At 48.0% G+C, this 57671-nt stretch carries 55 protein-coding genes (2 of these 55 running past the window's edge); 1 reads left to right on the top strand and 54 read right to left on the bottom strand.

Features of this window, described 5'->3' with window-relative positions; all coding sequences use genetic code 11:
• From rplS to leuC, 25 genes are all read right to left on the bottom strand, one after another.
• On the bottom strand, nt 1–9 hold the 5' portion of the coding sequence (gene rplS / locus ACFOSD_RS08170; RefSeq protein WP_380695363.1) for a 50S ribosomal protein L19. 348 nt of this gene lie to the left of the window's left edge; 9 of the gene's 357 nt are visible here — the first part of the coding sequence; it begins with the start codon at nt 7–9; its stop codon lies beyond the left edge, outside the window.
• An 11-nt stretch (nt 10–20) separates the two neighbouring features.
• Nucleotides 21–779, bottom strand: a complete 759-nt coding sequence (gene trmD, locus ACFOSD_RS08165) for a tRNA (guanosine(37)-N1)-methyltransferase TrmD (RefSeq protein WP_380695361.1) — start codon at nt 777–779, stop codon at nt 21–23.
• An 8-nt stretch (nt 780–787) separates the two neighbouring features.
• Nucleotides 788–1321, bottom strand: coding sequence for a ribosome maturation factor RimM (rimM, locus tag ACFOSD_RS08160; protein WP_380697250.1), 534 nt, complete (start codon nt 1319–1321; stop codon nt 788–790).
• Between the two features lie 27 nt (nt 1322–1348).
• The gene (rpsP, locus tag ACFOSD_RS08155; protein WP_380695359.1) at nt 1349–1597 is read right to left on the bottom strand and encodes a 30S ribosomal protein S16; all 249 of its coding nucleotides are present in this window, start codon (nt 1595–1597) and stop codon (nt 1349–1351) included.
• 163 nt (nt 1598–1760) lie between these two features.
• A complete protein-coding gene (locus ACFOSD_RS08150; RefSeq protein ID WP_380695357.1) occupies nt 1761–3269 on the bottom strand; it encodes a putative bifunctional diguanylate cyclase/phosphodiesterase in 1509 nt (502 codons plus the stop codon).
• Nucleotides 3270–3397: 128 nt separating this feature from the next.
• Entirely contained in the window at nt 3398–4894 is a 1497-nt protein-coding gene (gene gltX, locus ACFOSD_RS08145; protein WP_380695355.1) for a glutamate--tRNA ligase, read from the bottom strand.
• Nucleotides 4895–4991: 97 nt separating this feature from the next.
• Complete coding sequence (locus ACFOSD_RS08140) at nt 4992–6611, bottom strand: GGDEF domain-containing protein (protein WP_380695353.1); 1620 nt, start codon at nt 6609–6611, stop codon at nt 4992–4994.
• Nucleotides 6592–8700 (bottom strand): transglutaminase family protein, encoded by a 2109-nt coding sequence (locus ACFOSD_RS08135; protein ID WP_380695351.1) that lies wholly within the window; start codon nt 8698–8700, stop codon nt 6592–6594. Before ACFOSD_RS08135 ends, ACFOSD_RS08140 begins: the two co-directional genes overlap by 20 nt.
• The gene (locus ACFOSD_RS08130) at nt 8693–9700 is read right to left on the bottom strand and encodes a DUF58 domain-containing protein (RefSeq protein WP_380695349.1); all 1008 of its coding nucleotides are present in this window, start codon (nt 9698–9700) and stop codon (nt 8693–8695) included. The genes ACFOSD_RS08135 and ACFOSD_RS08130 overlap by 8 nt, the downstream gene beginning before the upstream one ends.
• A complete protein-coding gene (locus ACFOSD_RS08125) occupies nt 9690–10613 on the bottom strand; it encodes an AAA family ATPase (protein ID WP_380695347.1) in 924 nt (307 codons plus the stop codon). Before ACFOSD_RS08125 ends, ACFOSD_RS08130 begins: the two co-directional genes overlap by 11 nt.
• 40 nt (nt 10614–10653) lie before the next feature.
• Nucleotides 10654–11847 carry an O-succinylhomoserine sulfhydrylase gene (locus ACFOSD_RS08120; protein WP_380695345.1) on the bottom strand — a complete coding sequence of 398 codons (1194 nt, stop codon included), beginning with the start codon at nt 11845–11847 and terminating at the stop codon, nt 10654–10656.
• Between the two features lie 6 nt (nt 11848–11853).
• Nucleotides 11854–13383, bottom strand: a complete 1530-nt coding sequence (gene purF / locus ACFOSD_RS08115; RefSeq protein ID WP_380695343.1) for an amidophosphoribosyltransferase — start codon at nt 13381–13383, stop codon at nt 11854–11856.
• Nucleotides 13384–13403: 20 nt separating this feature from the next.
• Nucleotides 13404–13892 carry a CvpA family protein gene (locus ACFOSD_RS08110; RefSeq protein ID WP_380695341.1) on the bottom strand — a complete coding sequence of 163 codons (489 nt, stop codon included), beginning with the start codon at nt 13890–13892 and terminating at the stop codon, nt 13404–13406.
• An 11-nt stretch (nt 13893–13903) separates the two neighbouring features.
• Complete coding sequence (locus ACFOSD_RS08105; RefSeq protein WP_380695339.1) at nt 13904–14539, bottom strand: SPOR domain-containing protein; 636 nt, start codon at nt 14537–14539, stop codon at nt 13904–13906.
• Nucleotides 14532–15782, bottom strand: coding sequence for a bifunctional tetrahydrofolate synthase/dihydrofolate synthase (gene folC / locus ACFOSD_RS08100; RefSeq protein ID WP_380695337.1), 1251 nt, complete (start codon nt 15780–15782; stop codon nt 14532–14534). The genes ACFOSD_RS08105 and folC overlap by 8 nt, the downstream gene beginning before the upstream one ends.
• 1 nt (nt 15783) lies before the next feature.
• Entirely contained in the window at nt 15784–16647 is an 864-nt protein-coding gene (gene accD, locus ACFOSD_RS08095; RefSeq protein WP_380695335.1) for an acetyl-CoA carboxylase, carboxyltransferase subunit beta, read from the bottom strand.
• A 176-nt stretch (nt 16648–16823) separates the two neighbouring features.
• Entirely contained in the window at nt 16824–17633 is an 810-nt protein-coding gene (trpA, locus tag ACFOSD_RS08090; RefSeq protein ID WP_380695333.1) for a tryptophan synthase subunit alpha, read from the bottom strand.
• 16 nt (nt 17634–17649) lie between these two features.
• On the bottom strand, nt 17650–18861 hold the full coding sequence (gene trpB, locus ACFOSD_RS08085) for a tryptophan synthase subunit beta (RefSeq protein WP_380695331.1): 1212 nt from the start codon (nt 18859–18861) through the stop codon (nt 17650–17652).
• A complete protein-coding gene (locus tag ACFOSD_RS08080) occupies nt 18848–19531 on the bottom strand; it encodes a phosphoribosylanthranilate isomerase (protein ID WP_380707582.1) in 684 nt (227 codons plus the stop codon). Before ACFOSD_RS08080 ends, trpB begins: the two co-directional genes overlap by 14 nt.
• A complete protein-coding gene (gene truA, locus ACFOSD_RS08075) occupies nt 19525–20361 on the bottom strand; it encodes a tRNA pseudouridine(38-40) synthase TruA (RefSeq protein ID WP_380695327.1) in 837 nt (278 codons plus the stop codon). The genes ACFOSD_RS08080 and truA overlap by 7 nt, the downstream gene beginning before the upstream one ends.
• 143 nt (nt 20362–20504) lie before the next feature.
• Complete coding sequence (locus tag ACFOSD_RS08070; protein ID WP_380695325.1) at nt 20505–23495, bottom strand: FimV/HubP family polar landmark protein; 2991 nt, start codon at nt 23493–23495, stop codon at nt 20505–20507.
• Between the two features lie 357 nt (nt 23496–23852).
• Entirely contained in the window at nt 23853–24962 is a 1110-nt protein-coding gene (gene asd / locus ACFOSD_RS08065; protein ID WP_380695323.1) for an aspartate-semialdehyde dehydrogenase, read from the bottom strand.
• Between the two features lie 8 nt (nt 24963–24970).
• Entirely contained in the window at nt 24971–26050 is a 1080-nt protein-coding gene (leuB, locus tag ACFOSD_RS08060; protein ID WP_380695321.1) for a 3-isopropylmalate dehydrogenase, read from the bottom strand.
• 450 nt (nt 26051–26500) lie between these two features.
• Nucleotides 26501–27136 carry a 3-isopropylmalate dehydratase small subunit gene (gene leuD / locus ACFOSD_RS08055; protein ID WP_380695319.1) on the bottom strand — a complete coding sequence of 212 codons (636 nt, stop codon included), beginning with the start codon at nt 27134–27136 and terminating at the stop codon, nt 26501–26503.
• The gene (gene leuC / locus ACFOSD_RS08050) at nt 27133–28563 is read right to left on the bottom strand and encodes a 3-isopropylmalate dehydratase large subunit (protein ID WP_380695317.1); all 1431 of its coding nucleotides are present in this window, start codon (nt 28561–28563) and stop codon (nt 27133–27135) included. Before leuC ends, leuD begins: the two co-directional genes overlap by 4 nt.
• Before the next feature lie 415 nt (nt 28564–28978).
• On the opposite strand from leuC, the gene ACFOSD_RS08045 reads away from it, so the two are divergent.
• Nucleotides 28979–29842: a LysR family transcriptional regulator gene (locus ACFOSD_RS08045; protein ID WP_380695315.1), complete on the top strand. Its 864-nt coding sequence runs from the start codon at nt 28979–28981 to the stop codon at nt 29840–29842.
• Here ACFOSD_RS08045 and rrtA read toward each other — a convergent pair.
• From rrtA to rfbC, 29 genes are all read right to left on the bottom strand, one after another.
• Nucleotides 29798–30391 (bottom strand): rhombosortase, encoded by a 594-nt coding sequence (gene rrtA / locus ACFOSD_RS08040; RefSeq protein WP_380695313.1) that lies wholly within the window; start codon nt 30389–30391, stop codon nt 29798–29800. The two genes, ACFOSD_RS08045 and rrtA, sit on opposite strands and share 45 nt — an antisense overlap.
• On the bottom strand, nt 30384–30920 hold the full coding sequence (locus tag ACFOSD_RS08035; RefSeq protein ID WP_380695311.1) for an elongation factor P hydroxylase: 537 nt from the start codon (nt 30918–30920) through the stop codon (nt 30384–30386). Before ACFOSD_RS08035 ends, rrtA begins: the two co-directional genes overlap by 8 nt.
• 14 nt (nt 30921–30934) lie before the next feature.
• Nucleotides 30935–32902, bottom strand: a complete 1968-nt coding sequence (locus ACFOSD_RS08030) for a polysaccharide biosynthesis protein (RefSeq protein WP_380709164.1) — start codon at nt 32900–32902, stop codon at nt 30935–30937.
• 123 nt (nt 32903–33025) lie between these two features.
• Nucleotides 33026–34390: an MBL fold metallo-hydrolase RNA specificity domain-containing protein gene (locus ACFOSD_RS08025; protein ID WP_380695307.1), complete on the bottom strand. Its 1365-nt coding sequence runs from the start codon at nt 34388–34390 to the stop codon at nt 33026–33028.
• A 152-nt stretch (nt 34391–34542) separates the two neighbouring features.
• Nucleotides 34543–35451, bottom strand: coding sequence for a nucleotidyl transferase AbiEii/AbiGii toxin family protein (locus ACFOSD_RS08020; protein ID WP_380695305.1), 909 nt, complete (start codon nt 35449–35451; stop codon nt 34543–34545).
• Complete coding sequence (gene abiEi / locus ACFOSD_RS08015) at nt 35438–35989, bottom strand: type IV toxin-antitoxin system AbiEi family antitoxin (protein ID WP_380695303.1); 552 nt, start codon at nt 35987–35989, stop codon at nt 35438–35440. The genes ACFOSD_RS08020 and abiEi overlap by 14 nt, the downstream gene beginning before the upstream one ends.
• A gap of 232 nt (nt 35990–36221) precedes the next feature.
• Nucleotides 36222–37403, bottom strand: a complete 1182-nt coding sequence (locus ACFOSD_RS08010; protein WP_380697248.1) for a DegT/DnrJ/EryC1/StrS family aminotransferase — start codon at nt 37401–37403, stop codon at nt 36222–36224.
• 116 nt (nt 37404–37519) lie between these two features.
• Nucleotides 37520–38245 carry an SDR family NAD(P)-dependent oxidoreductase gene (locus ACFOSD_RS08005; RefSeq protein ID WP_380695301.1) on the bottom strand — a complete coding sequence of 242 codons (726 nt, stop codon included), beginning with the start codon at nt 38243–38245 and terminating at the stop codon, nt 37520–37522.
• Complete coding sequence (locus ACFOSD_RS08000; RefSeq protein ID WP_380695299.1) at nt 38232–38612, bottom strand: hypothetical protein; 381 nt, start codon at nt 38610–38612, stop codon at nt 38232–38234. The genes ACFOSD_RS08005 and ACFOSD_RS08000 overlap by 14 nt, the downstream gene beginning before the upstream one ends.
• Entirely contained in the window at nt 38605–40188 is a 1584-nt protein-coding gene (locus ACFOSD_RS07995) for a GMC family oxidoreductase (RefSeq protein WP_380695297.1), read from the bottom strand. The genes ACFOSD_RS08000 and ACFOSD_RS07995 overlap by 8 nt, the downstream gene beginning before the upstream one ends.
• Nucleotides 40185–40640 carry a 3-hydroxyacyl-ACP dehydratase FabZ gene (gene fabZ / locus ACFOSD_RS07990; RefSeq protein WP_380695295.1) on the bottom strand — a complete coding sequence of 152 codons (456 nt, stop codon included), beginning with the start codon at nt 40638–40640 and terminating at the stop codon, nt 40185–40187. Before fabZ ends, ACFOSD_RS07995 begins: the two co-directional genes overlap by 4 nt.
• 32 nt (nt 40641–40672) lie before the next feature.
• Nucleotides 40673–41251 (bottom strand): sugar transferase, encoded by a 579-nt coding sequence (locus ACFOSD_RS07985; protein ID WP_380695293.1) that lies wholly within the window; start codon nt 41249–41251, stop codon nt 40673–40675.
• On the bottom strand, nt 41248–42450 hold the full coding sequence (locus ACFOSD_RS07980) for an acyl-CoA reductase (protein WP_380695291.1): 1203 nt from the start codon (nt 42448–42450) through the stop codon (nt 41248–41250). Before ACFOSD_RS07980 ends, ACFOSD_RS07985 begins: the two co-directional genes overlap by 4 nt.
• Complete coding sequence (locus ACFOSD_RS07975; RefSeq protein WP_380695289.1) at nt 42440–43435, bottom strand: LuxE/PaaK family acyltransferase; 996 nt, start codon at nt 43433–43435, stop codon at nt 42440–42442. Before ACFOSD_RS07975 ends, ACFOSD_RS07980 begins: the two co-directional genes overlap by 11 nt.
• A gap of 4 nt (nt 43436–43439) precedes the next feature.
• The gene (locus ACFOSD_RS07970) at nt 43440–44840 is read right to left on the bottom strand and encodes an AMP-binding protein (protein ID WP_380695287.1); all 1401 of its coding nucleotides are present in this window, start codon (nt 44838–44840) and stop codon (nt 43440–43442) included.
• Nucleotides 44841–45022: 182 nt separating this feature from the next.
• A complete protein-coding gene (locus tag ACFOSD_RS07965; protein ID WP_380695285.1) occupies nt 45023–45262 on the bottom strand; it encodes an acyl carrier protein in 240 nt (79 codons plus the stop codon).
• A 13-nt stretch (nt 45263–45275) separates the two neighbouring features.
• The gene (locus tag ACFOSD_RS07960; RefSeq protein WP_380695283.1) at nt 45276–45926 is read right to left on the bottom strand and encodes a NeuD/PglB/VioB family sugar acetyltransferase; all 651 of its coding nucleotides are present in this window, start codon (nt 45924–45926) and stop codon (nt 45276–45278) included.
• Complete coding sequence (locus ACFOSD_RS07955) at nt 45916–46890, bottom strand: transketolase family protein (RefSeq protein ID WP_380695281.1); 975 nt, start codon at nt 46888–46890, stop codon at nt 45916–45918. The genes ACFOSD_RS07960 and ACFOSD_RS07955 overlap by 11 nt, the downstream gene beginning before the upstream one ends.
• Nucleotides 46890–47705 carry a transketolase gene (locus ACFOSD_RS07950; protein ID WP_380695279.1) on the bottom strand — a complete coding sequence of 272 codons (816 nt, stop codon included), beginning with the start codon at nt 47703–47705 and terminating at the stop codon, nt 46890–46892. Before ACFOSD_RS07950 ends, ACFOSD_RS07955 begins: the two co-directional genes overlap by 1 nt.
• An 18-nt stretch (nt 47706–47723) precedes the next feature.
• Nucleotides 47724–48941: a glycosyltransferase family 4 protein gene (locus ACFOSD_RS07945; protein WP_380697246.1), complete on the bottom strand. Its 1218-nt coding sequence runs from the start codon at nt 48939–48941 to the stop codon at nt 47724–47726.
• Nucleotides 48938–50077 (bottom strand): non-hydrolyzing UDP-N-acetylglucosamine 2-epimerase, encoded by a 1140-nt coding sequence (wecB, locus tag ACFOSD_RS07940; protein ID WP_380695277.1) that lies wholly within the window; start codon nt 50075–50077, stop codon nt 48938–48940. The genes ACFOSD_RS07945 and wecB overlap by 4 nt, the downstream gene beginning before the upstream one ends.
• A gap of 37 nt (nt 50078–50114) precedes the next feature.
• Nucleotides 50115–51233: a UDP-2-acetamido-2,6-beta-L-arabino-hexul-4-ose reductase gene (wbjC, locus tag ACFOSD_RS07935; RefSeq protein WP_380695275.1), complete on the bottom strand. Its 1119-nt coding sequence runs from the start codon at nt 51231–51233 to the stop codon at nt 50115–50117.
• A gap of 3 nt (nt 51234–51236) precedes the next feature.
• On the bottom strand, nt 51237–52271 hold the full coding sequence (locus ACFOSD_RS07930; protein ID WP_380695273.1) for a polysaccharide biosynthesis protein: 1035 nt from the start codon (nt 52269–52271) through the stop codon (nt 51237–51239).
• A gap of 11 nt (nt 52272–52282) precedes the next feature.
• Nucleotides 52283–53266: a glycosyltransferase family 2 protein gene (locus ACFOSD_RS07925; protein ID WP_380695271.1), complete on the bottom strand. Its 984-nt coding sequence runs from the start codon at nt 53264–53266 to the stop codon at nt 52283–52285.
• The gene (locus tag ACFOSD_RS07920) at nt 53266–54015 is read right to left on the bottom strand and encodes a hypothetical protein (protein ID WP_380695270.1); all 750 of its coding nucleotides are present in this window, start codon (nt 54013–54015) and stop codon (nt 53266–53268) included. The genes ACFOSD_RS07925 and ACFOSD_RS07920 overlap by 1 nt, the downstream gene beginning before the upstream one ends.
• 5 nt (nt 54016–54020) lie before the next feature.
• Nucleotides 54021–55217 (bottom strand): hypothetical protein, encoded by a 1197-nt coding sequence (locus ACFOSD_RS07915; RefSeq protein ID WP_380695268.1) that lies wholly within the window; start codon nt 55215–55217, stop codon nt 54021–54023.
• Nucleotides 55218–55221: 4 nt separating this feature from the next.
• The gene (locus ACFOSD_RS07910) at nt 55222–56499 is read right to left on the bottom strand and encodes a flippase (RefSeq protein ID WP_380695266.1); all 1278 of its coding nucleotides are present in this window, start codon (nt 56497–56499) and stop codon (nt 55222–55224) included.
• A complete protein-coding gene (rfbD, locus tag ACFOSD_RS07905) occupies nt 56489–57379 on the bottom strand; it encodes a dTDP-4-dehydrorhamnose reductase (RefSeq protein ID WP_380695264.1) in 891 nt (296 codons plus the stop codon). Before rfbD ends, ACFOSD_RS07910 begins: the two co-directional genes overlap by 11 nt.
• Nucleotides 57372–57671 carry the 3' portion of a dTDP-4-dehydrorhamnose 3,5-epimerase gene (rfbC, locus tag ACFOSD_RS07900; protein WP_380695262.1) on the bottom strand. 237 nt of this gene lie beyond the right edge of the window, so 300 of the gene's 537 nt are visible here — the last part of the coding sequence; its start codon lies off the right edge, out of view; the stop codon is at nt 57372–57374. The genes rfbD and rfbC overlap by 8 nt, the downstream gene beginning before the upstream one ends.

Genomic DNA, 57671 nt, shown 5'->3' with positions numbered 1-57671 from the left:
GTTGCTCATAATCATGGCTCCTATGGCTTGGTGCCGTTTGCAGCGTAATCCCGCTGAAACTCACCCAACAAGGCTGTATCTTCCGGCGTTAGAGCGGTTACTGCTAACAAATCCGGACGTTTTAACCAAGTTCTACCGAGTGCTTCTTTGCGCCGCCAGCGTCGAATCAACGCGTGATTCCCACTCAACAACACCTCTGGCACCCGAATTCCATCGATCTCTTCAGGACGCGTATAATGAGGACAATCCAGTAACCCATCGGTGAACGAATCTTCCACTGCCGACAGTTCGTGCCCTAGTGCCCCGGGAACCAAACGGATCACCGAGTCAATCATGGCCATAGCTGCCAACTCACCACCACTCAGCACAAAATCTCCCACCGACCATTCTTCATCCACTTCGGACTGAATGATCCGCTCGTCGATCCCTTCATATCGGCCACAGACCAATATCAAGTTACCGCGTTGTGCCAACGACTCCACGCCTGACTGCGTCAGCGGCGTACCCTGCGGCGACAAGTAAATGGTGGTTACACCCGCTCCTGCCGCTTGCTTGGCCGCCCGAATGGCGTCGCGCAATGGTTCGAATTTCATCACCATACCTGGCCCGCCCCCGAAAGGTCGGTCATCTACAGTACGATGGCGGTCCGTTGTGAAATCACGCGGGTCCCAGAAATTCAGTGTCACCAGTTCATTTTTTACTGCTCTGCCGGTCACACCGTATTCGGTAATGGCCTGAAACATCTCAGGAAATAAACTGACAATACCTATCCACTTCATGAATCCGGTTAAAACTCCGGATCCCAATCAACCGTGATCATGCCACGGTCGAGGTCTACTGACTTAACCACTTGCTCCCATAAATACGGAATCAAGCGCTCTTGCTGGCTGTCATCAGGCCGTTCACTTTGCACCACCATGACATCGTTCGCACGACCAGCACTCATCATATGATGCACACGACCCAGTGCTACCCCATCAACCGTTTCCACGGCCAAGCCTTCCAATTGCCACCAGTAATAATCGCCGTCATCCAGCTTAGGTAGCATGCTGCGTTCAATTTTAATCTCGAACCCAGCCAAGGCTTCAGCGCCAGCCCGATCATCAACACCTTGGATATGTGCGATCATGCCTTTGCCATGGGATTTTCCCCGGTCTACATTCACCCAACGACGTTCCCCATCACGTTCAATAAACCAGCGCTCGTAATCGAGAATCTGATCCATTGGATCGGTATGAGAAAAGATCTTCACCCACCCGCGCACACCGTAAACCGATGTTATTTTGCCCAGAGTAATGAGGTCCGTTGGCTTATGCTGCATCACTTCTTACGCCCCGCATTCAGCAGATCATGCGGATTTTTTGAACTCTTTAATGAGTTGACTAACACGCTCAGACGGCTGAGCGCCTTTACCTACCCAATAGTCGACGCGATCGAGGGCGATGCGCAAGCGCTCTTCCTGACCACGGGCAATTGGATTAAAGAAACCGATTTGCTCGATATGACGTCCATCACGTGGACGACGGCTATCTGCAACGGTCAAGTGGTAAAATGGGCGCTTTTTAGAGCCGCCTCGTGCTAAACGTATAACTACCATCGCGTCCTCCTATCAGGGGTAGGCTTTGAAATCACCTACCGTTCTAGCTGCCGGGTTTATGTGTGCCCGAACCCTAAAACCGGATTAAAAAAATACTGTAACCAGCCTCCGAAAATGCAGGTACAGCACGGGAGCGGCGATTATACGGGTTCAACGAGGGAAATCAAGCCGCGCGATACGTGGCGATAAACGCCTCAAGGTCAGCAATCGGCATCGGGCGCGCAAAACGATAGCCTTGCAATTCGGTACAGACGTGCTCTAGCAAGAACGCTGCCTGCGCATCGGTTTCAACACCTTCTGCGACGGTGCGCAACCCCAAGGCCGCCGACATCGCCAAAATCGTCCGTACAATAGAACAATCATTATGGTCGTGTGGGATATCCCGAATAAAGGATTGATCAATCTTGAGTTCTTGCACCGGCAGGCGGCGCAGCATGCTTAAAGAAGAATACCCGGTACCGAAATCATCCACGGATATTTGGAAGCCGTGTTCACGCAACCCTTGCAGCGCCGAAATCGATCCTTCCACATTATTCATAACCGCGGTTTCAGTAATTTCCAACTGAATCCAGGAGGGCTCAACCTCATGGTCGGCAAACAAGCAAACAAAGCGCTTCAGCGACTCCGTGCCGTTAAAATCCATGGCAGATATATTGAGCGATACCCGAGGCAAAACGCTGCCCAACAATTTTGCAGCTTTAAGCTCTTGTATCGCTTGGCGACAGACAAAATCAGTCACCAATCCAATCATCCCTTGTTGTTCGGCCAAAGGAATAAATTGGTCAGGTCGCACGGCCACTCCATCTTCTCGAATCCAACGCACCAGTACTTCCACACCGGATATCTGTCGTGTGCGACAATCGATTTGTGGCTGGTAAACCACCGACAACCCGTCTTCCGCAAGCGCCGTCTTAAAGTCCAGAATCAATTGCTGGCGCGAATGAACGTCATCACCGTAGTTCTGATTATAGAGTCGAAACTCACCCACCCCATGTTGTTTTGCCTCATCCAAGGCCAACGCAGCGGCGGCCATCAAACTTTTACTGTTCAACCCATCCACCGGAAAGTGCGCTGCACCAATGCATGAAGTCAGACCGACAGAAGGATGCGCCGGCAAGCGAATGGTCGAAATTTTCTGTTGAATGGCGCTGAGCTCTGGCACCAGTTCGGTATCCCACGCCAAGCCACGCAAAGAAACCGCAAACTCGTCACCTGCTAAACGCCCGATAACGGCGCGTGTATCAAATTGATCGCGCAGTACGTCGGCCACGTGGCGCAGTAACTCATCACCCACAGCCTGCCCTGCGGTGTTGTTGATCTGTCGAAAGCCGTCCATATTGAGGTGCAGTAACGTCAGATATTCACCCGATTGCACGGCCAAGCGCAACTCATTGTCCAGCTCGCGTCGAAACATGTGTCGATTCAAGAGTTGTGTTAGCGCATCACGTTCCGACAAGGCCAATTCACGGGTTAACGCACGGCGTGCCAAGACGAAAAACAGTAACCCGGTAAGCAACACAAAGGCCCAGCCCTTCGCGGTTTGCAACTGCGAAAGCTGCGCAGCATCTTGCACGAACAGCGCCAAGGCACGGTCTGAAAACAGGATCCACAGCGACCCCATCACGATATAGGTGAGTGCGAGGCGCAACGCTGTCTTAGTGGTTGATGACATATGAACTCTGCCGAGCCTTAACCTTTTGGTCACTTTCTAACGTTAGCAGAAAAATACGCGCAGACCTAAAATAAAAAACCCCGGCACGAAGACCATACCGGGGTTTGGTGATTTTGATCCAGTCGGCGTTAATCCATGAATTGACCGATGGCCGCGAATTCGTCTTCCAACGCCTTCAGTTCTTTTTTAGACAATGCATCGAACAAGCCCAACGCAAAACGCAAGCGCGCGCGTACCATATCAGGTCCAAGAATCACCATGGCATCCAATACGGATACGGAGCGTGGTGAACCGGTGATGGCAACAAAGAACGGAAACAATACATCTTTGAGCTTCACCCCGAGGTGGTCACCAATGGCTTTTACGTCAGCCATAATATGCTCTTTATCCCAATGACGTTCGGTTTCCAACTTCCACAAACTGAGTTGTAAAATTTTGCGTGTCAGCTCGGCGTCGATCTTCTTGTGCGCAAAGTCGTCGGCGCTGATCGCCGGCATACCGGCGAAAAAGAAGCCCGCTAAGGGCGCAACATCACTCAAACGCTCAACCCGTTCGCGCACCAACGGCAGGAACTGCATGATGTAGTCTTTGTTGTAAGCCCAATCCATCAGGCGCTGCGCAAACTCTTCATCGCTGAGGCTCTCACGCAGGTAACGACCATTCAACCAATCCAGCTTCTCGGTATCAAAGACCGGCCCCCCTAAAGACACCCGATTGATATCGAAATTGTTCACCATTTCATCCAGCGTGAATTTCTCTTCACCATCCGGCATGGTCCAACCCATCATACCGAGGTAATTCAGCAGGGCTTCTGGCAGGATACCCAAGCGACGGTAATAATCGATCGATGTTGGGTTTTTACGCTTCGATAACTTCGATTTGTCCGCATTACGCAACAACGGCATGTGGAAAAACTGCGGTGCTTCCCAACCAAAATACTGGTACAGCAAAATGTGTTTCGGCGTCGAGGAAATCCACTCTTCACCGCGAATAACGTGAGTAATTTCCATCAAGTGGTCGTCTACCACATTGGCGAGGTGATAGCTTGGCAGGCCGTCCGACTTTAACAGCACCTGCATGTCGACTTGTTTCCACTCGATCTCAATGGGGTCGCGCAGCATGTCGCGCACTTCACAGGCGCCCTCACGCGGAACGTCCATCCGTACCACGGACTTCTCACCGGCGGCATGGCGCTCGGCTACCTGCTCTTTCGTCAAGCCTTTACAACGACCGTCATACCCGGGTGGCTGACCATTCAAGCGCTGTTGACGACGCATCGCATCGAGACGCTCGGACGTACAGAAACAATGAAACGCATGACCCTGTTCAATCAGTTGATCAGCGTATTGCTTGTAAATATCCGAACGATCACTCTGCCGGTAGGGGCCGTGAGGTCCACCGATATCCGGGCCTTCATCCCACGTCAAGCCCATCCATTGCAAGGCATTCAAAATGGCCTGTTCCGATTCTGGCGTGCTGCGTTGCTGGTCGGTATCTTCAATACGCAGAATGAACTCACCGCCTTGGCTTTTCGCAAAGGCGCGGTTGAACAATGCAATGTATGCGGTGCCTACGTGCGGGTCGCCGGTTGGCGATGGCGCAACACGAGTACGGATTTTAGCCATGAATCCTCTTAAACTCCGATCTGATGACGAGCCAGCGGGCGCTGGCTTCAATGTGACCGCGCATTATAAGGAAGGACGCGCACTAAAGCGAGGGTGGTTATGGTTGGGATACTTCAACCCTTGAACGACCTTGCTCTTTCGCGGCATACAGTGCCGTATCGGCGCGGACGGATAAATCAGAGGCCGCTTCGCCTGGTATCCATTGCGCCACACCGCTGCTGAAGCTGCACTGAATGTCCTTCTCCCCGACCGGATGACGAACGTCTTTAAACGCATGTAACAATTCCGTCATCACTTGTCGAGCATGTTCCGCATCCGTCTCAGGCAGAATCACCACAAACTCTTCGCCACCATAACGCCCGATAATATCGGTTTTGCGCAAGCGTTGGCGCAGTAACAAGGAGAGGTTTTTCAGTACGCGGTCACCGGCCGGGTGGCCATAGGTATCGTTCACCGCTTTGAATTTGTCCAAATCGATCATGGCAAATGACAGGTGTGTTTTCTGCCGCTCGGCGCGGTGCAGCTCAGCCTGTAACCGTTGCAGAATGTGGCTATGGTCATACAGTCCGGTCAGGCTATCGCGCTCCATCCACGTCCGCATGGCACGATTTCGTTTGCAGCGATGCTGCACCGTGGCCACCAGAATTTCCGGTCGCACTGGCTTGGTGAGAAAATCATCTCCACCTTCTGCCATCGCTGCCATCTGTTTGGCGACGTCCTCTTCGGCTGAAAGGAAGATAATCGGAATACGGTCATATTGGGGTAGCTGCCGCAACACGGTGGCCAATTCCACACCGTTACATTGCGGCATGTACATGTCCATTAGAATCATGTCCGGCTGAAAGTCGTCGATGTGTTCAAACAACGTCAAGGGATCAAACACCGCTTCCGTAATGATGCCCACGGCGTTCAGAATTTGTGCGGCGTGCATCGATTGGGTTTTGGAGTCATCCACAATCAACACCCGATACGGATCGGGTACACGGCTGTGCGCATCGCGCTCCAACTTCTCGACCGTACGCATGAGCGACACATCATTATTGATGAAGCCTTGTCCACCCACACGAATCGCGGCCAACCGCTGCGCCATACTGGGCTCTTCACGCAAATAGAAAATGGCCGGTATTTTCCGTTGCTGATCATGTTGCAGCCGTTCCATCAGGGCCAAACCGCCTTCATGGGCAAAGAAGTTGAAATCGATCACAACCGCCAAGGGTCGCCGATAGGCGCGCGCCCGCTGCAAACTGTCCGGGTCCGCCGTGATTTCGGCGTGAATCCCAAAGGATTCCAGCTGTTGCAATACCGATTCGGCCATCTCTGCATCGGCGATCGCCACATAAACATCCTGACGAATAAACGCCAGTTTTGCGGTTGAATTCGGGTCGGTATGTCGTGCGGCGACCTGGGTTAACTGACTGATGTGGTCCGCCAAGGCCGCGATCATTTGACTCTTGGGTGCGCGCGCCATATCGCACTGTTCAAAGATACCGCGAATGTCAGCGGCAATACGGGCCAAATTAGGCTGTTCATAGCGTTGCGCCGATTTTTCCAAACGCTGCAACTTGCTGCTGAACTGATGATACCAATCCGCTTGCCAGTGCTGCTCGCGCAAACTGAACCATTGCTCTACCAGAGCGCGAGCATCACTGATTACCCGACGCCCAAAGTGCATCTGGAGTTCTTTTACACGCTCCTTGTCATCGGCTATTTCTTTCATGCTTTACTCGTCGCTGTAAATGCTGCAAGTATTCTCGAGCTGTCCGTAAACGCTCGCCCTGTTGGTTTGACGGCCTACCGTAACACAGCGCCAAAAATACCTGTGCAAACTCAGCTAAATCCTGCGCCAGCTCGGGATGGGTGCCCCTTAAGTGTATAGCCCAATGGGTCAAGCCTTCGTTTTCGGGTAAATCTGGTCTACAACGCAAACAGGCTGTGCGAGCCTGGTGCTCTAATCTGCGCAGCGTTCTGCTGTTATTGTTTTCTCTGCGCCATCGCGCAATATACCAAGTTCCGAACACTGACAGGAAGAGTATGGCAGAAATAATCGCTACCGTTTGAGCATGTGCCTTAAACCACGCTAAAAAGCCCCAGCCTTGCCGGTCTGCCGCGGAAAAATTCACCACCCAGCGCTGCCATTGGTATTGCACACGATCCCAGCGCCAGAACAGCCGCTGCCATAATGGCGAAGCACTGGCCGACCACCATTCACGCTCGTCCAGTGCCAACAACTCCTCGGTCATACTCCCTTGAATACGCTCTGGTGCTACCCATGCCGTGGGGTCAATACGTACCCAAGCACCGCCTAACCAGACCTCTGCCCATGCGTGCGCGTCACGCTGACGGACACGCCAATAGCGTTCGTCCGAACTGAGCTGACCGCCTTGATACCCTACCACTACGCGCGCCGGGATACCCGCAGCACGCATCAAAAACACGAACGCCTCCGCAAAATGCGCACAAAAACCCGATTGTGCGCGCAATAAGAAGTCATCTATGGTATGCGGACCTAACATAGCACCGGGTTGCAACGTATAGCGGAACGGTTGATTAAGAAACCACTCTCGCACCGCCGTAACATAGGCCTGCGGCGTATCGGCCGCGCCCGACAATTGCGCCGCCAAGGCATGAGTTCTTGGGTTATTGCGGCGAGTGTTCGCCGCGCCGGTGATGCCGGCGTCCGGCAATTGTAGCGCTTGTGCGAGCACCTCAGGCGACTCCTGCCAAATCACCTCAGCCGCTGCAATACCGGTTAATCGCTGTGCCATGTTGATGGGTTCATGCCATAGCAAGCGCTGATCCGCTAACCGACGGGCCTCAGCGGAAAAAGAAATCAGATTCTCCAACACCGGCACCCATGGTTGCCCGGTCGGCTCCAACAATAACTCATATTGCCACTGCACTGAGTTCACCACCGGCTGCAACGGTACTGAAGAAGAACTCAACGCCGAACCCAATGCATTGCCGGCTGCCGGACTCTGATACCAACGTCGTCCATCGTAGTGGGTCAGCGTCAGCACGCGCCAATAAAGTTCATCGGGCAACGGGGCAGCTCCCGAGAACTCAGCCCGGAAAGCTAACGCATTCGACATCGCGAGGTCAGCAATGTCACCGGGTGCCATGGTACTGCTGATGCCAGAACGGGCCTGATCTTGCGGCAACGGCATGGACCATAAAGGCGGCAGGCGCGGGAAGAATACGAACAACAGCAACATCATCGGCAGGGCCCATAAGAGCGCGCGACCGCCTTGTTGCCATGCTGCGCGCCAAGGCAGGCCCAAGGGCGCATGCACATGCACCAACGCACCTAAGCAAAGCGATGTACCAACCGCCACAAACAGGGTATACAACATGCCTTGTTCCAACAAAAAGAACACCGCCAGAACAAACAACGCCATAAACGTGACCCAAAGTACATCCCGATAGGTCCGTAATTCCAGCAATTTCAGTGTGCCGCCGAGGTAGGCCAAGGCAATATAGAACGCCAAGTCCAGCGGCGACTGACCCGACCACAGGAGCGTGCCGGGCAATACGATGACCAACAGCGCCGGCCACCAGAACGGCCACAGCGCCTCGTTCTGGCGTTGGCGATGACGGCCACGCCACCAGGAAAGCCCTACGACACCCAGCACCATCGCCACCCACCACGCAGGCAACATGACGAACGCTGGCAAGGCCACCATCGCCTGCACCACATGCAGTAAATTGCGCACCCGCAACCAAGCCGCACCGACCAACACCATGTTCGATACTTTTTTTGGCCCGGGATTAAGTTCGACGACGGGTAGAGGCTGTGACAACTCAGACATGCTCTAGCCCTTCTTGTTGTAACCTAGAACGTGCCAATGCCGTCAGACTGAGATGATAATGGTCAAGCGAACAAGATAACGGTATAAATTCTTTATCGAGGCGCAATGACCACGGGCGATCATGCACAAAACTGTCATGAACCCAAAACGCTAATTGCTCCAATGCCAGCTCCAGCGGCATATCTTCAAGCGTGGCAAACGTCAGATGTTGCGGTGCCCTCTGCTGTGGTTCAGCGGCTTTCACTAACAATTCACCGCGCCGAACATAATGTCGCCATAAGACCTGGCGTGGTGTGTCGCCCAATTGATACGGCCGCGCTGCACTCCAACCCTCGCGCGCCGTCATCGGTCCGAGGTTTGTTTTGCTCGATTCGCCGATGGCGTGACTCACCCGGCCATGATCCCGACATTTTGGCCAAACAATCACTGTCTGCTCCGGTTGAAAATAGGTCCACGCCGTTACCCAGCCAAAAGGGAACCTCGACTCTACGCGTTGACGATGTGCGGCATAAACGCCCCGCCGGGGAACCTGTTGCACGACCTTCACCGTCTCTCGCGACGACGGCGCCAAATGCGGCAAGCTCTGCCAAGCACCTTCCGGCGCACGAATGAGGATACCGTAGTGTTCGCGTTGGCCTTGGACATACCATTGATACGTTAGGGCATCATCTGCCCACCCCATGGCGACAGGCCCGGCTTGCAAACGCAACCCGGCCAAGTTGTGATAGGTCAACAGAATGGATAAAACGAAGAGCGCCAGGAGCCAAAAAGCAAAACCCAGCATGAGGTTGTTCTGGTAATTGGTGCCGAGCACATAAATCAATAAGATCAGCCCGAGAAAGGCTAAACCATAACGATTAGGCACAATAAAGATTTGGCGTTGTCCCAGCACTTGCTCCGCGCGCGCAGGAATACGTTGCGCCATGGCGCGCGCCCACTGACGTATTCCCCACTGTCGAATCCTTACCCAAGGCGACAGCACAGCGTCATCAACGTGCATGCAGCGGCGTACTGGCCAACACTTGTTCGGCCAACATCTGCCCAGAAACACCTTCCTGGCTGTATAGCCGATGCTGGCACACCGGCACAAACACAGCCTGAATATCATCCGGCTGCACATAGTCGCGCTGGTCCATTAAGGCCCAAGCCTGGGCACACCGGACCAACCCTACGGCCGCACGGGGCGATAAACCTAAAACACTGGCGGACAATTGCCGGGTCGCTATGATCAACCGTTGTACATAGTCGAGCAGTGCGTCACTGAGATGGACCGTTAAGACGTGTGCTTGCAGGGCACGCAATTGCATCCCCTCGATCACCGCCGTGATGTCACGCCAATGTCGCTGCGTACCATCGCCGCGCAACAGCGCACGCTCGGCCTCAGCAGAGGGATAGCCCAGTCGCATGGACAGCAGAAAACGATCCAATTGTGATTCCGGCAACGGGTGTGTTCCTGCCATCGACAATGGATTTTGCGTCGCAATGACCAGAAAGGGATCAGGCAGGGCAAAGGTTTCGCCATCCAAGCTTACCTGGCGCTCTTCCATGGCTTCCAATAACGCAGACTGGGCCTTGGCCGAGGCTCGATTCAATTCATCGGCCAACAACACCTGCGTAAAGATGGGGCCTTTAACCACAGAAAAACTGTGTGTATCGGGGCGGAACATGGCACCACCAAGAAGATCCGCCGGCATCATATCAGCGGTGAACTGTACGCGGCAGAAAGACAAGCCCAGAACCTGCGCCAGAGCATGGCTGAGCGTGGTTTTCCCCACACCCGGCACATCTTCCAACAACAAGTGCCCACCCGCCAAAACGGTCGCCAGTGCCAGCCGAACCTGTTGGGGCTTACCGAGAATCACCGACTCTAAGGCTGAAATAGCTTGCGGAATGAGTAAAGTGTGCGCCGTCATAATTCCCTCGTGTTAGGACGTCGCACCGGAACCCATCGACCTAAAGCGTCAGCGAATCCAAGCCCCGTGCGAGGTCAGCGATAATGTCTTCAATATCTTCCAACCCTACCGACACCCGGATCATGCCGGGTACGATCCCTGCCCGCGCTTTTTCTTCATCACTGACGCGCGCGTGTGTGGTGGTGTAAGGATGGGTAATCGTGGTCTTAGCATCACCTAAATTTGCGGTTATGGATAGGAACTCCGTCTCATTCATAACATGCCAAGCATTATCTTTACCTTGCGCACCGCCCTTCACCACAAAAGCCAGCACACCACCAAAACCACGTTGCTGCTGCTTGGCCAGTTCGTGTCCAGGATGCGACGGTAAACCACAATAGTAGACGCGCTCAACCGCCGGGTGTGCCTCGAGCCACTGCGCAAGCCGCAACGCACTGGCGCAATGTGCTTGCATACGCAGCTTGAGCGTTTCCAAGCCTTTGATGAAAATCCATGCGTTGAAAGGGCTCATGGAAGGGCCGGCAGAACGCAGAAAACCAACCACTTCATCAATCAACGCTTTCGACCCACAGACCGCTCCGCCTAAGGCCCGGCCTTGCCCGTCAATGTACTTGGTGGTGGTATGAATGACCAGATCGGCCCCTAAAGCGGCCGGGTTTTGCAGTGCAGGAGAACAAAAGCAATTATCGATCGCCAACCAGATATCATGCTGATGGGCCAGTTCGGCCAAGGCACGAATGTCCACCACATCGTTCATCGGGTTTGACGGTGTTTCCGCAAAGAACAACTTGGTTTCAGGCCGAATAGCCTGTGCCCAGTCGTTCATATCAGTCAAGGTAACGTAGGTCACCTGCACCCCGAATTTGTGCAGATACTTGTTGAACAGTACGGATGTTGAACCAAAGATGCTGCGCGAGGCGACGATGTGATCCCCAGCTTGCAACAATCCCATGCAGGTCGACAAGATAGCCGCCATGCCAGAAGCCGTGCCAACCGCCGCCTCAGTGCCTTCCATCGCGGCCAAGCGTTCTTCAAACATCGCCACGGTCGGATTGGTGTACCGGCTGTATACATTGCCCTCAGCTTCACCAGCGAAACAGGCGGCCGCGTGCTCGGCGGAGTCAAATAGAAAGCTGGCCGTCATATACAGCGCTTCCGAATGTTCACGTTCTTCGGAACGGCGTTGCCCAGCACGCACCGCTTGTGTCGCTATACCTTTGGTTGACCAATCCATCTTAACTTACTCTTCGTTGTCGTCGTTGTGCAGGTCAATCAGCGCGCTTTCGTCACCGGAATCCCGCTTATTGGTCTTCGCACTGTCATTACGTCGTTGCTGTAAGGCGGCCAGATAATCCGGCGTAATGTCACCAGTAATGTACTCGCCATTAAAAACCGAGCATTCGAAATCCACCACGCTGGACTTGCGGGTGCGCGTGGCCACAATTAAATCTTCCAAATCCTGGTAGATCAATTTATCGGCTCCAATGGCCTGCTCGATTTCCGCCAGGGTGCGTCCGTGGGCAATTAGCTCGCTGGTGGCCGGCATATCAATACCATACACATTCGGGTGCCGAATGGCCGGTGCGGCGGACGCGAAATACACCTTCGCGGCGCCCGCATCACGCGCCATTTCAATGATCTGCTCGCAGGTCGTGCCACGCACAATGGAATCGTCCACCAGCAGGACATTTTTACCCTTGAATTCCAAGCCAATCGGATTGAGCTTTTGCTTCACCGATTTCTTGCGCTGTTGCTGGCCCGGCATAATAAAGGTACGACCGATATAACGGTTCTTTATGAACCCTTCGCGGAACTTGACCCCTAAATGGTGGGCCAATTGCAAGGCCGATGTGCGGCTGGTATCGGGAATCGGAATGACCACATCGATATCATGGTCCGGCCACTCGCGTAAAATCTTGTTGGCCAGCGTTTCACCCATGCGCAGGCGCGATTTGTACACCGAGATACCGTCGATGATGGAATCGGGTCGGGCAAAATAAACGTGCTCGAAAATACACGGGGTGAAATGCTCAACGGCATGGCACTGATGCGTATGCAATTGCCCGGCCTCATCGATGTACACCGCTTCACCGGGCTTTATGTCGGCAATGATCGCGAAGCCCTGCGCGTCCAAAGCCACGCTTTCAGAGGCAATCATGTATTCCGTGCGCCCATCGTCCAGCGTGCGCGAGCCGTAGACCGCCGGGCGGATTCCGTGCGGGTCACGAAACGCCAACATGCCATGGCCGGAAATCATCGCCACCGCCGCATAAGCACCCCGACAACGCGCCATAACGCCAGAAACGGCGGCGAAAATATCTTCCGGGAGAGGCTTCAGTTTGCCCCGGCGCTGCAATTCATGCGCCAATGCGTTCAACAATACTTCGGAGTCGGAGGTTGTATTAATGTGCCGTAAATCCGACTTATACAGTCCTGGCGTTAATTCATCGGCGTTGGTCAGGTTGCCGTTGTGGGCCAACACGATCCCATAGGGCGAATTGACATAAAACGGCTGACTTTCTGACGAACTGGATGACCCAGCGGTAGGATAGCGCACATGCCCGATGCCCTTGTCACCGACCAGGCGCTGCATGTGCCGGGTGCGAAACACATCGCGCACCATGCCGTTACTTTTGCGCAGGAAAAATTTTCCGTCCTGTTCGGTGACAATACCGGCCGCATCCTGGCCACGATGCTGCAACACAGTCAACGCATCGTACAGCCCCTGATTAACGGCGGAATACCCATAAATGCCAACGATACCGCACATACTTTTATCTCACTGTCAGATTAACGGCTAAGCTCAATCACACGTTGCGATGCACCCTGCACATATTGCCCCGTCCAACTGATCAGAGGTTCGATCCATGGGACAATCACGGCATCCTGCCAAAACGCATCCAACGCAAATAACTTGGCGACCGCCAGTAAGGCAATCACAATCAATACACCCCGCAATAGGCCAAACACAATACCCAGCGTTCTATCCAAACCGGACAGCCCCGTCATACGGACCAACTCACCGATCAAGTGGTTTACCATGGCGCCCACAATCAGGGTAACAATAAACAGTAGAGCGAACGCTGCCGCCAGACGCCAACTCTCAGTAGCAATCATACCGGTCAACAACCCCGCCAGGCGTTCACTGAACAAGCTGGCCACAATCAGGGCCGCTGCCCACGAGAGCAAGCTCAGCAGCTCCTTCACGAAGCCACGCTTTAAACTGATGAGGGCGGAAATCACCACCACCACCACGATGACCCAATCAATGACGACCATGAGATAACTCCTTAGGGTTGAAAGCGAACCACCAGAGTGGGTAAGCCAAATTCTTCGGCCAGGATATCTTTCCGTTGTCGAGCGCGCTCCTGATCGACATCTGGCCCTACCATCACTTGGGTTAACACCGAGCCATCCGACAACACAGACTGTTTTGTGTAGGCTTCATAACCGGCTGTGCGCAGTTGTTCCAGCAGGCGGCGTGCATTATCAGCTTGTCGAAAACTGCCCATCTGAACCGACCACGCCACAATTTCACCGCTTTCGGCACGCGCCACCGGCGTATCTGTTCTTGGCACGGTGGTAATGGACGTGGCAGCCTCTGATGAACGCTCTTCGGCAGAAGACGGCTCAAGAGCCGCCTGTGGAGGTGATGCAGTCGATGAGGTAGAAGTAGACGATTCGGCGTCTTCAGGCACGCCCAGCAATTCATCCACCCGACGTTCTAATTGGGCGCGCGCCTCCGCTTGTGCAGCCGGGTCGAGTGCACCCGCCGTCGGTGCGGGCATGGCCGGCACCGGCGGGATATCCGTAATGCGAGCTTCGGGCAAACGCCCCTGTCCGGTAAACAGTACCGGCAATGCCAACAATAGGAACACGCTTAATACCAGCGCGCCAACCATACGTTTTTTTTGCGTATTATCCATGCGTTTCGCTATTCAGGTGATGCAGCGCATCGGCCACGGTGTGAAAAGACCCGCAAATTAACCAAGGCATATCAGGATCTATCGTTGGGTCGGCCGCCACCGCAGCCAAAGCCGCCGGAACAGAGGCATAATTCGGCGCCGTTAACAAACCGGTTTTGACCGCCAACTCGTCTGCACTTTGCCCCCGGGTGCCCGTTAAGGTCACCAATCGCCAATCCGGATTCAAAGGCGCGAGGGATTGTACAACACCGGCTGCATCCTTGTCCTTGAGCATGCCCAAAATTATTCCCCAGCGCGCATGCTTGGCGGATAACAACCGAGCCACATAGTCAGCAGCGTGCGGATTATGTGCGACATCCAGCCACAGCGTTCTACCCCGCCATTCTATGCGTTGCAACCGGCCTGGCATCGCTACGGTATCAAATACGACCCTCACCCGAGCGTCATCCAACGTCAAGCCCAACGCTGCGCACACCTGCAATGCCATCACTGCGCTGGGCAAGGGCAATAGCGGGGTGGGTAACGCAGAAAGGATTTGGTCATTCACGCGGACCTGCCACTGCCCCGCCGCATCCAGCTCCACGGGTTCAACCAGCGTCAGTTCTGCGCCGACTTGAGCCGCCACAGCCATAAAGGTATCCGCACAAGGCGTTGGTCCTACCAACAACGGCTTATGCCTACGCGCCACACCGGCTTTTTCACGCGCAATGCTATCCAGATTGTCGCCAAGCCACTCCATATGATCCAAGCCAATCGACGTGACCACTGCGCAATCGGTGTCCACGACATTGACCGCATCCAGTCGCCCTCCCAAGCCGACTTCCAATACCATGTATTCAACCTGTGCCGCACAAAACAGCCACAAAGCGGCTGCGGTGGTGAATTCGAAATAAGTGAGGGAAATATCCTGGCGCGCCTGATTAATGGCATGCAAGGCGGCCACCATTTGGGCGTCGGTTACCGGTTGGCCTTGAATCACCACCCGTTCATTGAAGAGTAAGAAATGCGGTGAAGTATAGAGCCCCACCGAGTACCCGTGCGTACGCAATAGCTCGGCGGTTAGGGTAGCGGTAGAGCCTTTGCCATTGGTGCCTGCGACAGTAATGACCTTGGCTTGGGCTATGGGCAAGGCCAAACGGTCCATGACCGCGCGTAGGCGGTCTAACCCCAGGTCAATTTCGGCCGGATGAAGCTGCTCTAACCACGCCAGCCAGACGGGCAGGCTGTCCGTGTGCGTTGGCATGTTAGGCTGCAGACAAGTGCATCATTTTACGCAGTTGACGAGCGATATCGCGGCGTAGATTCTTGCGATGAATGACCATATCCAATGCGCCATGGTCCAGCAAAAATTCGCTGCGTTGGAAGCCTTCCGGCAGTTTTTCACGTACCGTTTGTTCAATAACACGCGGACCGGCAAAACCGATACGAGCGCCCGGCTCGGCAACATTCAGGTCACCCAACATCGCCAGACTGGCGGATACGCCACCGTAACACGGGTCGACCATTACGGAGATATACGGCAAACGGGCTTGTTTCATTTTTTCAATCGCCGCAGAGGTCTTCGCCATCTGCATCAACGAAAACAAGGCTTCCTGCATGCGCGCCCCGCCCGACGTTGGAAAACACACCAACGGCAGCTTGTGCTCCAAACATACGTTCACCGCACGAACAAACTTTTCACCCACCACAGAGCCCATCGAGCCACCCAGAAAGGTGAAATCGAACGCGGCAACCACCACGGGCACCCCTTCCACGGTACCCTTGGTTACCACCATGGCATCTCGGTTACCGGTGGCCTTTTGCGCGGCTGACAGGCGGTCTTTATATTTTTTCGAGTCCTTGAACTTCAAACGGTCTACCGGCTCTACATCCACCGCGATCTCGACCCGTCCTTCCGCATCCAGGAAGGTATCAACACGCCGATTACCCGACAGAATCATGTGGTGATCACATTTCGGGCATACGTTCAGATTTTTTTCCAATTCAGGGCGATAAAGCACCGCCTGACAGCTTGGACATTTATCCCATAAACCTTCCGGTACATTCGCTTTATCACGATTCTCGGAACGGATGATGGATGGTACGAGTTTGTCCAGCCAGCTGCTCATGATTAACTCCTGATCTTGGTGGGTGCAGGTCACTCAACGGTTGGCGACGGCGCATCAATGTGGCGTCATGATAACGGCTGTCGGCGGTAAATCCAATGCCAAGCGTTTGTTCGTGTCCGTCTCCCGGAAAATTGGCCAACGGAACGCCCGACATGGCGTTCCTGAGTGGCGCAAAATTATGCGTGATCCATCGCCTGACGCATATTGGCTATTATCGTAGACACTTGTGAAGAAATTTCATCGGCTCCGTGCAATTCCATCTCGGCAATCACGGAAACCAATGCCGAACCGACAATCACGCCATCTGCTATCCGGCTCACCGCCGCCGCGTCGGCCGGTGATTTAATGCCGAACCCGACCGCAATGGGCAAATCGGTAAATTGCCGCAACCGGGTCAGTTGACGCTCGACATCCTGCACATCCAAGGTGCTGGCGCCAGTTACGCCCTTTATCGAAACGTAGTACACATAGCCGGAACTTTGCGCGCAGATGGCTTGCGCACGCGCATCGGAGGTGGTCGGCGTCAGCAGAAAAATGGAATCCAGCCCATGCGCATGCAATGTGGTGGTGAAATCACCGCATTCTTCCGGCGGCATGTCCACCACCAACACGCCATCGACCCCCGCCGCCACGGCCGACTGTACAAAATGGTCATAACCCATGAACTCAAGCGGATTCATGTAGCCCATCAAAACAATGGGCGTCAACGCATCCTGTTCACGGAAGCGCCCTACCAGCGCCAGTACATCTTCCAAGCCAACGCCTTGGCGCAACGCCCGTTCATAAGCCAGTTGAATGGTTGGACCATCGGCCATCGGGTCGGAAAACGGCACACCCAATTCAATAATATCGGCACCCTTTGCCACCAGTTCATGCATCAGTTTCAGCGTGGTGTCCAAATTCGGATCACCCGCGGTGATGTAAGGGATAAGCGCCTTACGACCGGCGGTTTTCAGTTCAGCCATTACGCCTTGAATTCGACTCATGTTCCATCACTCCTGATTAAATTTGCATGCCGTCTAAGGCAGCCACGGTATGCACATCTTTATCGCCGCGCCCGGACAGATTCACAATGATGCGTTTACCCGGCCCCATGTCTTTTGCCAGCTTCTTGGCATACGCCATGGCGTGCGCCGTCTCCAAAGCAGGCATAATGCCTTCCACCCGAGTCAGCTCATGAAATGCGGCCATGGCTTCATCGTCCGTCACCGCAACATAGGTCGCACGGCCTTCGTCTTTCAACCAGCTGTGTTCTGGCCCAACACCGGGGTAATCCAAACCGGCGGATACAGAATGCGTGCCCAGAATTTGTCCGTTGTCGTCGGCCATGATGTAGGTACGATTACCGTGCAGAATACCGGGTCGACCAGCACTCAAAGGCGCAGCATGCCGTCCGGTTTCAACCCCGTCACCGCCCGCTTCAACGCCATATAAAGCAACGGATTCATCGTTCAGAAAATCATGGAACAAACCAATCGCATTGGAACCACCACCCACACAGGCCACCAAGGCATCCGGCAAACAACCGGCCTGCTCCTGCATCTGGCGTCTGGCTTCGCGGCCGATAATGGCGTGGAAATCACGCACCAGCATCGGATAAGGGTGTGGCCCGGCCACCGTACCAATGATGTAGTAGGTATCGTCCACGTTGGTGACCCAGTCCCGCATAGCTTCGTTCAGCGCATCTTTTAAGGTGCGCGTGCCAGACGTAACCGGCACAACGGTGGCGCCCAACAAACGCATGCGGTAGACGTTCAGTTTCTGTCGTTCAACGTCATCAGCGCCCATGTACACCACACATTCCAGGCCCAATCGCGCCGCCACGGTGGCCGTAGCCACCCCGTGCTGCCCGGCGCCAGTCTCAGCAATTACTCGGCGTTTGCCTACATGCTTCGCCAGCAGCGCCTGCCCAATGGCGTTGTTAATTTTATGCGACCCGGTATGGTTCAAGTCTTCGCGCTTCAAATAGATATCCGCCCCACCCCAGTTCGCCGTTAGCCGCTCGGCAAAGTACAGCGGTGATGGTCGGCCTACATAGTGAGCCATATCGCGGTCAAAATCAGCCTGAAAGGCCGGATCATCTTTTAACGAACGATAAATGCGGTCCAAGTCATCCAAAGCAGCCATAAGGGTTTCAGAGGCAAAGCGGCCCCCATGAATGCCAAAGTGACCCCGGGCATCGGGCATTTGGAAATAATCTTTACTGACGGTCATGACGGTTATCCTCTTGTCTGACAGCGGCCAAAAAGGCCTGAATACGTGCGGTGTCTTTCACCCCTTTTTGCGCTTCAACGCCACCACTGACATCGACTGCATAGGGCTGTACGGTACGAATCGCCTGACCAACATTATTCGGTGTCAGGCCACCCGCTAGAATGATTCGGCTTCGCCATCGCTCGGGTACGTTAGCCCAATCGAACTGTTCGCCCGTGCCGCCCGGCAAATCGGGGTGCCAAGCGTCCAACAAAATGCCACGAGCAGCGTGCCATTGTGGCAACTCAGCTTCCAGATCCAGACCCGGCTTCATGCGAATCGCCTTAAAAAACGGTAGGCCGATACGCTGACTCATCTGCTGGCACACTTGTGCGCAGAACTCCGGCGTCTCATCGCCATGAAATTGCAGCATATCAACCCCACTGGTTTGCACCCATTGCTGCAACTCGGCCGGGTCCGGATTCACCACCAAGCCAACGGTTTGCACGAACGGCGGCACCAACGCCACCAGTTCCGCCGCCGCGTCGGGTGTTATGGCCCGGGGGCTAGGTGGATAAAACACAAAGCCCAGCGCATCGGCTCCGGCAGCAACAGCCGCGTGCACATGCTCTGCACTACGCAAACCGCAAATTTTTACGCGCGTTCTCTGGGTCATAACGGGTGCTACCATAAATGTTCTCCCAAAAATGCGGGCCCAACCGCAGGCTGGGGAAGCCTGAACGCGTTGTCGTATTCCGCGCCGACGAAATACAGGCCATCTGGCCGTGCTGTGACACCGCCTTCACGTCTTGAACGCCCTGACAGCACATCGGCAGCCCACTGCACTGGCGCGTCGCCACAACCAATGGTCATGAGCACCCCCGCGAAATTGCGCACCATATGGTGCAAAAATGCATTGGCGCGTACATCGATCACCACCATCCGGCCTTGCCGCACAACCCGACAGTGATACACCGTCTTGATCGGACTGTGGGCCTGACACGCCGCCGCTCGGAAAGCGCTAAAATCGTGCTCGCCGACCAAGAGGTTCGCAGCCGCCTGCATACGCTCAACCGCCAGTGGTCGCTTTTCCCACGTCATCCCTTCCCGCAGAACAGCCGACGGGATAGTGTGGTTATAGATCACGTACCGGTAACGCCGTGCTCGAGCCATAAAACGCGCATGGAAGTTATGATCCATGGGCTTTACCCATTGCACACTGATGTCTTTGGGCAAATGCGTATTGGTGCCCAGGATCCAGCCATAGGGCGAACGCTGCGCTGCTGTATCAAAATGTACCACCTGAGCGGTGGCGTGCACTCCGGCATCGGTACGACCAGCACAGTACAAACGAACGGGATGATCCGCGACCTGTCCTAACGCCGTTTCTAGCGTTGTCTGCACCGTCGGTGTGCCCGATGCCTGAGCCTGCCAGCCCGAATAACGACCACCCATGTATTCCACACCCACCGCCAAGCGATGAATATAGTCAGGCTGTTCCGGGTCAAATATCTCGTTCATGTGCCAATCTTAACTTAATCGTTTAGTTTGATTCAAGCCCAAAAAAACCGGCCAGAGCCGGTTTTTTTCATGTTATCCAATTATAGATGATTGAAGCCTATATCCAATGAATCGAGCGCAGGCACACCCCGAAAGCCAAAGTTTTATAGCTTCCGCAGCAGCGCCTCTGCCGCCGCCTTCTGCTCCTCGTTACCCTCTTCAACCACTTCATTGAGAATATCTTTCGCCCCTTCCACATCATCCATATCAATGTAGGCACGCGCCAAATCCAACTTCGTTGCTATTTCATCCGAACCGGCTAAAAAGTCGAAATCATCATCCCATTCGTCGCTTTCCGCAGCACCCGACGTGCCACCGGCCTCGGCCATCTCATCAAGCTCTGACAAGTCATCCAAGCCAACATCAGCCGGGCGTTCTTCGCCGGTATCAACATCGTCACGCGCCGAAAATGACATGACGTCATCTTGCAGATCGAAATCGTCCAATCCGCCTTCGGTCAACGGCGTTTCACCCGACGACTCCACAAAACGTTCGGTATCCAACATATCATCCAGATCATCCAACTCACCGAGATCGGCAAAGCCGTCATCATCCAGACCTGAATCTTCTTCATCGGCAACATAAGGGACTGTTGCCGCAGACACGCCCTGCTCCGGCTCATCCGACAACTCGTCCAACGTATCCGATAATGATTTTGAAAAATCATCATCCATAGAGGCGCTGCGTAACGGCTCGTCTACTGGTTCGTCGTCCTCTTCCAGTAAGCTGGCAACGTCCAGCACGTCTTCTTCTGCATCATCGAGTGATAAGGCGTCTAAATCGAGGTCTGACAAATCACCCAACTCATCCAATTCGGTATCTAAATGAGCGTCCGCTTCCGTAGTCGCCAATGCGGCGGCTATTTCGGGATCAAGGTCGTCTTCGTCGATGGCTGCTGACGGATTTGCCGGCACATCCACTAGGGGAATGTCGGCTTCATCGTCTAATTCTGGCACGTTCAAATCGGGAACGTCCATGTCAGACAAATCAAGATCCAAATCACTGTCTTCATCGTCTTCAGCCAGAGTAGGCATGACTAAATCAGTCAGTTCCTCGCTCAGCGCTTCGTCCAGTTCTTTGTCAAAGTCATCATTAAGGGCATCACTGAGATCCAGATCATCTTCCGTGTCGGCTAACGCATCCGGGTCACTGGCCATATCCAAATCAAAGGCGTCATCGGAATCCGTTGATGCCGAAGCTGACCAAGACGCATCATCGTCCATGTCCAGATCGAGATCTAAATCGGCAAAATCTTCTTCCGCAGGCGTCTCAACAGCCGACGCAAATGCTGCACTGCCCGCGCCAACACCCAAACCAGTGCCAAGCTTTTGCATTACAGAGCGTAAGCGCGCCACATCGTCCTTTTCGGCTGGCGTTAACTCGGCAGCCAAGGCATCAAATTCATCAACTCGGCCTGTCTCAGCATACAGCTCAAGCAGTTTCAGCCGCACGTCCCGGTTTGCTGGCTCTTCCGCCAACGCTTGCTTCAGTACCGTCTCTGCTTCGTCATGGCGTTGAAAGGCCATATACAACTCAGCATTTTCCAGGGCTTCTGCAACCGACGGGTTACTTTCTTGCGCAGACGTAACAGGCTCAACGTCATCGCTCAGCTCATCCTCGGTGTAGTCGGTATCTTCGTCGGCCAAATCTTGGTAAGGATCATCATGCAGCAGGACGTCTTCTGCATCATCCAGTAATTCTTCGACCTCATCTTCCACAGCATCGCGACGGCGGCGCGCCAGTAAGATCAACCCTAACGCCAGCACGGCACCCAGAGCAACGATCAAGGCATTGGTTGGAATCATCAACCATGCAGACAGTCTATTCCACACCTGCATAGCACGATCCATAAAGGAAACCGCAGGTTGTGGTTCAAGTACGGGCGCCGCTGGCGACATCTGTTGATTGGCCTGTGCTTGCTGTTGCAAGGCACGCGCAGCCTCTTGCATTTCGGCCGCTGCCGCACTCTGCAGCTCCATCATCTGGGTCAACAAACGAACCTGCTCTTCCAGTTCGTTCAAACGGGACAATTGCTGTTCATTCTGGCGCCGCAACTCGTCGTTCAACTCTTGCTGAATGGCCAGTTCGTTTTGTACCCGAGCCAATTCAGCTTGTTGAGTGGCCCCATCGGCCGTGCCTTCTGAAGCATCACTGGCGGAGCCGACGATTTCCAAGAAACCGTCCGGATTACGCGGTGTGCTGCTGGCCGTGGCCGAAGCGGCATCACCGCTGGCGGTAGCTTGCTGTTGGCCCGGCGGTGGTAAGCCACGGAAGGCGCGATTTTGGCGATCAACTTCCTGAACGGCTTGCGCTTGACTGCGCACCAACACCTGCTCGCCATTCGGCAGTGTTAATAGAGAGCCCGCTTTTACCCGGTTGATGTTGTTGTTAATGAACGCATCCGGGTTTAAATCTTGAATCGCCAGCATAATTTGTTGAGGCGTCTGCGTAGCATCGGACCGGGCCTGCAGGGCAATTTCCCACAAGGTATCATTGTTCAAGACACGGTATTGATCATCCGCCAAGGTTTCTTCGCGTGCTACGGTAGGAGGTACTGTTGGTGGCTCAACCGGCTCTTGCACGGCAGGCGTTTCCACAGAAGGAGCAACCGGCGGCGCTGTCTCTACCGTTGGTGTCGGCGCTTGCTGGCTAAAGCTGGGGTCTTGACCTTGGAACACTTGGGCAGGTGCTTCGCCCGGTGCGAACACTGGCGGGTCGAGCAATAAGGTATATTCACGCAACAACCGGCCACCAGGCCAAGCCAGTTCAACCAGAAAATCCAAGAAGGGTTCTTCAACCGGGTTGGCGGACGTCACATCCACCCAAAATTGCCCGTCTCGCTCGGCAACATTAAAACGCAGCTCGGTCAGGAATAACGGACGTTCAATACCGGCGCGTGAAAACTCAGCCGCACTGGCTAAGCGAGCAGTCAGTTCCTCCGGGCTCAGGTCACCGGGACTGGTAATTCGGATCTGTGCATCTAATGGCTCGGTGAGCGCTGACCGCAGCGTAATTTCGCCCAAGCCAACGGCAGAAGCCAAACTCGCCATGAATAAAAATGTGATTGCACTGACCACCGCTGACAAGCGCGCCATAAACTCTTTCCTTTAACAACGGCACAACAATGGGAGGGTTAACAACAGGTCTGATGTTCGTCGTTCAACGTCTTACCCCATCGCCGTACCGAAACTCATTATGTATGAATGACCCGACACTTCCGATAGCCCGCCAAGTATTGAACAGTTGACGGTATTCCGCAACCTTCCTGCAACCTATGTGCCACATGAAAACGCCGGTTTTCTGACATAGCGCACATTTTGGACGAAAACACTGAATATCTCGGCAATAAAAAAGGCGACATTGCTGCCGCCTTTCGATTATTGCGTCAATTTTTCGCCAGCTTGAGAAAAGGTGCACTTTGCTCTTAAAACCACAATAGCGAAAAGCTGGTTTTAACCCTGCAAAATGTTGAGCATCCGGCGCAACGGCTCCGCCGCCCCCCACAACAGCTGATCACCTACGGTAAACGCAGAAATATATTCTGGCCCCATGTTCAGTTTGCGGATTCGACCAATGGGCACACTCAGCGTACCGGTCACTTTCGCGGGCGACAACTCGGCAATGCTTAGCTCACGGTCGTTTGGTACCACTTTGACCCAATCGTTGTGCGTCGCCAAAATCTGTTCGATTTCACCCACGGGCAGATCTTTCTTCAACTTGATGGTCAACGCCTGGCTGTGACAACGCATGGCACCGATGCGTACGCAGATACCATCAATTGGAATCTGCCGATCGGAACGACCAAGTATCTTGTTGGTCTCAACCTGTGCTTTCCACTCTTCTTTGCTTTGTCCGCTGTCCATGGCTTTATCGATCCACGGAATCAAACTGCCTGCTAATGCGGCACCGAAATGCTGTTTCGGAAAGTCATCAGCACGCATGGTTTCAGCGACCATACGGTCCACTTCCAAAATGGCGGAGGCAGGGTCATTGACCTGGTCGGCCACCTTAGCATTGATGGCACCCATCTGCTGAATCAGCTCTTTCATATTCTGCGCACCCGCACCGGAAGCGGCCTGATAGGTCATGGGGCTGACCCACTCGATGAGGTCTTGCTCAAACAGACCGCCTAGGGCAATCAGCATGAGGGATACAGTGCAATTGCCACCCACAAAGGTTTTCACGCCATTGGCGAGTGCATCGTCCAGCACCTTGCGGTTAACGGGGTCGAGAATCAACACGGCATCGTCTTTCATGCGCAGGGTTGATGCGGCATCAATCCAGTAACCGTTCCAGCCAGCATCACGCAGCGGCTGATACACCTCCGTGGTGTAATCGCCACCTTGGCAGGTGATGATGACGTCCATCGCCTGCAGAGCTTTGAGGTCACGCGCATCCTGTAATAAGGGTGTGTCTTTGCCTACGTCAGGGCCAGCGATGCCGACTTGCGACGTGCTGAAAAACACAGGTTCAATGTTGGCAAAGTCGTTTTCGGCGCGCATGCGATCCATCAATACGGAACCGACCATTCCGCGCCATCCTACTAATCCTACTTTTAACATGATATTCCTCACTCGTTGAGTGCTTTAAGGACTGCTTGTCCCATTTCTGCCGTAGTGACCTTGCGCGCTCCCTCACTCATGATGTCGGCGGTACGTAAACCGGCATCCAGTACGCGGCTCACCGCGTCTTCAATGGCATCGGCCGCAGCGGCCGCTTGCAAGGAGTAACGCAACATCATGGCGACCGACAAAATGGTCGCCAGTGGGTTTGCAATGCCCTGTCCGGCGATATCAGGGGCACTGCCGTGTATCGGTTCGTACATGCCTTGCTGCTGGTCGTTCAACGATGCAGAAGGCAGCATGCCGATGGAGCCCGTCAACATGGCGGCGCAGTCTGACAAAATATCACCGAACATGTTGCCGGTGACCATAACATCAAATTGTTTCGGCGCACGCACCAGTTGCATGGCGGCGTTGTCGACGTACATGTGGCTGAGTTCTACGTCCGGGTATTCGGCACCGACGCGCGTCATGACTTCACGCCAAAGTACCGTAACTTCCAAAACGTTGGCTTTGTCGACGGAGCACAGGCGCTTGTTTCGCTTTTGCGCGGCCTGAAAGGCGACATGGGCGATGCGCTCTATTTCTGGCTCGCTGTAAATATAGGTATTGTACCCCTCGCGCACGCCGTCTTCACGGGTACGAATGCCACGCGGCTCACCAAAATAGATGCCGCCCGTGAGTTCGCGGACGATCAAGATGTCGAGACCCGAGACGATTTCAGGGCGCAAGCTGGAGGCGGCGGCGAGTTGCGGATACAAGATCGCGGGGCGCAAGTTGGCGAACAGGTTTAAATTGGAACGCAAGCCTAACAGCCCTTTTTCAGGTCGCAGGGCCATTTCCAGTTTGTCCCATTTGTGACCACCGACAGCGCCGAGCAATATGGCATCAGCATTGCGGGCAGCGTTCAGAGTCGCCTCTGGTAATGGCCCGCCGGTCGCGTCGATGGCGGCACCACCCACAAGCCCTTCATTCAGTTCAATGTTCAGCCCAAAGCGGTCGTTTACCCACTCAAGAACTTTGACGGCTTCCGCCACAATTTCGGGCCCGATGCCATCACCGGGCAATACCAATACGTTTTTGCTCACTTACCTTCTCCTAATCCTGTTCGGACCTACCAAGTCCATAATTCTTACTAGGTTGAGCGGTGGTAGGTAGGCGTTGCATGGACGCCGTAAATACATCCATGTAGGCTCGTTGCGGACGTATCAGGCGCATCCATGCGCCTGACCCTTCGGGCTCCCTACGGTCGTGCAAATTCGTTCCTGACGAATTTGTCCTGTCCGCAAACGCCATGAAACGCCTACCTACCACCCCTCAACCGAACGATTACTATCAAGGCTCTACATACTAAGGCAAGAAAACTAAGGCTAGGCGTGCTCTTTTCATTGCCCAGGGTTACCAGCTACCGTGTCGGCGGATAGCCGGTATGCTGTAAGCGTGCGTCCTGCCGCCAGGACGGCGGCAGCGAGCCCCCATGGATGGGTTCACGGCGTCCCGCGAACAGCATACCGGCTATCCATCGACATCGCGGAGGACTAAAAAAGCCAAGGCGCTTGTGCCTTGCGTTTCGCCTCGTAGGCGCGAATCTTATCCGCGCGCTCCAGCGTCAAACCAATATCATCGAGGCCATTCACCAAACAATGCTTACGGAAACCATCGACCTCAAAAGCCCAAACCTGACCGGTAGAGGTACGCACTTCTTGCGCTGGCAAATCCACCGTCAACTGAAAACCCGGCTCTGCATACATCGCCGCAAATAACTGCGCCACAGCCGCCTCCGGCAACACAACCGGCAGGATGCCATTCTTAAAACAATTGTTGTAGAAAATGTCGGCATAACTGGACGAAATGATCACCCGAAAACCGTAATCTTCCAACGCCCAAGGCGCATGCTCACGGCTCGACCCACAACCGAAATTCTCCCGCGCCAGCAAAATGCTAGCGCCTTGATAACGCTCGTGATTCAACGGAAAGTCAGGATTCAACGGGCGCTGACTGTTATCCATGCCCGGCTGCCCTTCGTCCAGATAACGCAACTCGTCAAACAAGTTAGGCCCGAAGCCACTGCGTTTAATCGACTTCAAAAATTGTTTAGGAATGATCATGTCCGTGTCAACGTTGGCACGATCCATAGGGGCGACCAAGCCCTGATGTACAGTTAATGCTTTCATGATTCAGCACTCCACTCCCGAACGTCAACGAAATGACCCGCAATCGCTGCCGCGGCTGCCATCGCCGGGCTGACCAAATGCGTACGGCCACCAAAGCCCTGACGCCCTTCAAAATTACGATTTGAGGTCGACGCGCAATGTTCACCGGCACCCAGCTTATCGGCGTTCATCGCTAAGCACATCGAACAGCCCGGCTCTCGCCACTCAAAACCCGCTGCGGTGAAAATCTGATCCAAGCCTTCGGCTTCGGCTTGCTTCTTCACCAAACCGGAACCGGGTACGACCAAGGCTTGCTTCAGGCCTCCAGACACTTTTTTGCCTTTAACCACGGCCGCCGCTGCACGTAAATCTTCAATGCGCGAATTCGTACAAGAGCCTATGAACACCCGATCAAGCTTGATGTCGGTAATCGCCTGCCCTTCTTGCAACCCCATATATTCCAGCGCACGCGCCAGGCCGGTGCGGCGACTGTCGCTGGTCATGTCATTCATCGTGGGCACACGGCTGGAAATACCGCCCACCATTTCGGGAGATGTTCCCCAAGTCACTTGTGGCTCGATGTCTTTTGCATCAATCGTCACCACTTTATCAAACTGGGCATCGGCATCACTGACCAAATCGCGCCAGTTGGCCACAGCCTGCTCCCACAAATCACCTTTGGGCGCAAATGGACGGTCTTTAAAATAGTCAATGGTGGTTTGATCCACTGCGACCATACCAGCCCGTGCACCAGCCTCAATGGCCATGTTGCACACGGTCATGCGGCCTTCCATGGATAAGCTTTGAATCGCCGAACCGCCGAACTCAATGGCAAAGCCCGTTCCACCTGCCGTACCAATAACGCCGATAATGTGTAACACCACGTCTTTGGCGGTGACGCCTTTGCCAAGATCACCGTCTACCCGCACGAGCATGTTTTTGCTCTTTTGCTGAATCAAGCACTGGGTCGCCAACACATGTTCAACTTCAGAAGTGCCGATGCCGTGCGCCAATGCGCCGAAAGCGCCGTGGGTTGAGGTGTGTGAGTCACCGCAGACGATGGTCATGCCGGGTAAGGTTGCGCCCTGCTCTGGCCCCATGACGTGGACGATGCCCTGGCGCTCGTCGCCCATATCAAACTTCAGTATGCCGAAGTCAACACAGTTGTCGTCCAAAGTTTGTACCTGAATGCGGGAGATAGGATCAACAATGCCCGCAATACCGGACTTCCGTTCTTCAACGGTGGTCGGTACGTTATGGTCGGGTGTGGCGATGTTGGCGTCTAAACGCCAGGGTTTGCGCCCGGCAATCCGCAAGCCTTCAAAAGCCTGTGGTGAGGTAACTTCGTGCAGGAGCTGCCGGTCAATATAAATCAGGCAACTGCCATCATCACGCGCCTCTACGACGTGCGCGTCCCACAATTTATCGTACAGAGTTTTTCCGGCCACGCTGACACTCTCCTACGCTCATTATTTTTTCGAGCGAGAAAGGACTGGTTGCCTTCATTCAGGGACGCCGTGAACCCGTCCTTGGGGGCTTGTTGCCGCCATCCTTGGCGGCACACACCCTGAAGAAGGCAACCAGACCTTTCTCACCGATAACCCGTCGTCATGAAGCCTAAAAAAGAGACATCACCTTCAGGTTTAAACTTGGTGTTGAGGTTCAGGCATGGGGTGGGCCTGCGTGGGGCGTTTGCGGACAGGACGTCCGCAGCGAGCCCCCATGGATGGGTTTACGGCGTCCCCACAAAGGCCTACCCCATACCTGAACCGGTCTATATTGAAGCTGAAAGAATTTTAACGCTTGCATAAAAATAAAACAAATTCATAATTTTTATGTAATTGATAACTAAGTGGAATACGAATGGATATTCAAGGGCTGCAAGCGTTTCTATCGGTCAGTGCTTATGGGAGTTTTTCCGAAGCTGCCGCACGGCTGCACCTCACTCAACCCGCCATTAGCAAACGAATACAAAACCTCGAACACCAACTGGGCACCGCCTTATTTGACCGGATTGGCCGGAAAATTCACCTCACCGACGCCGGTAAAGCGCTTTTGCCCGCCGCCCAACGCATTTTGCAGGAAATGGACAACGCAACCCGCACCATGCAAAACCTCGCCAACCTCGTTGCGGGTAAACTCTCCTTCGCCACCAGCCACCATATCGGACTGCATCGCCTGCCCGCTTTATTGCAGAGGTTTAACGAAAGCCACCCACAGGTCGAACTCGACATCCACTTTCTGGAATCCGAGCTCGCCTATCAAGCTGTGCAAAAACGTGAAGTCGAACTTGCCTTCGTCACCATGACCGGCCAACAAAATCGCGTCTTGCAACAGGAAAAACTCTGGCACGATGAACTCACCTTCGTCGCCTCTCCACGGCACTTCCTGGCGCGCAAATTAGACCTGCAACTCAATGAATTGTGCTACACACCGGCTATCTTGCCATTCGAAAGTTCGGCCACGTACCAAGTCATCAAACAACAATTCGAGCGACGCAAACTGCCCATCAAAACGTCACTGCCCGTGAACTATCTGGAAACGATAAAAATGATGGTATCGGTAGGATTAGGTTGGAGCGTACTGCCCACCATCATGGTCGATGAACAGCTTACCGAATTGCGTGTGGCGAGCGAGCCACTGAGCCGGTCGTTGGGCGTGATATGGCTAAAAGAACGGACATTATCGAATGCCGCGCAGGCGTTTTTGGCGCAAATACGAGAATAGCGTCCCACCACCTGCCATTACGACGCCACCTAACGCACCAAAGGCATGCGCCGCAGGTAGCACAGCACCATTGAGTCCACCCAGATAGACCGGCATGGCAGTGGGTGCCAGAAAATCCCAACCCAGTTTAAGACCAAGCAAGATCAACAGCGCAGTTTTGAAACGCCAAGCCCAGCCCACTGAACTCACGATACACAGCACCGCCCAGCCATGCAGAACACCGGATAGACCGCGATAGATGCCAACCGTTGGCAACCACCAGAAAATAGCCACTCCGACCCAAAGGCATAGCCCCAAAAAAGCAGCACCGCCAAAATATTTCCGCATCGAAGGCGAGGCAAAACCGGTGAGCAACACAAAGGCCAACCCGTTCCACAATAAGTGCCAAAGGTTGCCGTGCGTAAAATGGCCGGTAACCAAACGCCACGACTGCCCATCGATAATTTCAGCATACGACCACTGCCAAGCGTCCACCCAAAGGGTGGCCAAAATACTCAGTAGAATAACAACGGCAGGCAATAGTAAAGAACCAAAGCGTTGGCTAAGCAAGCCGAAAAGCCTCTCTGGACAGCGGCGGTTGCTGATAATGAGCCCGCAAGGCATTACTTAACAGACGAAGTCTTTCCGGAAAGCCTTGATCAAACAACGCAAAGACGCGGGCTTGCACAGTCTGTTTGAACGTGTCGGAAGCACCCAGGCCGGTACTCAAATTATCTGCACTGAAATGAAATTTGTGACCAGCCGACACCGACAGAATCCACTCATTGGCCTGCGGCTTCACTTCCACGCGCTCGAATTCGGCTTGCTCGGTTTCCGTACGCCCATCTGGCTTGTACCAGTAGCCAAAGTCTTCCAGCAACCGCCGTTCAGGCCCCGCCAAACACCAATGCCCTATTTCATGCAACGCACTGGAATAGAAACCGTGTGCAAACACTAGACGATGATGAGGATATTCAGAACTGGCCGGAAGATAGACTGGCTCGGCGTCACCCGCCACCAGCTCGGTATTGAGCGACGGCAAAAACAATGCATTGAAGATTTTAATCAGGTCTTGGTAGGTATGTTGTTGCGCTGTCATATTGCTAGTGGTTTCTAGTGAATCGGCTTATCTTCTGCCAGAACAGCAGACACAGACGACTTACTGACCGGTACAGTCAATGGCAGTAGCCAATCCACCAGCTCACTGCTCGGCACAAAACCTTTTACCGCTTCGCGCAGCACACTTCTTGCGCCATCGATGTCCTGGCGCAACTCGGCCACCTGCAGTTCATGCAAATAGCGGTAAAGGGTTTCATGCGGCACCACTTCTTCGTTGGCGCGCATAATTTTCGGGTGTGACGTGCCTTCCACATCCTCGCCAATCAGCAATTCTTCGTATAATTTTTCACCGGGCCGCAAACCCGAAAACTCAATCGCAATATCGCCATCAGGGTTTTGATCGGATTTGACGTCCAATCCACTCAACTCAATCATCCGCCGAGCCAGGTCAACAATTTTTACCGGCTTACCCATGTCCAAAACAAACACATCGCCGCCCTGCGCCATGGACCCCGCCTGAATCACCAACAACGCCGCTTCCGGGATGGTCATAAAGAACCGGTTGATGTCCGGATGCGTCACCGTCACCGGCCCACCGGATTGAATTTGCTTCCGAAACAACGGCACCACAGACCCGGACGACCCCAGCACATTGCCGAAACGCACCATGGAAAAGACAGTGCTTTTGCCCTGTTGAGCCAAGTCCTGCACCACCAATTCGGCCATACGCTTAGTGGCACCCATGACATTGGTCGGGCGCACCGCTTTGTCCGTCGACACGAGAATACAGCGCTCAACCTTATGATCGGCAGCCGCTTGCATCACGACCTGCGTGCCCAGCACGTTGTTGCGAATGCCCTCAAATACATTGTGCTCCACCATGGGCACGTGTTTATAGGCGGCTGCATGGTAGATGGTCTGCACACGATAACGCTGGATAATGGCCTCGACCCGTGCCTGATGGCACACCGAGCCCAAAAATGGCAACAATTCTGTGGTTAAACCCAGCTCGACCACCTGCTTCTTGAGCTCTTGGTCAATGCTGTACAACCCGTATTCACTGAGCTCAAGCATGATCAATTTAGTAGGACCACTGCGCAGAATCTGCCGACACAGCTCCGAGCCGATGGAACCACCCGCACCCGTCACCATGACCACTTTGTTGTAGATACTGATGTCCAACAGCTCTTTTTGTGGGGGTACCGGGTCCCGCCCTAACAAATCTTCTATGTCCACTTCGCGTAATTGGTCAACCGAAGCCTGACCCGACACAATCTCTGGCATTGAAGGCACCGTTTGTACATGCACTGGCAATCCTTCCAACACATCCAAGGCGTGTTTGCGTTGACGACGCGACGCCGTGGGCAAAGCGAGCAACACGCGATCGACCGTATATTCGGTCACCAACGCCGCAGCGTCATCCGGGCAGTGCACCGGAATGCCGAGTACAGAACTGCCCCACAAGGCACGCTCGTCGTCTAAAAAGGCCACTACATAGAATTCTCGACCACTCGCTAAGGCCGTCGCCAACTGTGCGCCCGCGCCACCCGCGCCATAAATAATCACCGGCTGCTTGTCAGAGTAGTGCTTGATAATCCATTGGTAATAGGCGCGCACCAAGAGTCGGCTACCGCCCACATACAGCAGCGCCACCAGGGCAAAATTAACGGGAATTGAACGAGGAAAGTTTTGCAAACGCAGAATAAATGCCGAAGCTAATAGAATCAACGACAGCAACAACACGCCCTTCAGCACGGCCATTAACGCCTGCACGCCCATGTATCGTACAACCGCACGGTACAAACCCAAGCGCGCAAACACGAACACGCCAACGACAGGAATAATCGGAAACATCCACCAGACTGCACTTAAATAGTGGCCTGGAAACCACTCGGAAAAGCGCAGCGCGTACGCCGACCAAAACGCCAAAGGCAGAGCAATGAAATCAGCCACCACCATGATCATGCGCTTATAGCGCCGATTCAATGTGGCCACACGAAGATGTAAACGTTGTTTGAGCAATTCTGCATCTCTCCTGGCGGACCGCTTGCCAGCATTCATAGGAACGTCCTTCCCTGCTATGGAACAATGTACAGCGTTAAATTAAAGCACAGAGTCCAGCGTTTGTCGCATGACAATTTTACGTCAACCTAAGCGTTGCAAAGTTTGCCTCAACGCCTCTCGTGCCTTGGGTACACCATGCACAATACGAATATCCTTAGGTGGCTCGGCCATACCATCGACCCAACGCACCAAATCCTGCTGGTCGGCATGGGCGCTGAATCCGCCAATGGTATAAATCCCCATACGCACCGTATAGGGCTTGCCATCGATGGTCACCCGCCCGCCGCGCCCAGCCCGTTGAATATCGGCGCCCAAGGTACCCGGCGCTTGGAACCCCACAAACACCAAATCATGAACGGGGTCCTCCAACATGGCGGTGAGATAATTCATCACCCGGCCACCGGTCAACATGCCACTGGCGGCAATCACAATGGCCGGCCGGTGCGTTGAAGCCAATAACGCTACCGCTTTTTTATGTTGTTCGTGTGAATCAATGGTAATTAATTGCTCGAACGATAACGGATGCCGTCCCCCTTGAGCAACACGCGGGACATTTTTGTGCGGAAACTCGGCTTGCCAGGTGGGCAGCAAATCGCGGTGCACGCTGTTGAATTTCGCGGCCAACGGCGAGTCGACCACCACATCCACGGGCTGAAACGCCACATCGGCCAGAATGCGCTCGAGTTCAAACAGAATGTCTTGTGTGCGACCAATACTGAACGCCGGTATCAATACCGTACCGTTATTCTGCAACGCGTGTTGCACCGCTTCTTTCAGCCGCTCGGTTCGGGTTACCGGGTCTTCATGCAGGCGGTCGCCATAGGTGCTTTCTATAACGAGTATGTCAGCCCGCTCCGGCGATGTCGGGCCGGGTAAAAGCCCATGGTGCAGCGTACCGAGATCACCCGAAAACACGGTACGATGGGGTCTCGGTAGATCATCATCGTATCGATCGATCTCAACAAAGGCCGAACCCAGAATATGCCCGGCACGCTGAAAACGAACCTGCCAGTTCAAGCTACCGGGCAAAGCGCGCCACTCGTTAAATTCAACCGGCACCAACAATTCATTCACACGCGCCAAGAACTGGCGGATCAACCGCCGGTCCCGGGTGAAACCCAGCTTGAGGGCATCTTCAATCACCAAGGGCAATAACAACGCCGACGCCGGGGTGCAATAGATCGGGGCATCAAAGCCGGCACTCATCAAATAGGGCAACCGACCAATATGGTCGATATGCACGTGCGTTACAATTAAGGCCTTGATAGGGGTGAGATCAAAATCAACCTGATGTTGCTGCAACGGGTTTGGCCCCGCATCGCTGCCCTGAAACAGCCCGCAATCGATCAGGACATGATGGTCTGCCGATGCCATATAGCGATGACAACTGCCCGTAACACCCTCAGCACCGCCATGGTGCATGATGGATGGAAAGCCTTTTTCCACAGTTTTCTCCTTAACTCTATAATTTGTGTTTAATCCATCAAGATGGTGACCATCAACCAGTAATAAAACATACTAGGCCAGCCCCCTGGCCGAATATTCGCGCAGAGAGCTGCGCGCCTGCAGGCAGTCGACGAATAACTTACTATAAGTACCTACATAGGAAACAACGGCCCTTCACTTTGATCAGGTTGTTCATCCTCTAAAAACTGCTGAGCCCGTTGCGCCTTTTCCGTGACAGTATTGACCAGATAATGCCAGAAACCATCCTGCCTGACCGTTTGATTGAGCCGACTTGGAGGAATGAATCGGGACATTTCAAACAAAAAATCTCGCTGTTGCTCGTCGTTTGCAAGAAGCTTCAATCGATCATTCATATTTTGAAGGAAGACCTCTTTTGCTTCGGCATGATCATTCAGCTTGGCATTAATCAGCTCATAAGCTGGCTCAATACCTCCTTGAGATAACCAAGCTATATCCCAGATATCCCGATGTTTCATTCGCCCAGGCCTCATAGCAAAAGCAAGCAACTTATCGGCGAAGATCTCTTCTCGGGTCTGAGCTTTGATAATGAGCGATTCCGTCCCTAGGTTGATCCCATAGTGATTTCTAATCGTCATCGGCACTACCTGATAGCTGGGAACCGAGCAGATATCCAGATGAATTTTCTGTGCAGGCATGTCCGGTCGCTGAGGTTGCGTGTTCACGCTAAGCTTCCAAGTGTCGACATTCCCTTGTTTCTCCGCTTTTGGCTCAGTTACCGTGATCGGCACCTCATATTTTTCCTGCAGCCGAGTTTCCAATGTTTCTTTCAATTTGACCAGTTCGTCCTTGTTGAAGTCAGCTCCACCAGTGAAGTCCAAATCTTCGCTCAGGCGATTAGAACCATAGCAGGCACGAAGGCAAGTTCCGCCAATGAAAGTGAGTTTCTGAAGAAGGTCTGCATGGTTCAATTCTCGCAATATATCATGGTGCAAAATTTCCTTCTCCACCACCGGGCGCAGAACGGCCAGATCTCCCTGAGCTCGTATGGCCTCGTCAATCAGCGCATTAAATAGATCCATTGGGAGGCTCCTGCACCAGATTCATAGTGGAACGGTTGAACCGCCGCATGTCCGCCAGCGCCAGACTTTGGGAAGCCCTATACAGATGACACCTAGGATCGTAACTCAATTCATCAATCACCAGAGACATAGTGCGCTCTGTGTGCACAAACTCAATTGTGCCAAATCGCCCGCAACTGATTTCAGCTGACCTCCCCGTACTTACCACCGTAATCCAAGCCATAGGGATTTGAGATAACAGCCCTCCCTCACTCAGTACCGTTTCCAAACTGATATAGTTGAAGTGCCTGGCACGCAGTAAGGCAGCAGCATGAAAAAGAATCAGGCCGCTAGTGTCCGGCGCGCCCACATATTGGTAAATACCCTGACACACACGCTCCAAGAGACCCCGCTTCTCGGCCCGATGGATAAGCGCTCTATAGGCACCTTGAGTCAACTCCGGAAACAAAGAACGAAATGCCGCAGTAGAATAGAGGCGCCCAGAGCTGTTTATGTGAGAGGTAAGAAGCCATTGCTCCAAACGTTTTATTGGCTGCATACACACTATCCGCGCTTTGTTATAAATAGTGTAATAAAACGCAGAGTCATTGCAAGTAATCAGACACCAACTCTAAACAATGGCCGAACCTCACCCTGTAGGACGCCAGCCCTCTGGCCGAACCACGCCCGTACGAGACCAGCCCCCTGGCCGAACCTGCACGTACGCACGTTGAAATCGGCGCTACGCTCCTAACGAACCCTATCCCCGCTGCCCTTACCCAGCACCGTGGTTATGATGGATTAACCGCTTCGTTCATCACCTCTTGAATAACACGACACGTCTTCTGGATTTCTTCGGCGGTTAAGGTTGGATGGACCAAAAACATCAAACTGGTCTCACCCAGTTCTTTTGCCACAGGTAAGCGCTCATTTGGCCGGTAACCCGTGCCATCAAATGCTTTTTCTAAATAAACCTCAGAACAAGATCCAGAGAAACACGGCACACCACGCGCATTAATCTCGTTCATGATGCGGTCTCTATCCCAGCCTGATGACAATTGCTCAGGCTCCACAAAGACATAGCATTTGTACGCCGCATGCAAAATGTCATTTGGCACTGCAGGCACACGCAAACCCTTTAACGAGCTACAGGTTTGCCAAATCGCCTGCGCATTCTCTGTGCGCTTCGCCGTCCAGTCCGCCATGCGAGTCAATTGGATGCGGCCTATAACTGCCTGCATTTCCAACATTCGCCAATTCGTACCGAAGGACTCGTGCAGCCAACGAAAACCGGGTGGATGTTCACGCTCGTACACCGCCTCCCAGCTTTTACCGTGGTCTTTATATGACCACATCTTGGACCACAATGCTTTATCTTTGGTGGTCACCATCCCGCCTTCGCCACCGGTCGTCATAATCTTGTCTTGGCAGAAAGACCACGCGCCTACATGACCTATAGTACCGACGGATCTGTCCTTATAGCGTGCGCCATGCGCTTGGGCGCAATCTTCAATCACAAAAAAACCATGCTTTTCTGCAAGTTCCATAATGGGATCCATGTCTGCAGGATAACCTGCCAAATGCACAACTATAACTGCTTTGGTTTTAGCAGTAACCTTGGGCGCGATAGTATGTGCCTCAATGTTTTGGCTGTTCGGATCAATGTCTGCAAACACAGGTGTAGCGCCCGCAGTCACAACTGAGGATACCGAGGCCAAAAAAGTACGAGGGGTAACAATCACCTCATCCCCTTCGCCCACACCCAAAGCCTTCAAAGCAACATCGAGCGCGACTGTACCGTTCGCTAACGCAATCGCGTATTCACAATCGGCCCATTTGGCAAACTCTTTTTCAAATGCCCGACATTCAACGCCCGTCCAATAGTTCACACGATTGGATAACACTACATCACGACACGCATTGGCTTCATCGTCAGAGAATGAAGGCCAAGGAGAAAAAGAAGTACCGATCACTTGATCCACCACTAATCAAAAGTAAAAATAATAGCAAACGAACAAAAAGTAGGTAAATATAACCAATCAGGTCTATAAATCAATAGATCAATGAAAATATTTACGTTAAATAATATTTAGTCCAAAATACCTCGATCGATTTTTATGACCTGCTTGGTAATATTTCTTGCAGAATCACTCAACAGATAAACAATCATATCAACCACATCTTGCGGATAAATACTACCTGCTATAGCAGCTCTTGTATTCAATGTTAAAACACTTTCTTCATCCATTATAGCAGACATTTTAGACTCAACAACTGCAGGGGCTATTACATTCACTCTAATACCATATGCACCCAGCTCTGTAGCCAACACCTTACTAGAATGTATAAGTGCAGCCTTCGAAGAACCGTATGCCATTGTACCCTTATCACTCAAAATGCCGGCTGTAGAGGCAATATTAACAATAGAACCATTGCGTGTTTTTATCATTTTTTTAACCAACAACTGAATAAAAAACATGATTGAAAAATAGTTAATTTTAAAAACATCATGTAAATCCTCAGGCTTTGTCATTAAGAAGCTAGAGCCGTGCGCTACTCCTATACAATTAACCAATCCGTATATATTCTTATATTCTTTTTTAATATCAGCCACACAGCTTATAATAGATTCATTATCAGAAAAATCGCATGCAAAATATTTAAGATTTTCATTATCATCAAATAATGAAAATCCATCAGAATTTCTCACACAAGCTGCAACTACATAACCACTCTTTAACAAGTATTCCACTACAGGCCTTCCGATATCACCTGACGCACCTGTAATAACTACAACTCTATTATTCGTCTCCACTATACAACTCCATTACCGGTATTAATAAATCATAATCAATCTCAGGGAGAGCCCTATAATTAGGAAACAAAGTAACCCTACCCTGCTGGAGAACAGAGATAACTTGAGGATGTGAAAAATAAAAATCGATTGCATCAGAAATAAAGCCATTGGCTTGCGTATAATAATTCTTTTTAAATAACTTCAAAAATTCATTTATCTCTATCTCATCTACATCTAAAGAATACTCACTAACAAATGCACTAAGGATGTCTTCATATTCATAACTAATAGTATCACCATCAATATCTAGCTCATCTATCGAAGGCAAGACATAATTATTGCCAGGAAACATCTTTTTATATATTTTAAAAGTATAATTACTCATTTTTCCCGATTATTTTATCTGTTAAATATAATGCAACTGCCTGAATAGTATTAGCAGGATTTACGCAAGAGCCGGTAACAAAACAACTAGAATCAACGACGAACAAACCTTTAACATCATGAGATTCACCGGATGGATCAACTACAGATTTACTTGGATCGAAACCCATCTTACAAGTTCCCATTAAATGCCACCCAGTATTGCGAACAGGTCCATAAGCATATGTTTTCTTGGCACCAGACAATTCCAATATCTCCCTCGCCTTTGACATACCGTCCTTCATCATCTTTAACGTATTCTCTGATACTTTATAATTAATTTTTACACCGGGGGTACCAAATTTATCTGTATCATTTGATAATTCAACACTATTATTCAATTGTGGCAAATCATCGCAAATAATAGAGATAGAAACTTGTTTTTTATAAAACTTAAAAAAATCTTCCTCTAAAGCCTCACCAAAACGTAGCTTTCTTCGGTTTAATGCAGACATGGCAGTTTCAATAGGGCCTGTACCACGAAGCACATGCATCATATAACCTAGATCAAAATCTCTATTTTCTTTCCTATAATGCTCTAAAGAATAAATCATGCAGCCTTGCGGACCAATATCAGTGTCTAATTCCTCTTCAAACAAACCTTCAACATAGCCAAGCGGGTGGATCATTAGGTTTTTACCAACTAAACCACTTGAATTTGCTACCCCATTTTCCCCCGTTTCATTTTTTGAATTCAGCAAGATTCGAGGTGTTCCGATTGCACTCGCCGCTAATATTATATTACTAGCATAAAGCTCATGTCGTTTACCTAACTTATCAAAATAAACAACACCCTTAGCTGAATTATTATTTACTATTACTGAATCGACGTAACATTCCGTTATTAACTCTAACCCATTAGCTTTTGCTCTAGACAAATAGGTTCTATCTACACTGGATTTCGCACCTTGCGGACACCCAGTATTACAGGGTCCAAGATTTATACATTGATCTCTACCATTTTTACTTCTAGTCGATATAGCCGCATAACTAGGCCACCAATGCCAACCTTTTTTATTAAAAGCATCACCAATTCGTTCTCCTGTAATTCCTATTGGAACTGGAGGAAGAAGCTCTTCTATATCTGGATACATTGGATCACCAACCAGCCCAGAGACAGCCATTTCTCTCTCATTGATTTCGTAATATGGCTTTAGATCTTCATAAGATATTGGCCAATCTTCGTAGAGACCATCTGATGACTGTATTTTAAAGTCTTGAGGTCTAAAACGAGGGAAGTGAGCTGAATATAGTATAGTAGAACCACCTACAGCATTATAATTACATATTGCTATTGGGGATTCTGAATCATCTACAGGATAATCTGATTCTAGATTTCTAATAGCTGATACAGGATTAAAATCCTTTCTTTTCTTTATCTCCCAATCGCTGCGAGTAGAAGGATATTCAGAAGGTAATATTTCTTTACCTCTTTCTAGACAAATCACCTTAAAACCATTTTGAGTGAGCCGCCAGGCGGCGGCTGACCCAGATGCACCTGATCCAACTACAATATAATCATAATCTACATTATTCATTTTTTTGGAAGGAACTCTTCTAATATTTCAGGTATCGTGATTAACATTTCTGCCTCACAAGCGACCTCACCATTTGTCTTACCTATAGCACGCCCTTTACAAATCCCTCTTTTCCATGAATCAATTGTAGCTTCTATATGCAAAACCTCGCCAGGAAGAACTTCTTTTTTAAAGCGTACTATGTGTTTCAAAGCGTGGGTTACCTTACCCGCCAAACCTTCCTGAGTAGTTAACGCTACAGTTAACATTTGAGCCATTGCCTCTAATTGAAGGGCTCCTGGCATGTTTGGCCCACCAGGAAAGTGCACAGGAAAATACCATTCATTGTTAGACAAATTTTTATATCCATAAGCATACTTGCCCGGAACTACCTCTGTCACATAATCAATCATCAAAAAAGGATAGCGATTTGGCTGGTATTTTTTTAACTCTTCAGCATTTAAAGAAAACATTGTAAAACCCTCAAAGTTTAGTGAAATTTTAATTATCTTTCATCAAATCTTTTTGCTTCGCCTGACAGTGAAAACCCTTTTGAAAGCAAGACCACAAAAAATGTGCGATACAGTATTTTAATATAAAGTGAGACCGAATAGTTATCAACATAGTATAAATCTAAAATAAACTTTTCCTCCCACGATAACGAGTTTCTTCCATTCACTTGTGCCCATCCAGTAATTCCGGGTTTTACATTATGTCGTCTTAACTGCTCTAAGGTAAAATGATCTTTGTATTCAGGCAATAACGGCCTAGGGCCTACCAAACTCATATCACCCATAATGACGTTAATCAACTGAGGCAACTCGTCTATACTAGTTTTCCTAATAAACTTACCAAATCTTGTGATCCTTTCTTCATCTGTCAAACTAGGATCATCAATCATAGATCTAAACTTATATAACAAAAACTTGTCATTTCCCAAACCGAGCCGGTAATGTGAAAAAATAGCAGGACTACCCATAGTCACCACTATAACAACATACGTTATAATTAATATAGGTGCCGCTAAAACCAACAGAATAATTGACAAAGCAACATCTAATATTCTTAATACTTTTAAAGTCATTGGCAATCCATATATTTAGACAATGTGTTAATCATGTTTTTTCCATCCCAAATAAATCCAATGTCCAAAGCCTTCCCTACCGGTACAATTCTATCAATTAATCTCGGCACTTTATTTAATAGAACCTTAAGAATATCTTTATTATCAAACCCATAATATGTTAGAGTTTGCTCATTATCTCTAAAAAAACTAGGCAACAACTCCAAATCGGCTATATTTTTACTTATAAAAACACCTAGCTTTGGCTTCAATAATTTAAAGCCTGGGGAATCCATATACCATAGCACATCTGAGTATTTATCTAATTCAACTGAACCATCAACAAGATTACAATAACGCATTACATCAATATCCTTCTCAATCCTTGATATAGATTCCATTTCATACTTTTTCTCAAGCGTCTTATTTAAATAATTACTGAAAATCGTCCGAGCTAATAAGTGGTTATCATTTTTACTGTACCACAAAATCATAGAAGGAGAAGAACAGGCATTTTGATCTACGAGATAAGTATCGTTATAGAAATTTTCACAAAGTTTTAATATATTATCAGCAGATTCATCGATTAAAAAATCACAATTTATTAAAAAAGAAGAAACACGATCCGGAAAATACACTTCAAAACACGATACTTTTTTTTCCAATGCTCGAAAGGTTTTTACTGTACTATCCCCCCCCCAAACTACCAACGCATCTACTTTGGATACCAAATCAATTAATTTTTGACTATTTCTATCCGACCTAATAAAGGAATTTCTCTCTTTAACAAAATTAAATGCATGGGTATTGGTGACGAATTCAAATATTCGCAGGAAGATATCTATTTGCGGAAATCTTTTACTGGGCAATCTTATTATATTTTTATTTCCTGACATAAATCCCATAATAAACGAATAAGCAAAGTTCATGGGAATATTGGCCGGCGCTATGTGTAAACAAACACCACGCCCAAATTGCGTGTCACCAATATCTTTGTCAAGTTGGCCATCTTTGAATTTAAGCAGATTTGCTTTTCTACAAAAATAACCAAAAGTCATCAAATCTGGAAACTGCCTAGCATCTTTATCCTTAAGAATAGACTTCGATAGCTGAGATAAGAATAAAATACAATCTTCACTAAACGCAGAAGTAACTGACAACTTAAAAAAAGAACTACTATCGAAAGCTGCTTCAAAGATCTTCTCTTCTTCAAACTGCATCGCTACAACCTCTAATTTCCGCACTTTCCAGACGACCGTGTATTTTTATTATATCTCCATCCCTCCCACATCTACAGTCGTTAGCGGGATAGGTCAACCCTACATCTTCTGTTAATAGAGAGTGACCAGGGTAACTTTTTTGAATAGTAGAAAGGACTTGAATTATACCTTCTTGGCCATATTCGTTAGGCTCTAGTGTTTTAAAGTTCCGAATAATAACATCACCATTCGTTGGCGCATGCAAATTACCATACTCGCACTCAAAATATATACTACCAGTTTGCTCAATCATTCCATAATAATTATGGACACTTTCACATTTGACTGTAGATTTAAGTAAAGACTTAAACTCTAAATCTGTAATATTTAAATTCGCTAATTTTTTCCAGCCACCACCATGTAGGATAAAAGCATTCGATAGATCCAACATTAAATCTAAACTTTGAAGTTTCTTTATAAAATACTGATAAAGAATGAATGTAAATCCAAAAATAAAGATTCTAGAGCCTTTATATTCCTCTATAAATTTTAAAACCTCTTCTACTCTTAACTCCATTTTTTCATTTAAGGCAAAACAACGTTTTTTGCCGTATATAGAAAATCCATTAACAGCAGCAGTTCTAGCAGTCATTCCCCTAGCGGTGCTTTCAGAGTCAATTATCAACATCGGAAATCTCGAGTCACCAAAATATTCTTTAAAAGACTTTGCTAAGTGTAAAGATTGATTTTTGGCGGTTTCTTTATCCAAATGAATCTTAGAAGCTTTTCCTGTTGTTCCAGAGCTATACATAATCTTGAAGACTTCATCTTCCTTGACGCTAATCAAATCAAACTCTTTAAACAACCTTACCGGCAAATATGGAATATCTGCTATTGTGTTTGTTTTGTCTAAAAACTGAGAGTCAATATAGTCAGCATACAACTTACAATGATCCCTATGATAGCTAGTTAATGTTCTATATAATTCATAATTATCATTTTTCATATGACTACAAGTATTTATCAGTTAATAATTTATAATCAGTTTTGCCTGATGCATTCAATGGTACTTCGGGCATAACTTTAACTTCAATAAATGTCTTATTGAAACCATATTTTTTAACTATAGAGTCTTTAATTGAAATTAAATCCGACTCATTTTCTGTTAAAACAACTAATTTTTCATCCTTACCGATTACAACTGATGACGAGAAAATCTCCGTTAAATCCTTCTCTATTCTATCAAGATTTACCGAAATTCCGCTAATTTTTATAAAACGTTTGTTACGACCTATAATTCTAATGAATCCATCTGAATCTATTTCTACCACGTCACCTGTTATTAAAGTTCCCTTAAACTCATCACCTTTTGACAAGTCTTGATATCCGGTAGCATAACCCAACGCAACATTAGGCCCTTTATAACAGAGTTCACCTACTCCACTAGTTTCACCCGTTTCGGCAATAAATGCTTGACCACATGATATCGGTAAACCTACGCTACCTTTTTTTTCTTCGGCATATTTTGGATCAAGATACGAAATTCTCGGCGACGCTTCTGTTTGACCATACATAGTGAAATACTTTATGCCATGTGAAGAGAATTCGTTGTAGAAATATAGTGACTCTGTCTCTGGTAAGTAGCCGCCTGCCTGGGTAACATATTTCAGTGACCTTAATTTATCGTAATCAAGACTCATCTTTCTTAATATCTTGAAAGCAAAAGGCACGGCTGAAAAATCTGTAACTTCGTATTTCTCCATATCCTCCCATAAATTCTTGTCTAAAATGGTTGCTTTTGAAACAACATACTTTGCCCTTTTATATATACAATTATGAAGAACAGATAACCCATATGAATAATGAATAGGCAAAAATGAAATAGCAACTCGTTCTTGACTGAACTCGAGGTATTCACATATTGAATGCGTGCACGAATTAATATTATCATGAGAAAGTCGTACACATTTAGGATCACCAGTGGAACCCGAAGTAGGTATGAGTAGTGCTAACTTTTCAGATATTGAATATGGGCTCATATTAATTATTTTATATACAAACCCACCAAATCCTTCGTATTCATCTTGTTCAATTTCATAATTAGCATTTTCTAGACCAACAACGGTTGAACTAATTACATAATGCGGCGAATAGTTTTTTATAAAACTTTCAATCAACTCTTTTTTATAACTTTTATCAATAAGCAGAGGAACTTTATTATTTCTCAACGAACCAACATATGCAATTATAGTATCTATATCTTTATCACAAAGAATCAGTACCAACTCTCTTTCCTTGTTTTTGAATAAACTATCGCCAGCATCAAATACTTCTTCGTATGTCCAACTACCTTCCTCCGATAACAAGAAAGTATTTTTATCGAGATCATTTTTTGTGTCTAATAATAGCATCAATCACCTCCCGCATTATCTAATCTGATTAATATAGCCATAATAACTAAGGAGTTAAATGACAGATTCAAACACAACAAACCCAAATCATAGCCATTAACCATTTAAACTTTAATTTAACGTCAGCATATAGCTTTGCTTTAATACCGACGTTAAATTAATGCATCTTAAATAATTATAAATTAAAATTTTACCCCATATTTCTCTAGAGTTTTGAATCCAGTTTTATAAGACCCAAAATCAATTACATCATCCATCTCTATTGAGATATCAAACAAGTCTTCTAACTCTGCAATTAGCGCCATATGACCGACAGAGTCCCAGCTTGGAATACTTTGATACTCTAATTCATCTGTTAAATCACTTCGATCTATCTCAAATGTTTCAATGAATGCTGAATCATATTTTTCTACATTAGTCATAATAACTCCAGATTTAATTAAAAACTTTCTGTTCTACATTATTCTTTAACGGCCTAGCGGGATTTCCCATAGCAATCACACCATCAGGTATATCTCTATGCACCACAGAACCCATCCCAACTATAACGTTACTACCTATGTTTATCCCCTCCCTTATAAGAGCACCCATACCTATATAACTTTCTCGACCAACCTTTACACCGCCACCTATATTCACCTGCGAAGAGATAACAGCTGACTCGCCAACTACAACATCATGCCCGACAATCGCCGCAGTATTTATTGCAACATTATTACCAATTAACGCCGTAGATTGTATAGAGCAAAATGGTGCAATTATACAGCCTTCACCCACAGTCGCGAATTCAGAAACAAAGGCATCTTTTGATATGATAGTTTTTAATTCTAATTTCGATGACTTTTCTTCTTTAATTTTATTATACAACTTCAGCCTTGTAGCTGGCTCTCCTATTGCAATAGTTACATATCCTTCAAGATTTGAAGAATATTCAACCACATCTACTCCATTGACTACCTTGGCGTCTATATTGTCAACCAGAAAATTTATGGTAAAGTCGGACTCATCGTTTAGGTAGGACCTAAGAATATCCAAGGTCTCGACACCTAATCCACCAGCCCCGTATATATACCAATTACTTTTCATTTATAGATTCTCTGATAACTTTTTCAATACCCAACGCATCTAGCCCGTATAGATTAATCAAATAATCATACTCTCCAGTTTCTAGATAGCTGTCTGGCAATGTATGTGATACAACATCAAGTCCTTGAATAGCATTATCAACAATAATATCGTATATAGAGCTTCTCAATCCGCCGACACGTGTATGTTCTTCAAAAATAAATATTTTCTTTGAAGTACTCAATACATCTTTAACAAATTCTTCAGCTATAGGTTTTATAGTATGGATATTAAGTAAACCAATGCTATAGCCTTCTTCATTAAGTTTTTCAACCGCTTTCTTAGCGTGACCAACTGTCGTACCGGTAGAAATTACATTAATATCAGACTGAGGAATAATCCATATAGGCTGTCCAATTTCAAATGAATAATCATCTTCATAAACTACAGGGCAATTTACGGCGCCCGTTAGTCGAACATATACTGGTGAATTGTAGTTAACAAGTGCATCCAAAGTCTTATAAAGCTCTATGCAGTCAGCCGGACTTATAATTGTTAAATTATGAATAGTCTTCATAACCGCAACATCTTCCAACCCAAAATGTGAATTGCCTAAGAACCCCATTGACAATCCACTTCCTAATGCTATGAGTTTGATAGGCTCTTCCATATAGCCCATGTTCATTCTTACCTGTTCTGCGGCTCTCATGGAAGCGAAAGGCGCAAATGTTGAAGCGAAAACATTATAGTTTAATCGAGTTAGACCTGCTGCAACGCCAATCATATTTTGTTCTGCTATCCCTGTATTTACAAATCGATCAGGATATGTCTGATAGAAGCTCGCTAATCCTGAAGAGCGACCAAGATCTGCTGACATAAGAAGTATGTCTTCATTCTTATGAGCTATATCGGACATAATTTTACCATAAACAGCTCTCGGCCCCATCCTAGACCACATTTTGGCAATTTTTTTATTGATTTGCATTACATTTTCTCCATTTCAACTAAACATTGCTCATATACAGACTCTGTTATACGATTGTGATGCCAATCGTTATTAGATTCCATAAATGAAATACCCTTGCCCTTTATTGTACTAGCAATTATCGCAGTAGGTTTAGTTTCAGAATTTAATGCATTATTAAAGGCATCTAATATTTCATCGAAATTATGTCCATTGATTGAAATGGTGTTCCAACCGAATGCAGACCACATATTTTCCAACTTTAGATCAGACTTATCGTATGCAGTTGATCCGTCATTCCGATAATCATTTTTGTCGACAATTACTATCAGATTATTTAGTTGCATTTCGGAAGATAGTTGAGCTGCTTCCCAAACAGATCCTTCGTTACACTCCCCGTCTCCCATCATTACAAAAACCCGATTTTCTTTTTCTCTCTTTTTGAATCCTAAGGCCATGCCTGAGGCGTAAGAGACTCCTTGACCAAGACTTCCATTTGATGACTCAATTCCATAATCTAAATTTTTAATTGGATGTGCAATAAATTTGCTACCGTTCACCTGAAAGGTATCAAAAACTTCTTTTGAGAAATATTTAAAATGATACAAAGTTGCCAGGTAACCTAACACCGTATGACCTTTGCTCAAAATAAAAATATCCCTATCTTCAAACTTCGGCTCATCAGGTTTAAATTTCAAAAATTTGCTGTATAAAACGCACATAATGTCAACCATGCTCAACGCACCGCCTAGATGAGTTGACTGTCCACATTCATAGGCCTTATTTATTATAAGTCGTCTTAAGTCTTTGCTTGTTTTATTGAAATCGTCCATCATTCACCTCAAAATATAATTTTATAGAGAATTAAAAATATTCGCGAACTTATCCACGCCAGAATTAAGGGAAAGTTCATTTTCGTAGTATCTTCGCCCTCTTTTTCCCATCTGTTCGAGTTCATTTTTATCGATCTTGGACATCATTAAGATAGCATTTGCAATAGATGATGTATTTGATGATTCTGCTAATATTCCGCAATTGGACTTTGTTATTAACTCTGCGGCTGCACCGGAAACACCCATAATAATAGGTTTGCCTGTAGCCATGTAGCTCTGCGTCTTACCAGGAATGGTAATCTCAAAAAGAGGATCATTTTTAAGGTGTATAAAAAGGGCGCTCGCGGAATTTAGGTATTCAGAAATTTCGCTAAGTGGCACTGAGTTTAGTATTGTGACATTTGTCAGATTATCTACTTTCTTCAGTTTAACTAGTCGATCTCGCTCTTGTCCGTCACCCATTAAATAAATATGAATTCGGTCGTCATTTTTTAGCAGTTCTGCAGCACCCAAAAGTGCAGTCAATTCTTGTGCAATTCCGAAGTTTCCGGCATAAAGTACGTTAAAGCTGTTTTTATTAAATAATGGCTTTTTTTCTTCATCAGAGTGTTCTATTGGCTGAATGAATCTTTCGTCAGCCCAATTGTATACCACACTTATTTTATCAGGGTTAACGCCTCTATCTTCTAGCTTCACCTTGAACCCTTCAGATAGGACTACAATTTTCTTAGCCTCTTTATAGATAAAAGAAGCCACTTTATCAATAATTTTGAGTGCCTTTATGCTATTAATCATGCCAGTGGACTTTAAGGTATCTGGCCAAAGATCTTGAATGTCATACACAAAAGGAATTCGTCTTATTTTACTTAAAATTGTTGCCGTTACGCCTGTGGTTAAAGGTGGATGATACACATAGATAGCTTTTGGCTTCTTCAAAAAAAACAAACAAAAAATTAATGACGAAAGGGCAAATGATCCGTAATTCAAAATTCTTCTAATCTTAGACGCATCATGGCTAGGGTACAAAAAGACACGATGAATTTTTATTCCATCAATTACTTCTCTTTTATAAATTCCTAATTTGTATCCTTTATATAGACGCCCACCTGGATAATTTGGGAATCCAGTTACAACCTCTACTTCGAAGCCCTTTTTTTTAAGTTCCTTTGCGAAAAGTAAACCTTTAAATGTCGGCTCAGGATCAAACCATTGATTAAGAATAACAATCCTATTATTCATTTCTTCCACACAACCTTGTTTACATAGTCCGTATAGGAGTGAATTATGCGTAGAACTTTGTCAGACACATTAGGCATACTGTAGTCGGCTACTAACCGCAAATCACGTTGCTCACCACGTCGCTGTGTTTCTAAAATCGCTAAGCCTTGCATCACACGTTCAACTTCTAAACCCACCATCATCGCGGCAGCTTCTTCCATTCCCTCCGGCCGCTCATGGGCTTCACGAATGTTCAATGCAGGGAAATTAAGAATGGATGATTCTTCGTTGATAGTGCCACTATCTGATAGAACCGCTTTCGCGCTTAACTGCAGCTTGTTGTAGTCTTTAAAGCCCAGCGGTTTGAGTAATTGTACATTAGAGTGGAACGTCACGCCCATGGCATCAACGCGCTTCTGAGTTCGCGGGTGGGTCGAAACTATAACTGGTAAATTGTAGTGTTCAGCAACCGTATTTAATACATCGACCAACTTCATAAAGTTCTTGTCGGAATCTACATTTTCTTCACGGTGTGCACTCACTACAAAGAACTGACCTTCTTGCAAGCTCAAACGCTCCAGCACATTGGATGTTTCAATACCTTCGCGATAGTGATGCAGCACTTCGAACATAGGGCTACCGGTTTTAATGATACGATCAGGCGGAAGCCCTTCTGCGACCAAATAGTCCCGCGCAATAGTACTGTAACTCAAATTGATATCAGCGGTGTGGTCCACAATACGGCGATTGATTTCTTCCGGTACGCGCATATCAAAACAACGGTTGCCCGCTTCCATATGGAAGGTAGGGATTTTACGACGCTTGGCGGGTATCACAGCCATGCAACTGTTGGTATCGCCCAATACCAGAACGGCTTCAGGATTTACTTCAGCCAGCACCTGATCAACCCTAATAATGACGTTACCAATAGTCTCTGCACCAGAACTACCTGCAGCGCTCAAAAAGTAGTCAGGTTTACGAATACCTAAATCCTGAAAGAAAATTTCATTCAGTTCGTAGTCGTAGTTCTGGCCCGTGTGCACCAGAATATGCTCACAGTGCTCATCCAGCTTGGCCATTACGCGCGACAAACGGATAATTTCAGGGCGGGTTCCCACCACAGTCATTACTTTTAATTTTTTAACAGCGGTTGTCATAACAAAGTATCCAACTATTCACTTAGCCACAGGCGTTTTACTGAGCCACAGGCGTTAACGGGCAAGCATAGGTGTCCGGCTTTTCCCGATCAAAAATTTCATTCGCCCACAGCATAACAATCATCTCATCATCACCAATATTGGTAATGTCGTGCGTCCAGCCCGGCATGGTTTCCACAATTTCCGGATTTTCGCCCGTGGTTTCCAATTCGTAAAACTCACCCGTGTGCATATGGCGGAATTTAAAACTCGCCTTACCTTTAATCACTAAAAACTTCTCGGTTTTAGTGTGATGGTAATGGCCGCCACGAGTAATGCCTGGGTGCGCAGTAAAATATGAAAACTGACCCGCATCTGGCGTCTTCAGCATTTCCACGAACACACCACGCGGATCTCCATGCTTCGGCAATTCGTAGGAGAAGTGCTCTTTTGGCACATAGCTCAGGTAAGTGGAATACAACGCGCGTACCAAGCCGGTACCCACTCGTTCGGTAACCAAGTTTTGGCGGCTATCTCGGAAACGATACAACTGTTCGGCCAATTCACCCACTGTAATTTGGTAGACCGGCTGCACGGTTTCATAGGCCTGTCTCATGCGCTCACCATCCAGCAACCCAAGAAAATGCTCGATAACGTCATCGACATACACCAAATTAATCACTGCCGCCGGGTCGTTAATTTGGATGGGTAAGTCATTCACAATGTTATGGCAAAAAGTAGCAACGGCAGAGTTGTAATTGGGCTTAGCCCACTTGCCAAATACATTCGGTAAGCGAAATACCGAAACCGGAACATCGTGCTCGCGCAACGCCAGCAAGGCATCTTCCGCCGCGCGCTTAGAAACGCCGTAAGGGTTAGCTAACTCTGCCTGAATAGACGATGTATACACTACCGGGGCTTTGCAACCCGTTGCTAACATAGCATCGGCCAACTGCTGGCTTAAGCCTCCGTTCCCCGTGGTGAAGTCTGCCGGATCTTGCGGGCGATTAATGCCAGCTAGATGAAATACAAACTGAACACCTTCCAGTATGGTCGGCAACTCGGATGCAGAGTGTTCACGGGTAAAACGAACAACCTCAATGTCTTTCCGCTCGGCCAAATGCACCAGTAAGTTTTTACCAATAAAGCCGTTGGCACCGGTTACCAAAACACGCATCAATTATTCCTCAGGGCCTACATAGCGACCATCACGTAATTCTCGAATAAAATCCAACTTTAACAGCAATTGCTGCATTCCATCTACATCCAGACGCTGAGTATTATGAGAATTGTAATCTTCCGCTTGGGATATTTCCTGCTCTCCCTGTTCGACAAACTTGCCGTAGTTTAGGTCGCGTAGGTCTGGCGGAACACGATAATATCCACCCAAATCTTCGGCGCATACCATTTCTTCACGGCTGAGCAGCGCCTCATACAACTTTTCACCATGACGAGTACCAATGACGTTTATGGGGTAACCTGGCTTGCCGAGCAGACCCGATAAAGCTTGCGCTAGCACTTCAACCGTTGCCGCCGGAGCTTTTTGCACAAACATATCGCCGTTACTACCGTGCTCGAAGGCGTACAACACTAGATCTACAGCATCGGCCAACGTCATCATAAAGCGGGTCATATTTGGGTCGGTAATGGTCAGCGGCTTGTCGGCACGCATCTGATCGACAAACAGCGGAATCACAGAACCACGAGATGCCATCACATTACCGTAGCGTGTACCACAAATCACCGTTTTGCTTGGATCAACATTTCGGGATTTCGCTACCATCACCTTTTCCATCATCGCTTTGGAAATACCCATGGCATTAATAGGGTAAACCGCTTTGTCGGTACTTAAACACACCACACGCTTCACTTCGTTCTGAATGGCGGCTTCCAGTACATTTTCAGTACCCAGCACATTAGTTTTAACCGCTTCCATAGGGTGAAATTCACACGAAGGCACCTGTTTAAGTGCCGCAGCATGAAAAATATAGTCTACCCCACGAGTTGCGTTCAAAACCGCTTGATAGTCTCGAACATCACCTATATAAAATTTCAGCTTAGGACTCGCGTATTTTTTACGCATATCATCCTGCTTCTTTTCATCCCGGCTAAAAATACGGATTTCGGCAATATCAGTATCCAAAAAGCCTTTAAGTACGGCGTTACCGAAAGATCCGGTTCCACCGGTGATCATTAGAATTTTATCTTGAAACATAGTAGAATCCCTTATCCAGATTTTCGTAGTCTTTTAACACCAATATTATAAATATTTCTCGACACTTTCGATGGAAAAATGAAGAAAACTAGAAATAACAACGTCGGTAGTATGAAATGGCGATCGACAGAACCAAAATATGTTTTTAAAAATGAAAAATATGCTTTATAACCTTTACCTCTAACTCTAAGGCCATAAGAAACTAGTCGTATAGAATATTCTTTTTTAAAAGATATGAGAATATTAGGATCAAAATCAGTAGAAATTTTATCAACAACCTTCAACAAAAATTGTTGGTACAAAAGATCCGATGTTACTTTCTTTCTATCAGACAACAAATCAGAATTTACTGCAGATTCATTCTTCCCAAAGAAATTATCACCATCGCCACCAAGGTAAAGGGCACTGGAAGGTAACACGCCATAGGATTTATTTTTATAAATCAATGCCAATGCAAGATAAACTTGACTGTAAATGCACTTCGATAAAAACTCATAATCAAGTACCAGAGAATTTACAGCACCGACACGATAAACCAAACCAGAGAATAATATAGAATTATATATAATATTCGAGAATTTATCTGAAACATAATTACCAGAAGGAACTCTTTTCACTTCACCATTCTCAATATATGGCGTAAAATAAAAGTCTGATCGACTATTCTTAATAGTCCTGACTATAGATTCCATCTCCGAACCCAAAAGGTAATCATCATCACTGAGCAAAAATACATATTCAGAATCAGTGATAGAAAACGAGCTAATAAGATTACCATCATAACCCATGTTACTTTCATTGGAATGAAAGAGAACTTCTACATTTAATTGCTTTGAGTACCTATCGACTATTTCCTCAATCTCAAATCGTAACGGGGAAACATCATCTTTAATAATAATGTTAAAATCATTCGCAGTAACACCTACAAAATTCTTGAGAATTCGCTCAACTTGGACGGGCCTATTATATGACAGGACAACTATCGAAATCAGCATTATAAAAATCTCGTTATAAATCTGGAAAAGTACTCACGTACGTTAAAGATGACAGAAGACTTTAGAAACCTGTAAAACATATAATATTGCTTATTTTTTAGTGAATCTCGGAGCAACTTAAAATGAGAAATATTAAAATCTTTCGTTCTAGAAAAACCATAAACTCGAATAGGCATTTGGAATCCAGCGAATTTTAGGCTCTTGCCATCCTGCAAGGCAAAATGATCAATACTATTAGTGAATATATTGTATATAAATAAACCATTTATCTTTAGCCGTAGACAGAATTCATAATCCACTCCCTCAACAAAGTAATCTTTGTCATGCCGACCGATTTTACGAATCACTGCCATTGAAAATAAACATCCACTGCTTACAACCAGATCTGATCGTTCACTCACATTTTTTCCATAAAATATCAATCCTGCATTTTCTCGCGCATTAACCTCTGTGTACGTACGCAATATCAACTCCCAAGTTTCCTCGGTAGTGATTGTATCTTGATCAAAGTAGACATAATGTTCGTCGCCTGTTTTAGCCAAGTATTCTTCTAGCTCATAAAAGGCCAAGCCTAGACCAACATTTTTGTTGTCACCCAACATAACAACGTCAAGATCGGGAAGCCTATTCAAATACTGATCATTAACCTGATTTAAATAAACAACGGATTTTAACCCTGCATTATTTGCAAGTATTATATTTTTTATTGCATTTTCATCTGGATTATATAGGACTGAAAAGAATATCATTGTTACTACTTTCTATTGACTAAGTAATTGGTGCGGTGAAAACTCAAGCTCGCAACACCAAGCCCTAGTAACAGCATACCATTGGAAGAAAATATATATGGATTAGTTGACGATACAAGCAGATATATAAATAATGCGGGACCGATCCATGGTGCTATGGAATAATGAATCCTATTTGAAAATACTAAATACAAAAATCCAAATGCAAATAATGATGCCCCCAAAAACCCAAACACGCGCACCATTTCAAGGTATGTCAACTCAGTTTTAGAAGCACCATCAGGTATCATTGAATATATATTTAAGTCCCAAACATGCGCATTGAATCCTTGGCCGAACAGGAAATATGATAAATTTGAAAATATCTCTATGTAACCAGACAAGTAGCCCAACTTATCAGAATTACTGACTTCTTCTGGATTGAACATTTCATAAAATACTGGAATTTTTAGTGCGAACACCAATAAAATAAAAAATACTGTGACTATAGAGATAAAGAAATACGCATATCTACCAGCATAAAACCACATTAGCAGACAGATTGGCGTAAAAACACTCAGCAACATGTTTGCTCTGGTGCCAGACAAGAACATTGCCGTGACCGAAAGAGCAAGCAACAAAATATATAAGCGACCCTTTCTTTTAAGAATAAAATACATATCATAACAAATAAGAAATATAAGCATTGGAGACACAATGTAATATATATAATAAAATTCAAAGCCACCGTAATTCCTCATCCCTATGTAAGCAGAACCAATATCGACAAAGAACTGAAGAATCACCGATTCGATACCGGTGTAGACAATAAAAAAACTATAAATTATTAAAAAAACAATAACTCTAAGAGAAAAAACCATCGCTTTTAACGCCACTGTGTAGTTTTTAGAATAAAAATACAATCCTGACGCAATAAAATATAATGCTGAAGTATAATAAGATGTATCAATAAAACTACCTGAAAACCCTCCTCTAATCAAAGCCACAAAGGTCCCTAAAAGCACAAATAGTAAAAAGAAAAATAAATATAATGCATAAGGTTTTTTCAGTTTTGCTGAATTAATGTCTAGTATCCTAACCCCTAGTAACGCTAACATAATGAAAAGCGAAATGATCTTAAACTTATAGTCTGAAGGAGCTGGATTCAAAACGCATGCCAACCAAAAAAAGTATATTGCTGTAGCTTCTAAATTTTTGATCATGAATTTATACTCTAGCGGCATACCGAGTCTTTAACTCGAAATAGGATAGAATAGAAAAATCGAATATAGCCCTACACAACCAGGCCAATGCCGCACCCATAGCACCATAGTAATATATTAAGGCCATTAAAATAGGCACATACAATAAAATCTCTGACACATGAATCAATGCAACTATCCTTGCCATACCCCTGGCATGTATTGATGCCAGCGGCATCTGAGCTAGTCCGTTAAAGAAAACACCTATGCCCATGATGGTCATTATCAACCATGCTCTTTCGGAAAACTCTACACCTATCCACAACGAAAGAAATGGCCTAGACAAAGTTGCTATACCAAAACCGATGACCAACATCATCCAAAATGTTTGCTTAAGTTTTTCACGATATAGTTTTTGTGCAGACTCAGAATCTTGATTCTCTATATTTGATGCGTAGGCGAAATATACACTCGTTAATGCAGCCGGAAGAATTAGTGCTCTTATTACGATTTCAAAAGGCACGGTATAGTACGCAACAGCAGCAGCTCCAGCAATCGCTGATATAAAGAACCTGTCGGATGTAACCATCAATGGACTTACAATATTTGATAGCGTCATCCAAGAGCCGAAACTTAATAACTCTCTGTATATATTTTTATCATTTTCAAAAAAATAACCCAAGTTTAATGAAATAAACCTTAGCACATAATATAAACTTATAATTATAACAATCAGGCGAGCGATTAGAAGACTAAGAGCTACATTTGATAAATTTGGCTCCCAAAACACAACCGCCACTGCTGGAAGTAGAAAATTTCCAACTCCCATTATAAGTCTTATAACATTAGAGAGTCCGAATTCAAAGAAACCTTCAAGAATCCCTCTACAGCCAGTAGCTAATGTTGTGAGCGGAATTCCTAATGCCGCAATAAATATAGCTTTTTTTACATCTACTACGTATTTTTCATCTATCCCTAACCAATTAACCGAAAAAATCATAACCGATAATACAATTATAGAAGCACCGAAAATACCAAAAGCCGTAATTAATGCAAGCCCGACGCAAGAATAAGTGTTAGTTTTTTGATCATCTCCTTTATATTTGGCAATTATTTGAGTCAGTGCTCGACCAAGGCCGAAATCAAATAAACTAAAATATCCAATTAACGCCCAAATCAATGTAAGAATGCCAAAAAGCTGTAACTCTAGTTGTTCAATGAGGAAGGGAATTGTAAAAACACCTACCAGCAATGGCAGTACACTGCCAACCAGGTTCCAGATAAAACTCTTGTTAAAACTCATTATTTGTAAATTCAGTAATTAGTTTATTGATCTCATCTTGCCAACCTGGAATACAACCTAAAACTACTCTATCAATTTTTTGACAGTTCATTACAGACCATGCTGGGCGTTTCGCAGCTGTTGGATAATCGGCCGTACTGATCGCATTAACAACCGGTGCCTTTTTCAAAACACCTGCTTCTACAGCTTGCTTAAAAATTGCACAGGCAAAGCCATGCCAAGTGGTCGCCGGAGAATTACTAAAGTGGTACATACCCCAAGGTAAATCATTATCTTCAGTATATTTTTTTGCGAACAGCCACAACATATCAGCAATGCTCACTGCGCTGGTCGGGCAGCCATGTTGATCTGCCACTACGCTCAATGTATCGCGCTCTTTGCCAAGGCGAAGCATGGTTTTTACGAAGTTATTACCATTGGCACCAAACACCCAACTCGTGCGCAGAATTATATGCTTTACTCCACTCTCAGCTAGCGCTAGCTCGCCGGCTAACTTACTGGCACCATAAACGCCGGTCGGGCCAACCGGGTCGGTTTCTTTGTAAGGTTCAGTGGCCGTGCCGTCAAACACATAATCGGTGGAAATGTGGAAAATCGGAATATTTAACGCCATTGCTGCTTGTGCAAGGTTTTTAACACCAGTTTCATTTACGGCGTAAGCACGTTCAACATCGCTTTCAGCTTTATCGACGGCAGTGTACGCTGCAGCATTAATAATAAGTGCCGGGGCTTGCTCGACGATCACTTGGTTTACTAGCCGAGAATTCGTGATATCTAATTCGCTGGACGTATAGCCCACAACCTCAAAACCAGCAGGGAACCGCTTAACCAACTCACTTCCTACTTGCCCAGCTGCGCCTGTTACCAAAACCTTAGTCATGTAAATCCTTTAACCCCGGATAGCGTTGGTCTTTTTCAGAAAGCTGAACATCAGTGAGTGGCCATGCAATGTTGAGCATTGGACAGTTCCATGCCACGCCACCTTCATCGGATGGGTCGTAGTAGTCTGTACATTTGTACACAAAATCGACGACATCGGTAAGTACGACAAACCCATGTGCATAACCTGGTGGAACCCAGAGCTGACGATGATTGTCCTCTGACAATTCAACACCAACGTACAGGCCGTACGTGGGCGATGCTGGGTTAATATCGGCAGCCACATCGTAAAC

Origin of the sequence: Salinispirillum marinum, from assembly GCF_042650105.1 — a bacterium.
Taxonomy (GTDB): domain Bacteria; phylum Pseudomonadota; class Gammaproteobacteria; order Pseudomonadales; family Natronospirillaceae; genus Salinispirillum; species Salinispirillum marinum.
This window is presented reverse-complemented; position numbering and strand designations above follow the sequence as displayed.

Excerpts from the sequence above, each read along its gene's own strand:
- trmD (WP_380695361.1), bottom strand. The coding sequence starts at position 779 with ATGAAGTGGATAGGTATTGTCAGTTTATTTCCTGAGATGTTTCAGGCC.
- rimM (WP_380697250.1), bottom strand. The coding sequence starts at position 1,321 with ATGCAGCATAAGCCAACGGACCTCATTACTCTGGGCAAAATAACATCG.
- rpsP (WP_380695359.1), bottom strand. The coding sequence starts at position 1,597 with ATGGTAGTTATACGTTTAGCACGAGGCGGCTCTAAAAAGCGCCCATTT.
- ACFOSD_RS08150 (WP_380695357.1), bottom strand. The coding sequence starts at position 3,269 with ATGTCATCAACCACTAAGACAGCGTTGCGCCTCGCACTCACCTATATC.
- gltX (WP_380695355.1), bottom strand. The coding sequence starts at position 4,894 with ATGGCTAAAATCCGTACTCGTGTTGCGCCATCGCCAACCGGCGACCCG.
- ACFOSD_RS08140 (WP_380695353.1), bottom strand. The coding sequence starts at position 6,611 with ATGAAAGAAATAGCCGATGACAAGGAGCGTGTAAAAGAACTCCAGATG.
- ACFOSD_RS08135 (WP_380695351.1), bottom strand. The coding sequence starts at position 8,700 with ATGTCTGAGTTGTCACAGCCTCTACCCGTCGTCGAACTTAATCCCGGG.
- ACFOSD_RS08130 (WP_380695349.1), bottom strand. The coding sequence starts at position 9,700 with ATGCACGTTGATGACGCTGTGCTGTCGCCTTGGGTAAGGATTCGACAG.
- ACFOSD_RS08125 (WP_380695347.1), bottom strand. The coding sequence starts at position 10,613 with ATGACGGCGCACACTTTACTCATTCCGCAAGCTATTTCAGCCTTAGAG.
- ACFOSD_RS08120 (WP_380695345.1), bottom strand. The coding sequence starts at position 11,847 with ATGGATTGGTCAACCAAAGGTATAGCGACACAAGCGGTGCGTGCTGGG.
- purF (WP_380695343.1), bottom strand. The coding sequence starts at position 13,383 with ATGTGCGGTATCGTTGGCATTTATGGGTATTCCGCCGTTAATCAGGGG.
- ACFOSD_RS08110 (WP_380695341.1), bottom strand. The coding sequence starts at position 13,892 with ATGGTCGTCATTGATTGGGTCATCGTGGTGGTGGTGGTGATTTCCGCC.
- ACFOSD_RS08105 (WP_380695339.1), bottom strand. The coding sequence starts at position 14,539 with ATGGATAATACGCAAAAAAAACGTATGGTTGGCGCGCTGGTATTAAGC.
- folC (WP_380695337.1), bottom strand. The coding sequence starts at position 15,782 with ATGCCAACGCACACGGACAGCCTGCCCGTCTGGCTGGCGTGGTTAGAG.
- accD (WP_380695335.1), bottom strand. The coding sequence starts at position 16,647 with ATGAGCAGCTGGCTGGACAAACTCGTACCATCCATCATCCGTTCCGAG.
- trpA (WP_380695333.1), bottom strand. The coding sequence starts at position 17,633 with ATGAGTCGAATTCAAGGCGTAATGGCTGAACTGAAAACCGCCGGTCGT.
- trpB (WP_380695331.1), bottom strand. The coding sequence starts at position 18,861 with ATGACCGTCAGTAAAGATTATTTCCAAATGCCCGATGCCCGGGGTCAC.
- ACFOSD_RS08080 (WP_380707582.1), bottom strand. The coding sequence starts at position 19,531 with ATGGTAGCACCCGTTATGACCCAGAGAACGCGCGTAAAAATTTGCGGT.
- truA (WP_380695327.1), bottom strand. The coding sequence starts at position 20,361 with ATGAACGAGATATTTGACCCGGAACAGCCTGACTATATTCATCGCTTG.
- ACFOSD_RS08070 (WP_380695325.1), bottom strand. The coding sequence starts at position 23,495 with ATGGCGCGCTTGTCAGCGGTGGTCAGTGCAATCACATTTTTATTCATG.
- asd (WP_380695323.1), bottom strand. The coding sequence starts at position 24,962 with ATGTTAAAAGTAGGATTAGTAGGATGGCGCGGAATGGTCGGTTCCGTA.
- leuD (WP_380695319.1), bottom strand. The coding sequence starts at position 27,136 with ATGAAAGCATTAACTGTACATCAGGGCTTGGTCGCCCCTATGGATCGT.
- ACFOSD_RS08045 (WP_380695315.1), top strand. The coding sequence starts at position 28,979 with ATGGATATTCAAGGGCTGCAAGCGTTTCTATCGGTCAGTGCTTATGGG.
- ACFOSD_RS08035 (WP_380695311.1), bottom strand. The coding sequence starts at position 30,920 with ATGACAGCGCAACAACATACCTACCAAGACCTGATTAAAATCTTCAAT.
- ACFOSD_RS08020 (WP_380695305.1), bottom strand. The coding sequence starts at position 35,451 with ATGGATCTATTTAATGCGCTGATTGACGAGGCCATACGAGCTCAGGGA.
- abiEi (WP_380695303.1), bottom strand. The coding sequence starts at position 35,989 with ATGCAGCCAATAAAACGTTTGGAGCAATGGCTTCTTACCTCTCACATA.
- ACFOSD_RS08000 (WP_380695299.1), bottom strand. The coding sequence starts at position 38,612 with ATGAGTAATTATACTTTTAAAATATATAAAAAGATGTTTCCTGGCAAT.
- ACFOSD_RS07995 (WP_380695297.1), bottom strand. The coding sequence starts at position 40,188 with ATGAATAATGTAGATTATGATTATATTGTAGTTGGATCAGGTGCATCT.
- fabZ (WP_380695295.1), bottom strand. The coding sequence starts at position 40,640 with ATGTTTTCTTTAAATGCTGAAGAGTTAAAAAAATACCAGCCAAATCGC.
- ACFOSD_RS07985 (WP_380695293.1), bottom strand. The coding sequence starts at position 41,251 with ATGACTTTAAAAGTATTAAGAATATTAGATGTTGCTTTGTCAATTATT.
- ACFOSD_RS07980 (WP_380695291.1), bottom strand. The coding sequence starts at position 42,450 with ATGCAGTTTGAAGAAGAGAAGATCTTTGAAGCAGCTTTCGATAGTAGT.
- ACFOSD_RS07975 (WP_380695289.1), bottom strand. The coding sequence starts at position 43,435 with ATGAAAAATGATAATTATGAATTATATAGAACATTAACTAGCTATCAT.
- ACFOSD_RS07970 (WP_380695287.1), bottom strand. The coding sequence starts at position 44,840 with ATGCTATTATTAGACACAAAAAATGATCTCGATAAAAATACTTTCTTG.
- ACFOSD_RS07965 (WP_380695285.1), bottom strand. The coding sequence starts at position 45,262 with ATGACTAATGTAGAAAAATATGATTCAGCATTCATTGAAACATTTGAG.
- ACFOSD_RS07960 (WP_380695283.1), bottom strand. The coding sequence starts at position 45,926 with ATGAAAAGTAATTGGTATATATACGGGGCTGGTGGATTAGGTGTCGAG.
- ACFOSD_RS07955 (WP_380695281.1), bottom strand. The coding sequence starts at position 46,890 with ATGCAAATCAATAAAAAAATTGCCAAAATGTGGTCTAGGATGGGGCCG.
- ACFOSD_RS07950 (WP_380695279.1), bottom strand. The coding sequence starts at position 47,705 with ATGATGGACGATTTCAATAAAACAAGCAAAGACTTAAGACGACTTATA.
- ACFOSD_RS07945 (WP_380697246.1), bottom strand. The coding sequence starts at position 48,941 with ATGAATAATAGGATTGTTATTCTTAATCAATGGTTTGATCCTGAGCCG.
- wecB (WP_380695277.1), bottom strand. The coding sequence starts at position 50,077 with ATGACAACCGCTGTTAAAAAATTAAAAGTAATGACTGTGGTGGGAACC.
- wbjC (WP_380695275.1), bottom strand. The coding sequence starts at position 51,233 with ATGCGTGTTTTGGTAACCGGTGCCAACGGCTTTATTGGTAAAAACTTA.
- ACFOSD_RS07930 (WP_380695273.1), bottom strand. The coding sequence starts at position 52,271 with ATGTTTCAAGATAAAATTCTAATGATCACCGGTGGAACCGGATCTTTC.
- ACFOSD_RS07925 (WP_380695271.1), bottom strand. The coding sequence starts at position 53,266 with ATGCTGATTTCGATAGTTGTCCTGTCATATAATAGGCCCGTCCAAGTT.
- ACFOSD_RS07920 (WP_380695270.1), bottom strand. The coding sequence starts at position 54,015 with ATGATATTCTTTTCAGTCCTATATAATCCAGATGAAAATGCAATAAAA.
- ACFOSD_RS07915 (WP_380695268.1), bottom strand. The coding sequence starts at position 55,217 with ATGATCAAAAATTTAGAAGCTACAGCAATATACTTTTTTTGGTTGGCA.
- ACFOSD_RS07910 (WP_380695266.1), bottom strand. The coding sequence starts at position 56,499 with ATGAGTTTTAACAAGAGTTTTATCTGGAACCTGGTTGGCAGTGTACTG.
- rfbD (WP_380695264.1), bottom strand. The coding sequence starts at position 57,379 with ATGACTAAGGTTTTGGTAACAGGCGCAGCTGGGCAAGTAGGAAGTGAG.